Origin of the sequence: Thioclava sp. SK-1 (assembly GCF_001705665.1) — a bacterium.
GTDB lineage: Bacteria > Pseudomonadota > Alphaproteobacteria > Rhodobacterales > Rhodobacteraceae > Thioclava.
This window is the reverse complement of record NZ_MDHA01000025.1, coordinates 227,411-270,170: the sequence shown is the minus strand read 5'-3', so window position 1 is coordinate 270,170 and position 42,760 is coordinate 227,411. Positions and strand designations below refer to the sequence as shown.

The window sequence follows — 42,760 nt, the reverse complement described above, 5'->3', positions numbered from 1 at the left end:
CTCGGTCGTCACGCCATCCCGCATGCCGCTGTCCTTCTCGGCCTGCTTGACCCATCCGCTCAGTGTCTGGGGAATACAGCCGATCTTGGGTGCAATGGCCGCTATCGCGCCCGCTTGCGTTTCATATGAACCTTGATGTTCAAACACCATCCGGACCGCCCGCGCGCGAACTTCTGGCGAGTAGCGATTTGCCATTTTGCTTTTTGTCATAACCATCATCCTTACTTAAGTTGATGGTCTCCGACAAACTCGGGGCGATTCAGCCACTGATTGACCATGTTTGGGTGGACGTCAAACTCTGGCGTTCGCTCGACCGAACTGCGTTCACCCGTGATCTTGGCTACAGCTACTTTCGCCCTGAAACTTGGGCTGTGATTTTGGCGTGGTCGTTCTGTCGTGGCTATCTTCTCGCTTGCACCATCATTCGGCTGTTGTTTGCAAAATCCACTTATTTTCGGCTGTTCAGTGTTTCCGAGCGGTTCCTGACTGCCCCATAGGGGTGAGATATCCATTGCCTAAATGGGCAAAATAAAACGCGCTGAGTGATCAGCGCGTTTTGTCGTTTAAAAGCCACCAAGTTAGCTGGTTAGCAGGCCGCGACATATTGTGTGCCATCGGGACGCTGGTAGATGCACTCGCCGGGGGTCCGTGATTGGCTGATAACTTCGCCGGCTACCAAACCTGCGGCGGCACCCAGCGCGGCGCCGGAAATTGCATTGCTGTCCTTGTTGTCCGCGATATTTGCGCCCAAGGCGGCACCGGCTAAGGCACCGGCGGTGCGGGTCTGATTTGGTGTTTCGCATGCAGCCAAAGCGGCAAGGGCGGGGATCATAATAAGGAACTTTTTCATTCACGTCTCCTGTCAGAATTCAAAGGCAGTCACGCCCCGTTCTTGCGACATTAACACGGGTTCACGCAGTTGGTTCCCGTTTTTGTGAAACTCTTACCTCTGGACGGTCGTCACAAACGCTTCATCTGACAGTCACATGACAGTTGCTCAGCACTGGCATTGGGCGATTAAAGGGGCCGTGTTTTGGCCCACGCGACAGAGGATAGACATATGTCTGATTGCGTGACGCGGCAGCTTGGCCGCCGGCAGGTCAAAAGCCTGTTTGTATCGGATCTGCATCTTGGGGCACGCGGAAGTCGTGCCGGCAAATTTCTTGAATTTTTACGACAGGTTGATGCAGAAGAAATTTTTCTTGTGGGTGATATTTTGGATGTCTGGCATTGTGGCACGGTCCAATGGGGGGCCACCCATGATGCGATTATGGATGAGCTGAAGCGACGCGCGCGCAATGGCACGCGGGTGGTGTATTTGCCCGGCAACCATGACGCAGAGCTGCGCAAACGTTTGGGACATGATCACGAAGGGCTGCAGCTTGTCGATCAGTTGACGCATGTGGCAGCGGATGGCACGCGCTATTTGGTGCTGCACGGAGATCAATGCGATTCGCGGATATTGCGCTGGCATGTGATGACGCGGATCGGCACGCGGTTGGATGCCTGGTTGCGCGGCTGCGATGCCTGGGCGCGCGACGTCTTTCACTTCCGAACCCGTGGGGAGACTGAGCGTAACCTTGTGGAACTGGTGATCCACGGCGTATCCGCACTTTTGATGGTAGGGAATAAATCCGAAAAACGTCTGGCCGAATTGGCGATTGCCAGTGATCATGACGGCGTAATCTGCGGCCATTTTCATAAACCTGCCCTGCGCGACGCACACGGCATTCGCTATGCAAATTGTGGTGATTGGGTGGATAGCATGACGGCTTTGGTTGAATTGTTTGATGGGCGGCTCCAGCTTTTGGATATGGGGCAACAAACGCAGGTGGCGGGTGTGCCAGCAGCGTCGCAACATGGGCTGGAGGCCCAGATTTGATGATTGTCTTTGTGTGTGTTTTAGGTCTTCTGGTTGGGTTGCACCTTTCGACAGCGGCGTTGGCCGCGTGGCGTTATCTGCGTCAGGCGCCCTTACGTGCGACCGAACAACCCTTCATGACATTGTTGCGGCCCGTCTGCGGGCTGGACCGTTTTGATAGTGAGACATTGGAATCCAGCTTTCACCTGACATACCCGCATTATGAAATATTGTTCTGCGCGGCAGTGGCCGATGATCCGGCAGTGGCCGAGGTTAAACGGCTCATCGCGAAATATCCGGATGCGAATGCGCGGCTGTTGATTGGCGAGGACCGGATCACCGGCAATCCCAAACTGAACAACCTTGCCAAAGGTTGGGCACAATCGCGCGGTGAGTGGGTGGCGATGGCTGATGCCAATTTGCTTTTGATGCCCAATTATTTTGAACAAATTTTGCACGTGGTCCGGCCTTCAACCGGGCTTGTGACCAGCCCGCCGATCGGCATTCGCGCAGATGGGCTGTGGGGCAATGTTGAAGCGGCGTTTTTGAACTCATTCCAAGGGCGGTGGCAACTGGCGGCCGATCAATTGGGACGCGGCTTTGCACAGGGCAAAACGCTGTGCTGGCGGCGCGATGTGTTGGAAAATGCGGGGGGGCTGGTCGCACTTGGCCGTGACCTGGCAGAAGATGTGGCTTCAACGAAGGCCGTTCGGGCGCAGGGGCTGAATGTGCAGCTGACCCGGCGGGCCTTTTGCCAGCCCATCGGCCAGCGCGGGTTCCGTGCCGTTTGGGACCGTCAGCTGCGCTGGTCTAGGGTGCGCCGTGACGGGTTTCTAGGCCTGTTCATGCTGGAGATCATGTTGGGCCCTTGGGTGCCTGCGCTGTGTCTGATCGTGTCAGGGCTGGGTCTATGGCTGCCGCTGTTTTTTGCAATCTGGTATGGGATTGAAATCGCTTTATCGCGTGTGGCTGGTTGGCCCTACACCATCGCGGCGATGATCTTACGCGATATATTGATGCCTGCCCTGTGGGTGGTAACTTGGGCGCGGCGCGGATTTGAATGGCGTGGCTCTGCGATGGATGCAGGCGGTGTGCTGCAGACCCCGAAGACGGCGAAATAATGTTTGGATTAGAGACGATCATCGCGTTGCTATCGACGCATGGGTTGATGCTGGTCGGTGGGTTGGCGATTGTCGAAGGCCCAATTGTTACGGTTTTGGCCGCATGGCTCGCCAGCCAAGGAATTTTTGACATCTGGCGCTTATTGATTGTGGTGATCGTCGCTGATGTACTGGGTGATATCGTTTATTATCTGATCGGACGACGAGGTCTGGGCATTGTTCCCGCACGGTGGCGGTCGCGTCTTGGACTGGACCAAAAGCGTCTGAGGAAAATGCTGCGCCATTTTCGCGCCAAAGGGGGGCGTACGCTGGTTATGGGCAAGCTGACACATTCCGCCGGTGCGGCCATTTTGGTCGCAGCGGGGATTGCCAGAATGCCCTTCGTGCCGTTTTTAATGTATAATTTCATCGCCTCCATCCCCAAAAGCGCGGCGTTCGTAGCGCTGGGATATTTCGTCGGTTCTGCCTATGCGCGGATCGACGGGTGGATCGCGCGCGGCTCATTGATTTTATTGATTGCCCTGGTGGTCGCCGGGGCGGTCTGGTGGTTCCATCGGAGACAGTCATGCCCATCGAAATAAGCTGCATTATCCCAGCCTATAATGAGGCGCCACGCATCGCCCGCGTATTAGAGGCCGTGTTGTGCCACCCCGGCCTGTCACAGGTGATTGTTGTCGATGACGGATCCAGTGACGACACAGCCGAAGTCGTCGCACGCTATCCTTCGGTGCGGCTGATCCGGCAGGCGAATATGGGAAAGACGGCGGCGGTTGCGGCGGGGCTGCGCGCGGCCACATCCAGCCATGTGCTGCTGTTGGACAGTGATCTGGCAGGGCTGACAGGGGTGCATGTTTCGCAACTTTTGGCACCTGTGATGAAAGGCCGCGCGGATGTCGCAATCAGCCTGCGCCGCAACGCGCCACTTTTGTGGCGGCTGATCGGGCTGGATTATATCTCGGGTGAGCGGGTCTTGCCACGCGCGCTGTTGCAACAGGGGTTGAATGGCCTGCCCAGCTTTGGCCTTGAGGTGCATATGAACCGCGCGATGATCCATGCTGGCCTGCGCCTGGCCGTGGTAAGCTGGCCAGAGGTCGAAAGCCCGTTTAAACACGCCAAATTGGGCAGTTGGGCCAAGGGTCTGAAGGCGGATGCAAAAATGCTGCGCGATATGTTCCGCACTGTGTCTGTGTCAGAGGCGGGCGCGCAGATTTTCTCGATGCGCCGGATGCGGATCCCAACGCGGGCCTGACGCTTAGCCAAGCTCCATCGTGGCAATCGCATGCAGATGCGGGCCGGGCAGGGGCGCGGTGCCGCGATACATCCGTGCGGTTTCAAAGGTTACCTTGAACCCCAGAACGTGCAATCGCGCGGCCAGCCCATGCGCCACGTCGGGCAGATCAAGATACAACGTCTGTGCCGGGCATTCATGCAATGCGGCACGGATCAGTGTCATGGCGCTGTCTGTATCGGGGGCGATGACGGGACCGATCTTCACACCATCTTCGCAACGGCGGATGGTCGCCAGCCCGTCAGGCCCCTGACCGTGATCCAAAACCACAGTATATCGGCTGTCGGTCTCTGTCAGCCATGCAGTCATGAAGTCAGGGCGTGCGAACCCGTTTGACGCTGTGTCCAAGGTCAAGCAGGCGGGAATATCCCCGGGTGAAATTCGCCGGATGCCCAAGCCGGGTTCAGGCGCGATATGCCCGCAATAACGCCGGGTTGCCCCCTGCCGCACAAAGCCGGATTTGGCATAATTGGCCTGCTGCGCTGCAACCCCATCCAAGCCCACGATGCGGCTTTGGGCGTGGTCCAGCGCAAAGGACCACAGCGCAAAGCCGATCCCTTTGCCGCGCCAGTCCGGCTGGCACAGATACAGCCCCAAAAAAGCAAAATCATCATTGTGATTGACCACCGTGATAGCGGCGATGATGGTTTCATCGACCTCTGCCACAAACGTTCCGATCGGGTCGGCGGCGTAAAACGCGGTGGCATCGTCTAACCCAGGGTTCCAGCCCTCAGCCCGGGCCCATTGCAAAATCTGCGTCAGCTCTTGTGCGGTTGCGGTGCGATAATGTGTCATCTTGGCCCCAATGCGTCGCGCAGCGAGGTCGGCGCCTCTGCTGCGTCTCTTAGGTTCAGTGAGGAAAGGATATCCAATAGATGCATCTTCATCAATTCCTCTGCATCCGCGCCATTGCCCGTGCGCAGCGCTCGCAACAGCGCATCATGGGCGTGGCGTTCACACAGGGCAGCGGGCCTGCGCCAATATAGGGCAATGATCAGCGAGGACCGGGCCACCAGCTGTTCAATAAAGGCCAATATCGTCTCTTGCTGTGCGATTCGGGCAATTTCAATATGGAACAGCCCCGACAAATGCACCGCACGCCCGGATTTCCCCGCCGCCATCGCGGCATGTTCCTCGTCAATATGCGATTGCAACCGGATCAACCCCGCCTGGTCGATCCGTTCGGCCGCAGAGCGCACTGTGCGTGGTTCTAACAGGGCGCGTGCCTCAAACACTTCGCGTGCTTCTTGCGTGGAGGGCTTGGCGACAAAAGCCCCTTTGTTGCGCTCTACGGTGATCAGGCGCTGATGTGACAGCGATAACAGCGCCGTTCGGATCACCGTGCGCGAAACACCATATACGTCCGACAGCTCATCTTCGCCCAGCTTCGTACCGGGCGGCAGGCGGTGTTCATGGATGGCATCAGCCAAATCATCGGTGATTTGCGGCCCTGTCGGCTTGGTCTTAGGTGGGGCGATGTGCATGGGCGATCCTTTCCCTGTCAGCCATAGCAGTGGGACGGATCACAGCAAGCAAAACGGGGCAAAGGCAGATTGAATGCGACGCTGTATACAAAGTTGCGCTCAAAAATGTGCAAATGAAAAAGAACGGTGGTGAATTTTTGGGCTTTTAATGTTTTGCCCTGCTGTGCCACGGCATTTCTCTGCCCAGAAAGGAAAACCTTTGTCTTGATGGCGTCAAGCGAAAGGGAGCCTTGATGCGAACCGGACATGATCTTGAGCTGGTCCATGTGACCAAACGCTATCCCAATGGGGCGGTTGCGGTTGATAATGTCAGCCACCTGTTTCAGGCGGGCAGCTATGTGTGTTTGCTGGGGCCGTCAGGCTGCGGGAAATCCTCCACCCTGCGAATGATTGCCGGGCATGAAACTGTCAGTGACGGCGCGATCTTACTGTCAAACCGCGATGTGTCGGCCTTGCCGCCGGCCAAGCGTGGCACAGCAATGATGTTTCAAAGCTATGCTTTGTTTCCGCATCTGACCGTGCGTGACAATGTGGCCTTTAGCCTGAAAATGAAGGGTGTGGACCGCAGCACGCGTGACAAACGCGCGATGGAGCTGTTGGAGCTGGTCGACATGCAGCGCCATCAGGACCGGCTGCCAGATCAACTGTCGGGCGGGCAACAACAGCGTGTTGCTCTTGCGCGGGCGCTGATCACCGATCCGCAAGTCTTGTTGTTGGATGAGCCGCTGTCGGCGCTGGATCCGTTCTTGCGCATTCGGATGCGGACCGAACTGAAAAAGCTACAGCGTGAACTGGGCATCACCTTTATTCACGTGACCCATGGCCAAGATGAGGCCTTGGCGTTGGCCGATGAAATCGTGGTGATGAACAATGCGGTGATCGAGCAGGCAGGGCCTGCGCGCGATGTTTGGATGCGCCCGCGCAGCGAGTTCGTCGCGCGATTCATGGGCGGGCATAATGTGATTGATCTGGCCGGGGGCAAGGCTGCCATCCGCGCTGATGCGGTGCGTATCGGCACCCAAGGGCAATCGGCAACCGTGATCAATGTGGAATACCAAGGTGCGCATGTCGCCTTGGCAACCAAAATGGGGGAAAGCGACATCTTGGCACTGATCCCTGAAGCAGAGTTTTTTGAAAATCCGAAAAATCCAGGTGAGAGCGTGTTTCTGACCTGGGATGAGGGACGGCTACACCGTCTCCAGGCCTGAAAAGGCTACGTTCAACAGTCTGACAAGAGGGACAAAATCTATGTCTAAGATGCGTTATTCCCGCCGTTCATTGCTGAAAACAGGTGGCGCGGCCCTTGCGGCAACCGCCTTGCCTGCCCCGATGATCTGGGCGCAGGAGATTAAGGATATTACGCTGCGCCAATTCGGCACGGGCGTGTCGAACCTGAATGAAGTTGGCCAGAAGGTGAAAGAGGATCTGGGCTTTACACTGGAAATGACGGCGCTGGATTCCGACGCGGTGACCCAGCGCGCCGCCACCCAGCCGGACAGTTTCGATATTGCCGATATCGAATATTGGATCTGTAAAAAAGTCTGGCCGACGGGCAATCTGCAAGCGATGGATGTGTCCAAGATCAAGAATTACGATGAGATCGTCGGCATTTTCAAATCAGGCAAGCTGACGCCAGACTCTACCATCGCGCAGGGCACGGCGCCCCATACTGTAGGCTTTGTCGAAGGTCCGGGCTCGACAAGTTTCGCCAGCGAAGAAACCGGGTTCATGACTTTGATCCCAACGATTTATAATGCCGATACATTGGGCATTCGCCCGGATCTGATCGGTCGCCCCATCGACAGCTGGGCCGAGCTTTTGAACCCTGAGTTCAAAGGCAAAGCGTCTTTGCTGGATATTTCTTCGATCGGTATCATGGATGCTGCGATGGTCTGTGAAGCAATGGGTGAAATCACCTATGGCGACAAAGGCAATATGACCCGCGAAGAGATCGACAAGACGATGGCGATCATGACGGATGCAAAGCGCGCCGGTCAGTTCCGCGCCTTCTGGAAGACGTTTGATGAAAGCGTGAACCTGATGGCGTCGGGTGAGGTGGTGATCCAATCAATGTGGTCGCCTGCGATTACGGCGGTGAAAACCCGTGGGATTGATTGCGTATATCAGCCTTTGAAAGAGGGATATCGCAGCTGGGGTGGTGGCCTGGGCCTGTCGAAATCCCTTAGCGGGATGGAGCTGGACGCGGCCTATGACTATATCAATTGGTATCTGTCTGGCTGGGTTGGTGGTTTCTTGATGCGCCAAGGCTATTACTCGGCTGTGCCATCGACATCGAAAGAGTTCATGTCGGCGGATGAGTGGGGGTATTGGTTTGAGGGCAAAGCCGCCGCAGGCGACATCACGAACCCTTATGGCGATGTCTTGGCCAAAGCGGGGGATGTGCGTGACGGTGGGTCCTTCACTGATCGTATGGGGGCTGTGGCCTGCTGGAATTCGGTCATGGATGAAAATCAATATATGGTCCGCAAATGGAATGAGTTCATTGCGGCGTGATGCGATGCCATTGGGTGCCGGGCCTGTGCGGGGTTGACCCCCTTGGCCCGGCCGGGGGGCGATCCCCCCGAAGCGGTGGCACGATGCGCCACCGCTTCCCCCCACCTTTTCTTCAAGACTGAGGTAGCTGTGTATGAAGGCGATGTCGGACACTACTAAGGGGTGGCTTTTGGCCTCTCCCTTGACGCTGATCTTGGTGGTTTTCCTGATTGCACCGATTGTCATGATCGCGGTGGTTAGTTTTTGGACCGCAACAGAATGGTCCATCGTGCCCGCCTTCAGCCTGGAGAATTATCAGTTTCTATTCGGTTCTGACGTTACCTATCGAGTGTTCTTCAACACGTTTAAATATGCGGCAATCACTTGGGCGATCACCTTGGTAATTGGCTTTACGGTTGCGTGGTATCTGGCATTCCATATCCGCTCTTTACCCGTTCAAATCGCACTTTTTCTACTGTGCACCATCCCGTTTTGGACATCCAATATCATCCGGATGATCAGTTGGATCCCGTTCTTGGGACGCAATGGATTGGCGAATAATATGCTGATCTCAATGGGGGTTGTGGACGAACCGGTGGAATGGCTGCTGTATTCCGACTTCTCGGTGATCCTGGCCTTTGTTCATCTGTATACATTGTTCATGGTGGTGCCGATTTTCAATACGATGATGCGGATTGACCGGTCGCTGCTTGAGGCCGCGCGTGATGCCGGGGCGAGTGGCTTTCAGATCCTGACCAATGTCGTGCTGCCTTTGACGAAACCGGGGATTATGATCGGATCAATCTTTGTCATCACGCTTGTGATGGGCGACTTCATTACGGTGCGCTTCATGTCGGGATCGCAATCGGCCAATGTTGGGCGGCTTATCTCCAATGATATTGCCCTGTTGCAATATCCGTCGGCGGCGGCCACTGCGGTGGTTTTGCTGGTTACGGTTTTGATCACGATCGGCATCTTGCTGCGCCTGGTCGATATTCGGAAGGAGCTGTAAGATGGAACCCCGGACCCGAAGCTTTTATGTCTTATCTGTCTTTTTCGCGCTGTTCTTGGTGTTTTTATATGGGCCAACGTTGACCATCGCGATCCTAAGCTTTCAAGGTCCTCAAGGGGGGCTGACCTTCCCGATGCGCGGAGTGTCCTTGCATTGGTTCGTGGACCTGTTTGAAGAACAGGCCGTGGGCGATATCTGGGGCGCGTTTCGGCGGTCCTTCATGCTGGGGCTGATGGTAATGGTTACGACGGTTGTCGTGTCGGTGATGGGCGGCTTGGCCTTTCGCAAGAAATTCGCGGGCAATCAGTTCCTGTTTCAATTGGTGATCGCGTCGCTGGTAATACCGTCGATCCTTGTATCGCTGGGCGTGGGGTTGATATTCTCGCAATCCGGGCTGGGGGTGCATTGGGCGACCTCGGGCTTTGGATCGCAGCTGACATGGACATTGCCGTTTGGTCTGCTGATCATGTTCGCGGTGTTCAACCGTTTTGATCCGGCATATGAGGAAGCTGCACGCGATCAAGGGGCCACCGCATGGCAGACGCTGTGGCATGTGGTGTTGCCGATGATTGCCCCGATGTTGATCGGCGTGGCGCTGTTTGGCTTTACCCTGTCTTATGATGAATTTGCCCGAACGCTGATGACGGCGGGCAGTTACAATACGCTGCCGCTTGAAATCTATGGCATGACAACCAACGTTACCACGCCGGTGATCTTTGCGCTTGGAACATTGACGACAGTGTTCTCTTTCGTGGTAATCGGATCGGCGTTGCTGGCCTTTTGGCTGATGGGGCGCAAGCGGGCGAAGCTGGGATCAGATGCGGGCCGGGGGGTGTGATCTGTGATGCGCATCACATTCGTGAACCCCAACGCGACCGAAGCCATGACAGAGCAGATGCTTGCTCAGGCCGCCCGAGTGCTTGCACCACTGGGCACGCATCAGCTGTCAGGCCTGACCAATCATACAGGCCCTGCCGCGATTGAAGGCGAAGCCGATGGCCAAGCCGCAGTGCGCGGTGTCTTGGCGATGGTGCCGCAGATCGACACCGATGTGCTTGTCTTGGGTTGTTTTGATGATCCGGGATTGGAACAAATCCGAGCTGCCGCTGCGATGCCGGTGATCGGTCTTGGACAGGCCTCTTTTGCCATGGCGGGCCTGCTTGGGCTTCCGTTTTCGGTGGTGACAACCGTGGCCGACGCAATCCCGGTGATCCAATCCAATCTGGCGCGATATGGTGTTCAGGCCAAGGTGCGTGCTGCAGGTATCGGCGTATTGGAGCTGGAAGACGGCCCCCCGGAGGTAATCACGCGATTGATCGCAGAGTTCAAAACGGCGCAGGCCGATCCGATCGGGGCGGTCGTTTTGGGCTGTGCCGGTATGGGGCCATTGATTGATCAGCTGCAACCGCACACGCCACTGCGGCTGATCGATCCGGTCGGCGCAGCCGTGCGCCTGGCGTTGGCATTGCAATAGGAAACCCCGCAACCGACAACAGCGGATGCGGGGTCATCGTTTGTGATCAGCCCTTTGGGCCTGCTTCCAAGGCATCTTCAAATGTGCGCAGGCCGGTTTTCGGGGCCTGAACCAACACGGCCATATTGCCGGGCTTATGGTGATTGCGCAGCATTTTTGTATGTGCCTGCGGAATTTCATTCCACGGGAATACCTCGGACATGCAGGGGTCAAGCCGGCGTTCGACCATCAGACGGTTCGCAGAAGCGGCCTGTTTCAGGTTGGCAAAATGCGATCCCTGAAGACGCTTCTGGTGCATCCACATGTAGCGCACGTCAAAGGTGCAGTTGAACCCAGAGGTCCCCGCGCAAATAACAACCATGCCGCCTTTCTTGACGATCAGGGTCGAGACAGGAAACGTGGCTTCGCCGGGGTGTTCAAACACCATATCGACATTGACGCCTTTGCCCGTGATATCCCAGATCGCCTTGCCAAATTTGCGGGCCTCTTTCAGCCAGTTATTATATTCGGGCGTGTTAACGGTGGGCAACTGTCCCCAGCAATCGAAATCTTTGCGGTTGATCACACCTTTGGCGCCCTGATCCATGACAAACTGGCGTTTGCTTTCATCAGAGATAACGCCGATCGCATTGGCACCCGCCGTATTGGCCAGCTGAATCGCATATGAGCCCAAACCGCCTGACGCGCCCCAGACCAACACGTTCTGGCCGGGTTTCAGCTCATGCGGGTGGTGGCCGAACAACATCCGATAGGCGGTCGCAAGGGTCAGCGTGTAGCAGGCGGCCTCCTCCCATGTCAGATGTTTCGGGCGCGGCATCAGCTGCTGTGCTTGAACGCGGGTGAATTGCGAGAATGACCCATCAGGGGTTTCATATCCCCAGATCCGCTGGCTGGCCGAAAACATCGGGTCGCCGCCATTGCATTCTTCGTCATTGCCGTCGTCTTGGTTGCAGTGGATAACCACCTCATCCCCGACTTTCCAGTTTTTCACCTTGTCGCCTACGGCCCAGATGATGCCGGAGGCATCGGAGCCCGCGATGTGATAGGGCTGCTTATGCACGTCAAACGGGCTGATCGGAACGCCAAGCCCGGCCCATACGCCGTTATAATTGACGCCTGCGGCCATCACCAGAACCAGAACCTCATTGCTGTCGATCTGCCAGGTGTCGACAACCTCTTGCTCGAAGGATTGCTCCGGCTCGCCATGGCGCTCGCGGCGGATCGACCATGCATACATTTTAGGCGGAACGTAGCCTAATGGCGGCATTTCGCCAATTTCATACAAATCTTTCTCAGGCGCGTCATATGGCGCAATGTCGGTATGGGTATCCAGAGCCATTCCCGTATCCTCCTCCTCGTGCCGCAATGCAGAATCGGTGCGGCGTTGAGGAGAGTCATACAAGGCCTTTGCGCAATAATGCAATGACTATTGATGTGTTTTTGTAATTTTATGTCTTATACGTTTGTGGGATGCTGTTAAAACATACAATTATCTATGGTTTTGCTGTGCAGCTAGCCGCTCCGACTTTCTGCCGCATTGCGGCGAATTGACATGGGTGTAATATTTCGCTTAATAGGCTCAACTCGTAATTTTGTTGCGCAAAGAATTCTCTGAGGGGGAAGATGCTATGACGCAGACCAAGACACAGACACGCGACCGCCCGTGGTTGTTCCGCACCTATGCTGGGCATTCAACCGCCAGCGCGTCAAATGCGCTGTATCGGTCTAATCTGTCCAAAGGGCAGACAGGTCTGTCGGTGGCCTTCGATCTGCCCACACAGACAGGATATGACAGCGATCATATTCTGTCGCGCGGCGAGGTGGGCAAAGTGGGCGTGCCCGTGTGCCATCTGGGCGATATGCGCGCGCTGTTTGATCAGATTCCGCTGGAGCAGATGAACACATCGATGACGATCAATGCGACGGCACCTTGGTTGCTGTCGCTATATATCGCCGTGGCACAAGAGCAGGGCGCCGATGTCGCAAAGTTGCAAGGCACCGTGCAAAATGATCTGGTGAAGGAATATCTGTCGCGCGGCACATATATCTGCCCGCCCAAACCTTCTTTGGCGATGATCACAGATGTGGCGGCCTATACGCGAGAGCATCTGCCGAAATGGAACCCGATGAATGTGTGTTCCTATCACCTGCAAGAGGCAGGGGCGACCCCGCAACAAGAGCTGGCCTTTGCATTGGCCACCGCGATCGCTGTTTTGGATGATTTGAAAAACAAAGTCCCAACCGAGGCCTTCCCGGCGATGGTTGGGCGGATTTCATTTTTTGTGAATGCAGGCATCCGCTTTGTGACAGAGATGTGCAAGATGCGTGCCTTTACCGAGCTGTGGGACGAGATATGCCGTGACCGCTATGGTATTGAGGACGCTAAATATCGTCGCTTCCGCTATGGGGTGCAGGTGAATTCGTTGGGCCTGACCGAACAGCAGCCAGAGAATAACGTCTATCGCATCTTGATCGAAATGCTGGCTGTGACATTGTCGAAAAACGCTCGGGCGCGGGCGGTGCAATTGCCCGCCTGGAATGAGGCATTGGGGCTGCCGCGCCCATGGGATCAGCAATGGTCGCTGCGGATGCAGCAGATTATGGCCTATGAAACTGATCTGTTGGAATATGATGATCTGTTTGTTGGCAACCCTGCGATTGAGCGTAAGGTGGACTTGCTGAAGGAAGAAGCGCGCTCTGAATTGGCGCAGATTGATGCGATGGGCGGCGCGATTGCGGCGATTGACTATATGAAAGCGCGTCTGGTCGATTCTAACGCTGCCCGAATTGGGCGTATTGAGGCAGAGGAAACCATCGTTGTCGGTGTGAACCGCTGGCAGCAGGGCGAGCCCTCGCCGCTGACCGCCGGGGACGGTGGCATCATGGTCGTGGATCCGGCGGTAGAGGCCGAACAGATCGGCCGGTTGAATGAGTGGCGGGTGCAACGCGACGCAGATCGGGTCGCGACGGCACTGAAGGCGCTGCAACTTGCGGCCTCAAAGGGTGAAAATGTGATGCCTGCGTCCATTGAGGCGGCCCGTGCAGGGGTGACAACTGGCGAATGGGCCGGGGTGATGCGCGCTGTCCATGGCGAGTATCGTGGACCAACAGGCGTGTCGGCCAATCCGTCGAACCGGACCGAAGGGCTGGATGATATTCGTGAGGCGGTGAATATGGTCAGTGCGACATTGGGGCGACGTTTGAAATTCCTGGTGGGTAAGCCGGGCCTGGATGGGCATTCCAACGGCGCCGAGCAAATTGCCTTTCGTGCGCGCGATTGCGGTATGGATATCACCTATGACGGCATTCGGCTGACACCGGAGCAGATCGTCGCGCAAGCGATCGCGGATGAGGCGCATGTGGTGGGTGTCTCTATTTTATCGGGAAGCCATGTGCCGCTGGTCCAGGATCTGATGGAACGGATGCGCGCAGCGGATCTGGGGCATGTACCGGTGATCGTCGGGGGGATTATTCCCGATGAAGATGCAGCGAAATTGACATCTTATGGTGTGGCACGGGTGTACACGCCAAAGGATTTTGAGCTGAACCGAATTATGAGCGACATCGTCACGCTGGTGGCTGACGGGCAGAAAGTGGCGTGAATATGAGACGCCCCGGCGTCGGGCTGCGTGCCCGGCGACGGAATTTGGATATTTATAGGCAAGATGAAGGAGGATCGGACAGTTCAGTTTCGACGAAACGTTCAAGTGCGTCGAGGTCGATACAGTCCAGCTGTCCGAAGCTTTGGATCCAGGTCATGGCGGCGCGCATACCATCGGGTTCAAGTTTGCACCATTTGACCCGACCGCGCTTTTCCTGTGCGATAAGCCCTGCGTTACTGAGAATGCCCAGATGTTTCGATACGGCAGCCAAAGACATTTGAAATGGCTCTGCCACGTCGGTGACGGCCATATCATCTTCAAGCAACATCGTCAGGATTGCGCGCCGGGTGGGGTCGGCGAGCGCAGCGAAGATCGCATCCAGTTTGGGGTTTGAAGCAGTGGTCATCATATGGTGTTTGGCCTGAGTATTGTGCTTCGTCAACCAATCGGTTGAATATCATATGGCGGGCTGGGGCAGGGCGGTTGCGGAGGAAGTCGACCGTTTCAGCAAGTTAGAAAAATGCGGTGTCGTTTTAAATCAATACTTTAGGCGAATACTTAACAAGTGCTAACGGCGTTGACTCACTAAGCCGTGACAGGTATCACCAACACAACGAGACCAAGGGCCAAACCATGTCCGACCACCCTGATCCAGACCGCCTCGAGGCACTCGAAAAGCGGATAAAGGCAGCGAAAGTCGGTAAAGCGGAGCCGTCAGGTCAGGGCGGCATCGCCCAGACCGAGATGGCATGGCGAATGGTCGTTGAGATGTGTTCAGGGCTGGGCATCGGGTTCGGCATTGGATATGGCCTTGATGCCTTGTTTGGGACGCTGCCAATTTTCATGGTGGTGTTTACCTTGCTGGGGCTTGTGGCTGGCGTTCGCGTGATGATGCGAAGCGCGGCTGAGATGAATGAGAAACGCGCGGCTGCCGAGGCGAGCCGCACAAAAGAGGGAAGATAGTCTTGGCGACTGGCGCAGAATCTGGCGGGCTTGAATTCCACCCTATGGACCAGTTCATGGTCACACCGCTTTTCGGAGATGGTGCGATTCATTGGTACACGCCCACAAATGCGACCTTGTGGTTTGCATTGACTGTGTTGGCGATCGCATTGGTTTTGGTGGTTGGCACCCGTGGTCGTGCGATTGTTCCATCGCGGTCGCAATCGCTGGCAGAGCTGACATTTGGTCTGGTACATAAGATGGTTGAGGATATTACAGGCAAAGAGGGCCTGAAATATTTCCCATATATTATGACGTTGTTCTGCTTTATCGTATTCGCCAATTTCCTTGGCCTGATTCCGATGAGCTTTTCAACCACATCGCATATCGCAGTGACTGCGGTTTTGGCTGTGTTTGTATTCCTTGGCGTGACGGTTATCGGTTTCGTCAAGCATGGCACGCATTTCTTTGGATTGTTCTGGGTGACGGCTGCGCCGCTGCCATTGCGTCCGGTCTTGGCGGTCATCGAGGTTATTTCCTATTTCGTGCGTCCGGTGTCGCACTCCATCCGACTTGCTGGCAACGTTATGGCTGGCCACGCGGTGATCAAAGTGTTCGCAGGCTTTGCAGCCATTGCGTTGATCAGCCCGGTGTCGGTGGTTGCAATCACCGCAATGTACGGTCTTGAGGTGCTCGTAGCGCTTATCCAAGCCTATGTGTTCACCATCCTTACATGCGTCTATCTGAAAGACGCATTGCACCCGGCGCACTAAGCACCGGACTGCGATCCCCTTATCAACCTTTCAAATCTTCAAGGAGCTATTCCCATGGAAGGCAGCATCTCTGAACTCGGTCAGTACCTCGGCGCAGGTCTCGCATGCATCGGCATGGCAGGCGCAGCAATGGGTGTTGGCAATGTCGCCGGCAACTTCCTGAACGGCGCGCTTCGCAACCCGTCGGCAGCCGCCGGTCAGACCGCCACGTTGTTCATCGGCATGGCATTCGCAGAAGCACTGGGCATCTTTGCATTCCTCGTCGCTCTGCTTTTGTTGTTCGCGGTCTAATCCCCTTTTCGCATTATTGCGGACGGAGGGGCCCGGATGGGCCCTTCCGAGTTTGAGACAGGACCGTCGATCTGGTCCAAAAGGGTAGACGAAATGGCAACAGAACACGAAGCTGCCGAAATGGCGCATGGCGCGGCGGATGCTGCACATGGTGCGGCTCTTGCACCGATGCCGCAGCTTGAGCCCTCGTATTTTGGGAACCTGATCTTCTGGCTTCTGGTGACGCTTGTCGCGATCTACTGGCTGCTTTCGAAGATTGCGCTGCCGCGGATTTCTTCCGTGTTGGCAGATCGTCAGGGCACGATCTCGGGTGACCTTGCGGCCGCCGAAGATTACAAGCTGAAGGCGAAAGACGCTGAAGCTGCCTATGAAAAGGCGCTTGCTGACGCCCGTGCGCAAGCGCAGGCAATTGTTGGCGAAGCGCGCGCCGCGATCCAAAAAGATGTCGATGCCGCTATCGTGCGGGCCGATGCCGAGATCGCAGCGAAAACCACTGAAAGCCAAGCAAAGATTGCCGAAATTCAAGCCGGTGCTGTTGAAGCGGTTGATACCGTTGCAAAGGACACGGCGCTTGCAATTGTGGCAGCTTTGGGCGGGAACGCGGACAAAGCCGTTGTCGACGCTGCTGTGTCCACCCGGTTGAAAGGATAAGATTTTGAAAAAGCTTGCTTTTCTTCTAATCCTTGCGGCGCAGCCTGCCTTGGCAGCTTCTGGTCCGTTCTTTAGCCTGGGCAACACGAACTTCATCGTTCTGCTAGGGTTCTTGCTGTTCATCGGCGTGTTGGTCTATTTCAAGGTTCCGACGATGCTGGGTGGTTTGCTGGATAAGCGCGCCGCTGGCATTAAATCGGATCTGGAAGAGGCTCGTAGCCTGCGCGAAGAGGCCCAGTCCATTCTGGCAACCTATGAGCGTAAATCGCGTGAGGTTCAGGCGCAGGCGGATGATATCGTCGCCAATGCCAAGCGTGACGCGGAACTGGCGGCGGAGCAGGCCAAAGCTGATCTTCAGGCTTCGATCGCGCGTCGCCTTCAAGCGGCACAAGATCAAATCGAATCGGCGGAAGCCGGTGCGGTTAAAGCTGTGCGCGACCGTGCTATCACTGTCGCTGTTTCGGCAGCTGCCGAAGTCCTGCGCAATCAGATGTCTGATGCGGATAAATCCAGCAGGATTGATGCATCGATTACTGAGGTTGAACAGCTCCTGCACTGATCTGCACGGAAAATCGAATTTGAAAACCCGGCCTTTATGGTCGGGTTTTTTAATGCCCGATCTGTTGTAGACGCATCTGCGCGGTAGCCTGATGGCGCATGGCTTTGCGATTATGCGTCATTTCCAGCTCCACGAAATTCATATGGGCTGCGACGGCAGCGCGGGCGGCAATGGGATCGCGGGCTTGGATCGCCTGATTGATCGCGCGATGTTGTTCTAACAGCTCGCCGCGAATGGCTGGGTTTTTGAACAGCACAGAGCGGTCGTAAAATACGCCATCGCTTAGCAGTTCAAACATCGCCCGCAGCATATGCAACATGATGACGTTATGACTTGCCTCAATAATTGCCAAATGGAAGCGGGCGTCCAGATCCGCCTCATCAGTGGGGTTGCGCTTGGAATGCGCGGCTTCCATCTTGCGAAACAGAGCGTCGATGACCTTCAGATCCACATCGGAGGCTAGGCGGGCGGCACGTTCTGCCGCCATCCCTTCCACATCACGGCGGAAGGAAAGATAGTCAAACACGGCCTGATCTGAGCGTGCGAACAATCGGATCAGCGCGGGCGAGAAGGCAGAGCCAAGGACCTCGGCGACATATATGCCAGAGCCCGCCTTCGTGGCCAAAAGTCCGCTGGTTTGCAGCTCTGCGACGGCTTCGCGAAGGGACGGGCGGGATACGCCAAGGCGTTCAGACAATTCGCGCTCAGAGGGAAGCCGATCACCGGGGCGTAAAATGCCTTGCAGGATCAAATCCTCAATCTGGCGTATGATTGCGGTCGCCAGCTTTTCCGCATCGATCTTCTGAAATGGCATTGTGGCTCTCCTGTGTGGTTAAAAATTATGACCAAACAAGGGGCTATGCGCAAGAGATCATAAAAAAGCCGGGCGCCTAGATGCACCCGGCCTGTCGTTCACATTGCGCGTTTGTATCAGTTTGTCGGGGTGATAATCAGCTCAACCCGGCGATTTTGAGCGCGACCTTCTGCGGACAAGTTCGATGCCACCGGCTGATCTTCGCCGCGACCGATGGTTTGGATCCGGCCTGATGACACGCCTGCGCCAATCAAAACCGAGGCGACAGAACGCGCGCGGTCCACAGACAGACGTTGGTTATAGGCTGCTTCGCCCGTATTATCGGTATGGCCAATAACCTGCAGCGTGGAATTTGGATAGCGGTTCAAGTTGCCTGCCAAAGTATACAGATCCGATTGCAGGTCGGGACGCAACGTGGAGCTGTCCGTCGCGAAGAGAACATCTTGTGGCATTGTCACGACAAGGCTTTCACCCGTGTTCACGACAGTTGTTCCCTGCATGTCCAGATCGCGGCGCAGCTCTTGCGCCTGTTTGTCCAGTTGCGAGCCGATGGCTGCGCCGGCCAAACCGCCCACTGCGGCGCCTGCCAGACCTTTGGTCAGACGTTCGTCACCGCCAGAGGTCGCACCCAGAACGCCACCTACAACCGCGCCGGCAATCGCCGCCGAACGTGTATGATAGTTCGGGTCATTGGTGACAGTGGGTTCACAGGCTGCAAGCGCCATAGCTGCAACGCCCGACATCAGGAAAGGGATCTTGGTGTTCATCATTTTCGCCTTGGATTAGTGCCCGGTCCACCCGGGGAGTCTGCGCGACTTTACAGTGGAAATAAGCGAATGTGTTATGACAACTGTATCAGGTGGCGAAATTTTGCGTATATTGACGGCGAATTGTCGCTGAAATGAGAGTTATTCATGCCGTAATTCGGGCAGAGCTGGCACGACGCTCCTTGGTGAACATTTGTGTTTCCCATTGTGCAAGCCACGCGCGCGCCGCCGTTTTATGCTGTGTCACCAGTCGCTTGGCTAAAGATGCGCGCAGGCGATCAGGCAGCATAGTCAGGTAACTGCTGTCGACATGGACTGATCCCACCCACAGCCCTTCTGCCAAGATCACTTCGGGCTGTTCAAATAGGAGTGAATAGACCACGCGGCGCCCGTCTTGTGGATCGGCATGCGGCGCGACATGGCTGGCCTGTGCCAACATTTCATTTTCCGCGAACCACATTTCCAATTCTGGCCCGGACAATAAAATACCCGTTTGCGGTGTCACGGTCAGGTCGCGCTCTGGCAAGTCAGGGCCAAGCTGCCCGGCATGGATCAGTAGCGGGCGCGTGTTGCTGGGCGATCTGCGCGGCACGGTTTGCTGCCCCAACCATAGCAGAGGTTGATATCCGTTGTCGCGGGTCAAAACCCTGTCACCGGGGCGCAGCCAGTCGATTGGCTGCGGCCCATCGTCCGTCGCGATCAATGTGCCGGTTGCCATGGCTGGCATCAGGGCGATTTCTTCGGGACCGGCGGCGCGGCCCCCTGCCTCAAACGGCTGGGCCTCGACATAGGTCTGTCCAGGGATCAGCGGCTCTGACGGAAGATACATGGCAAGGCTGCCATCAATTTCGATGCGGTCAAGGCGGATTGTTCCGCGGTCGGGATGCTGCAAAAGGATAGGGATATCGGCCGTCAACACCCCCCGCATAACCAGCGCGCCCGTCACACGGCGCAATTCCGTGATCCCATTGCTGTGCGATAGTTCAAGGCCCATCGTATCGGTGCAAAAATCGGATGCGAGCATCCAAAGGTCATTGCTGCGATCAAATGCCATGCTGGCGACGGGGTAGCCCAGCTCCATGATCTGTGATCCTTGTAGGAAAAATGTCGTTTTCATTGTGGGGTTGCAACGGTCAATGAGACGTTAATGAATTGAGGCGATACCATGGAATTTTAGCGCCCATCTCCCGCATCAAAGGCTTGCAGCACTGCGGGGGAGCGGGCAGAAGAGCACGCATGGTTAAGCAGCTTGATTATAACATGATGAAAGAGGTTTTCGCCCGTTTCGCGGCGGCGGAGCCTGAACCCAAAGGCGAGTTGGAGCACGTCAACGCCTACACGCTGGTCGTGGCTGTGGCGCTTTCGGCACAGGCGACGGATGCGGGGGTCAATAAGGCCACGCGGGCGCTGTTTCAGATCGCCGATACGCCACAAAAAATGCTGGATTTGGGTGAAGAGGCGCTGATCGAGCATATTAAGACCATTGGCCTGTTCCGGCAAAAAGCCAAAAACGTGATGAAGACCGCCAAGATCCTGGTCGAGGTCTATGGTGGTGAGGTTCCGTCCAGCCGGGCCGCGCTGCAATCCTTACCCGGTGTGGGCCGCAAAACAGCAAATGTCGTGTTGAATATGTGGTTTCACCAACCCACGCAGGCCGTGGACACCCATATTTTTCGGATCGGAAATCGCACCGGGATTTGCCCCGGTAAAGACGTGGATGTCGTGGAGCGCGCGATCGAAGACAACGTGCCTGCGCAATATCAACATCACGCACATCACTGGCTGATTTTGCATGGGCGCTATATTTGCGTGGCCCGGAAACCTAAATGCGGTGCTTGCCACATCCGCGATATTTGCCAATTCGAGGAGAAGACGGCGTGACACAATATGAAGTGGTTGGCATCGGAAATGCCATCGTTGACGTGATTGCACAATGTGATGACAGTTTTCTGGATCACATGGGGATCGATAAAGGAATTATGCAGCTGATTGAGCGTGAGCGCGCCGAAACCCTTTATGCGGCTATGGATGTGCGCACGCAGGCGGCGGGCGGATCGGTTGGGAACACCATTGCGGGGCTGGGCAATATGGGGCTGAAGACCGCATTTGTCGGGCGGGTGCGCGATGATGCGTTAGGCCGGTTTTACGAGGCCGCGCTGAAGGGCGAGGGCACCGATTTCCCGAACCCGCCAATTCAAGACGGCGAATTGCCAACATCGCGTTCGATGATTTTCGTTACGCCCGATGGCGAGCGGTCGATGAACACCTATCTTGGGATCGGTGCCGAGCTGTCGACAGAGGATGTGCCGCTGGATGTGGTCGAACAGGCCAAGGTCTTGTTCCTAGAAGGCTATCTCTTCGACAAAGACAAAGGGAAAGCTGCGTTTTTAAAGGCGGCTCAGGCGACACGGCGCGGCGGTGGTCAGGCCGGAATTGCCTTGTCTGACCCGTTCTGTGTCGAGCGTCACCGCGACAGCTTCCGCCGGCTGGTTCGTGAGGAAATGAATTATGTGATCGGCAACGAACATGAATGGGCGTCGCTGTATCAGACAGATCTGGATCAGGCGCTGGCGCAAGCGGCCAAGGAATGTGAATTGGTGGTTTGCACGCGGTCTGGCGCGGATGTGATTGTCATCCGCGGAAACGAGCGTGTGTCGGTGCCCGTGCAATCGGTCACTCCGGTGGATGCGACTGGAGCAGGCGATCAATTCGCGGCCGGGTTCTTGTTCGGGTTGGCGCGAGGCGCGTCGCTAGAGGTGGCCGGAAAAATGGGCTGCGTGGCAGCTCGTGAAGTTATTGGCCATTATGGCGCGCGGCCCGAATGCGACATGGCGGTGTTATTTGCACAAGAAGGTCTGGTGTAATCGGGTTACGGCGACGGGGGTGCCGGGCTCGGGCCTGATAGGCCGTCGCCCGGCCCCGCTGCCGCGGTCGGCTGATCCCGTTGCTGTTGTTGTATTCATGTGTTGGGTTTGACCCGATGAATATGGTCGGACCGGGCTGCGAGAGGGTTTGCGGCCCGGTCTTTTGATCAAACATAAGCTGGCTTAGTTGCCCAGCTTTGCGTGGACCTCGCCCAGGTCGACCTCACCCGTAGGCATTTTATTGTCCGGGTTGTCGAAATCATATTTGAACAGCTGGAAATCCTTTTTGTAGATTTCCCACACAAGGTGGCGTGACAGATCGTCAAAATAATCGCTGATTGGATGCGCGCGCTTTGGGCCATGACCTTCTGATTCATTAAAGCGCGGCACTTCATCAAGGCTGATCCTCACCGGCGTCTCAACGGCATTCAGCACAGATTGCATGCCTTCGTTGAATTTCTCGGTGAAGAAAATATTGTTATAGCGCCCGCCGTTCACGATGAAGGTTGAGATGTGGCCCGACATGGCCGACCAGTGAATATCGGGATCCATCGGGCGACGCCAACGGATCGTATCGCGTGCAAACAGCAAGAACCGACGGAAGGACTTCACCTGATCGAAGGCGAAATCATCCTCGGGCGAGCCGACTTCGATACCGTATTTCTGGATCAGCTGTGGCACAAGGTTGCCGCGGTAGCGTTTTCCATTGCGTTGAATTCCTGCGATTTTATCGAAGAACGACGACAAGATCCGGCCGTAGGGATTGCGCACGCAGGTGAAGGCATAGGATTTGTTGCCCTTCACATTGCGTTCAATCGGACCTTGACTGTGCGGCAAGGACCATTTGTGCAAGCCGGAGGTCGCATCGTGAATATCACCGTCAAAGAAAACGCCGTGATCGGAATAATACATGATCTGCCCGATCGACGAGCAGGCACATTTCGGAACGACGCGATACACGACGCTTTCGCTCTCCGTCATCCAAGTGCCGGGAAAACCCATATGAACCGCCTCCAATAATCCGGGTGTCGCTTATGCCACCCTGGCATGTTAATTAGCCCTAAAGAGCAAAGAAACTCTGTTTTTTCAACGTATCTTGGCGTTATCACGGAAAGATAGTGGCAGGTTGGACATAAAGTTTCGGGATAATGGCCAGAATTGCATTCATTTTGTTAACCCACAAGGACCCAGAGGCGATCATTCGTCAGGCACAGCGCCTGACCGCTGCCGGGGATTATGTGGCAATCCATTTCGACGCCAACGCCAAACCCGCAGATTATCAGCTGTTGCGCGATGGGCTGGCAGATAATCCCGGTGTGGCATTCGCCAAAAAGCGGTTGAAGTGCGGCTGGGGCGAATGGTCATTGGTGGCCGCGACATTGGAAGCGCTTCGTGCTGCGGTGGCGACATTCCAAGACGCGTCGCATTTCTACATGTTGTCGGGCGACTGCATGCAGATCAAAACGGCAGAATACGCACATGCTGTCTTGGACGGCGACAGCGTGGATTACATTGAAAGCTTTGATTTCTTCAACTCGGATTGGATTCAGACCGGGTTCAAGGAAGAGCGGCTGATTTATCGCCACTGGTTCAATGAGCGCAAGCATAAGTGGCTGTTTTATCAAAGCTACGAATGGCAAAAACGGTTGGGTATCACCCGCCGCGTGCCAGATGATATTGAGATGATGATCGGGTCGCAATGGTGGTGCCTGCGCCGCGATACGGTGGAAAAAGTGCTGGAATTTTGCCGCACGCGTCCCGATGTGATGCGGTTCTTTTCCACCACATGGATCCCGGATGAGACGTTCTTCCAAACCATCGTGCGCCATGTCACGCCTGAACGTGAGATCCGGACACGCACCCAGACCTTTTTGATGTTCACCGATTACGGTATGCCGGTGACGTTCTATAATGATCACCATGATATGCTGCTGGCGCAAGATTACCTGTTTGCCCGAAAAATCAGCCCGGATGCTAAGGCGTTGAAAACACGGCTTGGCTTTTTATGGGGGGAAGTTGGCGTAACCTTTCCGATTTCTGACGAAGGGCGCGCGCTGTTTAAATTTTTGACCGGCAAAGGGCGTGAGGGGCATCGATTCGCTCCGCGGTTTTGGGAAACCGAATCAAGCCTTGGCCGGGGCCGGCGCTTGATGGTTATGGTTTGCAAAAAGTGGCATGTTGCCAAACGATTGGCCGATCAATTGCGAGAGCATACAGATTTGCCCGTCGTCGATTACCTGTTTAATGAAGAGGGCGGCTTGCCCGATCTGGGCGGGATTGAGCGCACGGTTGAAAAGCGAAATCGGCATCGGCGGGCGTTGGTGCGCATGTTGTTTGATTATCATCAACGCGATGATCTGGTGATCTGCATTGATCCGGCAGGATATGATCTGCTGTGTGATTTCGCCTCTGATAAGGCAGAGGTGAGGATCCTGGATATTGATTGTGAATTTAGCGACGATTACCTGATCGGACATGCAAAACGGGTCGGGCTTGCGGGGGAACAAACGCCGATCGAAGTGGTCAATCAGGTTCTGCCTACGATCCGCTTTGATCTGCAGTTTGAAAATGAACGCATCATGGATGCGCAGTTTGACCATTTCTGGCGGATGCGCGAAAGCGTTTCGGCAGAAGAAAATGCTGTGGCGTTGGCGGGGTTCTTGAATGTAGAGCCAGAGCTGGCGCAGCGCCTTGCCGCGCTGGATTACCTGTTTACCGATTAAGGAGATGTCCTGTGGCCTATGTCTATGATGACCAAAATATCTTTGCAAAAATCCTACGCGCCGAGATCCCGAACACCACAGTGTATGAAACCGAACATACGCTGGCCTTTCGCGATATCGCGCCTAAGGCGCCTGACCATGTGCTGGTGATTCCCAAAGGGCCATATGTGACCTTTGATCACTTTTGTCAGGCTGCAAGTGACGAAGAATTAACTGATTTTTTCCGCGCTTCAGGCGAGGTCTGTAAGATGATCGGCGCGGCTGCGGATGACACGGCACTGGGCTTCCGTGCGATCACAAATGCGGGCCAACATGGCGTGCAAGAGGTGCCGCATTTTCACCTGCATATTTTGTCTGGCCGGCCACTAGGCCGAATGGTTGAGGCCACCGACTAATATTCGCGGCATGTGATGGGGCAGGGTCTGCCCCATCGGCACAGATTATTCCTCGGTCAAGGACATGAAGACATCTTCAAGGTCTGGCTCGGTGGTGCCCACGTCTTCGACCTCGATGCCAGCGTTATGCACCGCTGTCAGGATCGCATTTGCCGAGACCTGTTTGGGGCGATAGTCAAAGGCCAGCTGCCCATTGGGGCGGCGCGTCAGATTGACCCCGTCGGGCAATGTGACATCGGGTGCATTGCCCGCCGGCGTGATCACCAGCGTTTTCGCATCCATCCGCGCCAGAAGGTTTTCGGTGCGGTCGCGGATGATCATCTCACCATGGTTGATGATGGCAATTTCGTCGCACATTTCTTGGGCTTCTTCCAGGTAATGCGTTGTAAGGATAATCGTCATGCCTTCATCATTCAGGCGTCGGACGTTTTTCCACAACATATTGCGTAACCCGATGTCGACCCCTGCTGTCGGTTCATCCAACACCAGAATTTTTGGCCGATGGACCAGGGCTTTGGCCAGCAACAGCCGCCGCTTCATGCCGCCCGATAATTGCCGGGCATAGGATTCTGCCTTGTCGGATAAGCCGACCAGCTCCAGAATCTCATCGGTCCAGCGTTCGGCTTTGGGCACCCCATACAGCCCGGCCTGCAAATCCAGCAGTGCACGGGGCGTGAAAAACGGATCCATATTAATTTCCTGCGGCATGACCCCGATGGCCGCGCGCGATTGGCGCGGATTGATATCCTGATCAAAGCCCCAGATTGTCACCTGTCCGCTGCTTTTGTTGACCAAACCCGCCAAGATGTTGATCATAGTGGATTTTCCTGCGCCGTTTGGACCCAGAAGCCCAAAGATTGATCCCTCCGGTATGGACAGATCAATTCCCTTCAGCGCCTGCTTGTCTGGCTCACCCTTCGCGCCCGCATAGAGTTTTTGTAAACCCTTGATCTCGATGGCTTGTCGTTGCACTTGCTCGTTTCCTTCCGTTCGCTAGAATGTGCCCCAGACACCGGGCGCATCTATTGCGTCCCTTTATATAGTGGAGCCGCCAATGTCTGCCACCGCGTCAAAGCCTGATGCCCCCGAAGCGCCTGAAACCGAAACCGTGACCCGCTGGAAAGTTGCCTGTGATGGCGGCGAAGGGGCGTTGGGCCACCCACGGGTTTGGTTGAATATTCCCCGTGACACGGGCTATGTCGAATGTGGGTATTGCGACAAGAAATACATCATCGACCGCGCCCATGCGCACGATGATCACTGATCCTATCATAGGGTAGAAAATCTGCGGATGATGATCTGCAAGGCGGTCCTATAGGGGGCCGCCTTTTGCTTTGCGCGCAGGGCGGATTTTTAACATACCGGTTTTACAATGAAACATGGACCCTACAGCAGGAGGTGACATGGATCACAAACAGATAATGCTGGTGCGCACCAGCTTCGATCAGGTAATTAAATCTCGGCCCGAATTGGTCGAAGATTTCTACACCCGCCTTTTCGTGCTCCACCCAGAGCTGCGGCCGCTGTTCCCTGCATCCATATCGGCACAGGCCGATAAGCTGACCGCAACGTTGCAGATCGCACTGTCGTCTCTGGATCAGCTGGAAGGTTTGACCCAGATCTTGCAAGATATGGGCAGGATGCATCGCGGCTATGGTGTGCAAGATCATCAATATCAAATGGTGTCAGAGGTGCTGATCGATACATTGGCAGCACAGCTTGGGTCGGCCTGGACGGTTGAAGTCTCGGCGGCTTGGGGAACATTGCTGGCGTTTGTAACGTACGAAATGATCGTCGGCGCGGCCTGTTCTGCCTGATGGCGCTGCGAATGTGTCCCATGACATAATGCGGTGCCACCCTTTGGCGGTATGTCGCGTCAAACTGCATATCCAGCCGTCGTCAAAGGCCGCAACATCTGGCAGAAGCTGCGTCTTTCTGGCATGAGCATTTCACATGGTTCATTTCACGGAGGGGCAGGCATGGATGATACGTTTGGCAAAGGATGTCATCTGCATCTGATTGACGGGTCCGCCTATATTTTTCGGGCGTATCATGCGTTGCCGCCTTTGACGCGCAAGACAGACGGCCTGCCGATTGGCGCGGTTTCGGGGTTTTGCAACATGCTTTTCAAATATATCGAGAATGCCAAGGGCGCAGATGCACCAACCCATGCGGCCGTGATTTTTGACAAAGGCAGCCACACATTCCGCAATGATTTGTATGATTTATACAAAGCCAACCGCGATGCAATGCCCGAAGATTTGCGCCCGCAAATGCCGCTCACGCGGGAGGCGACAAGCGCTTTTAACATCGCTTGCAAAGAGCTTGAAGGCTTTGAGGCTGACGATATCATCGCGACCCTCGCCTGCCAGGCGCGTGCGGCGGGCGGGCGTGTCACGATCTTGTCGTCCGATAAGGATCTGATGCAGCTGGTCGGTGGCGGTGTAGAAATGCTCGATCCGATGAAAAATGCGCAGATCGGCCCGGAGGAGGTCGAAAAGAAATTTGGCGTGGGCCCGGATCGGGTAATCGATGTGCAGGCCCTTGCAGGCGATTCGGTGGATAATATTCCGGGCGCACCGGGGATTGGCGTGAAAACGGCGGCGCTGTTGATCAATGAATATGGTGATTTGGAGACGCTGCTTGCCCGTGCATCCGAAATCAAACAGCCGAAACGGCGTCAAACTCTTATTGATAAGGCCGATCAAATCCGCTTGTCGAAACAGCTTGTGACGCTGGATACTCAGACACCGCTGACATTCACATTAGAAGATCTGGCCGTGCGCGATCCCGATGTGGACGCGCTGATGGCCTTCTTGAACCAGATGGAGTTCAGGTCTTTGACGCGGCGCGTGGCGGAGCGCTTTGGGGCCACGCCCCCTCCCGCGCCAGACCCTAAGATCGTTGCGGGCGGCAGCGGAACCGACGAAGCGGGGGGAAGCCCCGTTGAGGAGGTTCCATTTTCTCCCGACAGCTATGTCTGTATCCGGGATGCGCAGACCCTGTCTGATTGGCTTGACCGGGCGCGTGCTGCAGGCCATGTCGCGGTGGATACAGAGACAACCTCCCTTGATGAGATGCGTGCCGATCTTGTCGGTGTCTCGCTCTGTGTCACCCCGGGCGAGGCGGCCTATTTGCCGCTGGGCCATACTGAAGGCGGAGATGATCTGTTCGGCGGTTCACGTCTGGCCGACGGTCAGATGAGCCGGGACGAAGCCTTGGCGATGTTGAAACCTGTTCTAGAAGATCCTGCGATCGTGAAGATCGGCCAGAACATGAAATATGATTTCAAAATATTCGCTCTGCATGGCATCCGCACAGCGCCGATTGATGACACGATGTTGCTGTCTTATGCGCTGCATGCCGGTCTGCACGGTCATGGGATGGATCTGCTGTCAGACCGCTATCTGAACCATCAGCCGATCCCGATCAAAGAGCTGATCGGCGCTGGAAAAAGCCAGATTACCTTTGACAAAGTGCCTGTCGATAAGGCCACGCGCTACGCGGCAGAAGATGCCGATATCACATTGCGCCTTTGGCAGCTGTTCAAGCCACAGCTTCACCAAAACCATGTTACCACGGTATATGAAACCGAAGAGCGTCCGCTTGTGCCGGTTTTGGCCGATATGGAAATGGCTGGGGTGCGCGTCGATGCGCAGGTGCTGTCGCGCATGTCCAACGCGTTTGCGCAAAAAATGGCACAGTTAGAGGATGAGATTGCGGAAATCGCCGGACGCAAATTCAATGTTGGATCGCCCAAGCAATTGGGAGAGATCCTATTTGACGTGATGGGTGTGGAAGGCGGCAAGAAAGGCAAGACGGGTGCCTATTCCACCGGTGCCGATGTGCTCGAAGATGTGACCACAATCGAAGATCGTAATCCGGCGGCCGCAAAACTGGCCGCACGTGTGTTGGATTGGCGCGGGATTTCCAAGCTGAAATCGACTTATACCGATGCCCTGCAAACGCATGTGAACCCCGATACGGGGCGCGTGCACACTTCCTATTCCATCGCAGGGGCGAACACCGGGCGTTTGGCGTCCACCGATCCGAATTTGCAAAATATTCCGGTACGGTCTGAGGAAGGTCGCCGCATCCGCGAGGCTTTCGTTGCCGCCCCTGGGCGCAAGATCGTCAGCCTTGATTATAGCCAGATTGAATTGCGCATTCTGGCACATGTGGCGGATATTCCCAGTCTTAAACAGGCGTTTAAAGATGGGATCGACATTCACGCGCTGACCGCATCGGAAATGTTCAACGTCCCGGTCGAGGGAATGGATCCGATGATTCGCCGTCAGGCAAAGGCGATCAATTTCGGCGTGATCTATGGCATCTCTGGCTTTGGTCTGGCCCGGAACCTGCGCATCCCACGTAGTGAGGCACAGGGATTTATCGATCGATATTTCGAACGTTTCCCCGGCATCAAGCAATATATGGATGATACGGTGGCCTTCGCCAAGGCACATAACTGCGTCAAAACTCTGTTTGGGCGGAGGATCAACACGCCAGAGATCAACGCCAAAGGGCCTGGTGCGGGTTTTGCCAAACGTGCGGCAATCAATGCGCCTATTCAGGGGGCGGCCGCCGATATTATCCGCCGGGCGATGGTGCGCATGCCGCAGGCCATCGCGCATCTACCCGCGACAATGCTGTTGCAGGTGCATGATGAACTGATCTTTGAGGTGAATGAAAACGCGGTTGAGGATCTGATCACAGTGGCGCGCGACATCATGGAAAATGCGGCCCATCCTGCGATGCAGCTCTCTGTGCCGCTGACCGTGGATGCGGGGCAGGGGGATAGCTGGGCGCAGGCGCATTAAATGTGCCCGACCGTCGCGTGATCTTGGGCGGTGCGCCAAGCCTGAACCAAGGTTGCGCGGATGTGATTTGACCTGTGGTCAAAACCCGCCACTTTGGGTGAATAGTTTATATTGGATGACCATGCCCCACGATCACGCGCATCACCACCATCATCACCACCATATTGATCCGGATGCCGGTGATAAGCAGGTCGCATTCGCGGTGGTGATAAATCTGGTATTGACGCTGGCGCAGGTGATCGGTGGGGTGATTGCCGGGTCGATGGCGCTGGTGGCCGATGGGGTGCATAATTTTTCGGATGCGGCGGCCTTGATCCTTGCCTTTGGGGCGCGGCGTCTGGCCCGCAAAGGGCGTGATACCACAATGACGTTTGGCTGGTCGCGCGCCGAGGTTGTGGCGGCTTTCGCCAATTACGTCACCTTGATCGTGATTTCGATATGGCTGATGGCCGAAGGTGTGGGCCGGTTGATGGACCCGCCTTCTGTGACCGGTGGATTGGTGATCTGGCTGGCGGGTCTGGCACTGATTGTTGATCTGGGCACTGCCGCGTTGACCTTTAAGCTGTCGAAAGACAGCGTGAACATCCGCGCGGCTTTCTTGCACAATCTCGCGGATGCAGGCGCATCCGTTGCCGTGATTGTCGGCGGCATTGTGATTGTCTTGTTCGATTGGCGGCTGATTGATCCACTGCTGACCATCGCGATTTCCGTTTTTATCCTGTGGCATATCTTCGGGGATCTGAAACCCGTCTTACGGATTTTGATGCTGGGCGCCCCGGCAGAGCGCGACACGGATATGCTGAAAACCGCGCTGACCGGGGTTGATGGCGTTTTGGATGTGCATCATGTCCATCTGTGGCAGATCGACGAAAAGCGCAGCTCGGTTGAGGCGCATCTGGTGTTGGCAGACGGACAGGACTTTCAACCCGTCATCGCGCGGGCCAAAGCAATGTTGTCAGAGCGTTTTGGCCTGACACACGCGACGCTGGAGCCCGAGACGGTCGCGCGGGGCTGCGCGGATGTGACGCCGACCTAATAAGGCACTATGGGCCTGAAAGGGTCGGTTATTCGCGCCACACCTGATCGACCCATGGGGTCGGTTTCATCCAATGGCGCAGGTAGCGAAACAGCGACCCCTCCAGCGGGCTACGTTCTTCGCGACGCGCGACATGTTCGGACAAGGTCCATCCTTCACGCCCGGCCCAGCCGCCTTTAATGGCGACCTGGGGATGCAAACCGCCGGGGAAAATTACAATCCGCGCATCCCGGGGCAGATGCGGCTCCTTAACCCAGTTCAACGGCCATAATGGCACGCATTGGTTGCGGAAATGGCGGACCCATGCGCGCGGGAAAAGATCTACGCCGCCGGGCGCATTGCGGGTGACAAAACGCTGTTCCCAAACATATTCTTCTGCAATCCCTTTTGGGTCTGCGCAGAATTTCTCTTGGATCGGTAACAGTTTTCCGACCGGAAAGCGAAAACAAGAGGTCTGGCCAAGCCGCTCAAACGGGCGTGCCGGATTGCGCGACAAGATCACCTGATCGGGGTCGCCATAGGTGAAGAAATCATCCAGCGACCCGGTGATGACCAGATCCAGATCCAGAAACAGCACATTGCCCGTCAGATTGCCCAGCTTTGGCCCCCATAACCGGGCCTTGGGCCAGATACCTTTTTTGGTTTGCGGGATTTCCACGGGAATTTCGGGCAGGGGCTGGCAATCCACTTCCGGGCGCACACCTTCAGCCGAGTCACAAAAACAGGTGAAGCTGAACGGGGGGGTGATATTGCGTGCCACCATCGCATATAGTCGGTTGATGAATTTCGGACCGTATTTCGTGCCCCAATTGATGCAGATTACCTGTTTTATCATATGTCTTGCTTCTTTTTGGCACGCGGTTTGCGGGGTGACGCTTTGGAGGCTTTTTTCGCGGCTTTTGGGGCCGATGGCGGTGGTGGAGTGAACCACTCCAGACTGTCCTCGGTCGGCCCTTGCGGGCGGTACGCTGCGCTGACATAGCCGCTAAACCCGTCCTTGTCGAGCCGATCCAAAAGCGCATCATGCGCCTGTTTGTCAGGGCGCGTGCTTAGGCGCAGACAGCCCATATGCGCGCCAAACCGTTCTAAAACCGCATCTTGCCCGCCGCATTCCTGTGTCGCCTGCGCCAGATCGGCGCAAAGGAACAGGTTGTCGGCACCGACCTGGGTCAAGATCTCTGCCGCCTGGGCATGGCTTGTCAAAAATGCCCCTTCCAGATCAGGGTCATCGGGCGCGATCAGAAAACGCCGTTTTGGGGCACTTGTGGTGGCCAAAATCAGGTTTTCCACGAAGCAGTCATGGCTTTGCGCCCCGGCATCTGGCCCTGCGGCAATTGTCACAAAACGCGATTTCAACACATCTGCAAACCGTAACGCGCGACGTAAATCACGGGTGAAACGCTCTTTTTGTGCGGGGCTGGCAGCCCAGCCGGGTTCCCCACCGGTGTAATTGGGAGGCGGAGCCTCCAGTGCAGCCCATGCCAGATCGCGCATCACCAGCTGATAGGCCATATCCTGGGCCGCTGCGTCATAGGGGCTGCGCATTTCTACCATTTCAAATCCGGCCACATTCGCCGCCACGAACCGTTCCAACAGGGGCCGTTCTGTGAACAGGTGATCCAAGCTTGCAGAAATCTTGACCATATTACAGATCCGCCATTGCAATGATCGGGAAAAACACCCCGGCAGAGCGTAGGCCCAGCCATTGTTCCCCGTCATGTGTGCCGGGCCGGGCGATGTCTACAAGGCGATAGAAGCTTTTGCGATCAATCAACGCCTCCAGCCCGCGCCGCACATGTATATAGGGGGCGGGTTCGCCATCGGATGCATATGCCACGCGTATGGGATTGGCCGCATTGGCGCTGACGCGGTCCCCGACATTGGTCGTGAAGGTCACTGTTTGGTTCTCGCCTTCGTCAGTCAGGTCAAAATCCACGGCTACAAACGGGGCATCCACAACGCGAATCCCAACCTTTTCTACAGGGGTAACAAGAAAATACGCATCCCCTTCGCGTTTAAGCACCGAGGCGAACAGCCGCACAAGCGCTGGACGCCCGATGGGTGTGCCCAGATAAAACCATGTGCCGTCGCGACGGATTTCCATATCTAGATCACCACAAAACGGCGGATTCCATAGGTGAACAGGGGCTAGACCTTTCTGTGTGGCGCGTGTTGCCGCCTGCGCAATCCCCTCTGCCGAAGGTGTTGTCACGGGCTTTTGTGTCTGTGTCATGGTGCACCTACGTTTTCAGGTTTGGTTTCGGTCCGGAATCTGCTTTGCTGTACATCATACGTTGGATGGAGCATTTGTCATGACCGAGCCTACTGATCTTCTGGCCGATATTGATCGCCTTGGGGCAAAACTGATCGAGGCGCGCGCGTCAATCAACACCCGTTTCATCGGACAGGAGCGGATCGTAGAGCTTGTCTTGGCGTCGATGCTGTCGGGGGGGCACGCGCTTTTGGTTGGTTTACCCGGCCTTGGCAAAACGATGTTGGTCGATACGCTGTCGACGGTGATGGGGTTAGACGGGTCGCGCATTCAGTTCACGCCAGATCTGATGCCTGCCGATATAATCGGCTCAGAGGTGTTGGAAACCGCGCCTGATGGCAGCCGTGCGTTCCGCTTTATCGAAGGTCCGGTGTTCTGTCAGCTGTTGCTGGCTGATGAGATCAACCGCGCGTCGCCGCGCACGCAATCAGCGCTTTTACAAGCCATGCAGGAATGCGAGGTCACGGTGGCCGGCGAACATCGTGCGCTGGGCCGCCCATTCCATGTGCTGGCCACGCAAAACCCGATCGAACAAGAGGGCACCTATCCCCTGCCAGAGGCGCAGCTGGACCGGTTTCTTGTGCAAATTGATGTTGAATATCCTGATCGCGATACGGAACGCGATATCTTGTTGGCGACCACGGGTGCCACACAAGCGCAGGCCCATGCCGTATTCTCTGCCGCCGAATTGATCGAGGCCCAGCAGGTCGTGCGGCAAATGCCTGTAGGCGAAAGCATCGTAGAGGCGATCTTGGATTTGGTGCGCGCGTGCCGTCCGGGCGAACCCGAGGCGGCGGCCGCGGTGAAGGACACTCTGTCATGGGGGCCAGGTCCGCGTGCGGCACAGGCATTGATGTTGACTGTGCGGGCGCGGGCGCTGATGCATGGCCGTCTTGCGCCCTCGCTTGACGATGTGGAGGCGATGGCACAGCCGGTGTTGATCCATCGGATGGCGCTTGGCTTTGCGGCACGCGCGCGTGGCGAAACGCTGACACATGTGATTGCGCAGGTCTTGGCCGAATTGGCTGCAAAAACCACGAAGGAAGCTGCCGCGTGACCGTAATCGCCAAAGCCTCCCCCCAAATCCGGGCCCTGCGCCGTGCTGCGGACACCGAAGCGGCTGCGCTGCCGCCGCTGTTATTGGCGGCAGAGAAGCTGGCGCGGACGGTGCAAATGGGCGTGCATGGCAAGCGCAGCTCTGGCGTAGGGGAGGAATTTTGGCAGTATCGTCCGGTTCATGCCGGGGATGAAGCGCGGTTTATTGATTGGCGCCGCTCTGGCCGGTCTGATCAGCAGTTCGTGCGTGAACGCGAATGGCAATTGGCGCAGACCGTGCATCTGTGGGTCGATGATGCGGCCTCAATGACCTATACGGGGGAACAGGGCGGAAAACGCGCCCGTCCGACCAAATCCGAACGCGCACGCCTACTGGCGCTGGCGCTGGCCGTGTTGTCGGTGCGCGGCGGCGAGCGCGTGGGCCTGACCGGGCAATTGGCCGCGCCGCGCCCGGGCAAAGGCCAGATTTTGATGTTGGCGCAATTGCTTAGCGCGGCAGGCAGTGTGGATGAATATGGTGTGCCTGAAACCTCGGCGGTGCGGGCGCAATCCAAGGTCGTCATGATCTCTGATTTTTTTGGTGATCTGGACCGGTTGCAAGAAAGCCTGCGCCGGCTGGCGCAGCGCGGTGTGACGGGGGTGATGTTGCAGGTTCTGGACCCGCTGGAAGAAGATTTCCCCTTTGATGGACGCACCGTGTTTGAATCGATGGCAGGTAGCTTGCAATTTGAAACCCGTTCAGCGGGGGATCTGCGGGACCAATATCGCGCCCGCCTGGCCGAGCGCCGCGAGCGTTTGCTGCGCATGGCGCAGGCCGCGCATTGGCAATTTTCCACCCATCACACCGGAAGTTCCGCACAAGCTGCCTTGCTGTGGCTGCATCAGGCGCTGCGCTCGCAGGTTGCGGGACGGGGGCGATAAGAATGTGGATGCTTGGACCCATTGGTTTTACCACGCCATGGCTTTTATTGGGCCTGCTGGCGCTGCCGCTTTTATATGTGATCTTGCGCGCGGTTCCACCCGCGCCAGTGCGGCGCAGGTTCCCCGGTGTCGCGCTATTGCTTGGGTTGCACGACCGCGATGCAGAAGCAGCACGCACGCCGTGGTGGCTGTTGGCGCTGCGCATGCTGGCGCTGGCGGCGGCAATCATCGGCTTTTCCGGCCCGGTGTTGAACCCTGTCACCGTTGGTGCGACGGGGTCTGGGCCGCTGTTGATTGTCACCGATGGTAGCTGGGCGTCGGCGCGCGATTGGAGCAGACGTATCGATCGGATCGGTCGTGCTTTGGACGAGGCCGCGGCGGCAGGGCGCCCCGTGGCAATGATTTCACTGGCTGATCCACCACCAGAGGCCCCACCCTTTGGGGCTGCTACCGCCCTGCGAGAAACATTGCCGGGCCTGAAGCCGGCGCCATGGGAGCCGGGTGCAGATATCGATCCGGCATTGATATTGCCCGAAGGAAGTTATGAAACGCTCTGGCTGTCAGACGGGTTAGAACGCGATGCACGGCCTGATTTCTTGTCCGCATTAGAGGAACATGGCACGGTAAATGTATGGCAATCGGCCGCGCCTATATGGGCATTGGGTGCGGCGCGGATCGAAGATGGGGTGGTGAATGTGCCGGTTTTCTCTGCCGTTGCCTTGGCCAGCACAGTGGAGGTCATCGCGATGGGACTGGACCCGGCAGGGATCGAACGCGAACTGGCCCGTACAGAGGTGGCCATGGACGCGCGCACACAAGCGATTGCCAGCTTTGATCTGCCGCCCGAATTGCGCAATCGTGTCACCCGGTTTGAGGTCGCCGGCCTGCGTTCTGCCGGGGCTGTCAGCCTGACCGATGACGCGGTCAAGCGACGTAAAGTGGCGCTGATATCGGCGGGTGTCTCACGTGAGGGGCTGGAGCTACTGGACCCGTCGCATTTCCTGCGAGAGGCATTGGATCCCACTGCTGACTTGATCGAAGGGACGTTAGAAGATGTCTTATTGGCCAATCCTGATGTGGTGATCTTGGCCGATGTGGCTGAAGTTCCTCCCGCTGGCGCATTGCAAGATTGGGTCGAAGACGGTGGGCTTTTGCTGCGCTTTGCCGGACCGCGCCTGGCGATGACGGATACTGACCTTGATCCGCTTTTGCCGGTTAAACTACGCGCCGGTGGGCGCTCTATCGGGGGCACTATGAGCTGGGGAGAGCCGCGCCAACTGGCCGCCTTTCCAGCGGGTTCCCCGTTTGAGGGCCTGGAGGTGTCGCCCGATGTAACGGTCAGCGCACAGGTGATGGCAGAGCCTTCGCCAGAGCTGGCCGAGCGCACGATTGCCCAGCTTGCTGATGGCACGCCCTTGGTGACGCGCGCACGGTTTGGCGATGGAACGGTGGTTTTGGTGCATGTGACAGCCAATGCCGAATGGTCCACATTGCCCTTGTCGATCCTATTTCCAAAGATGCTGGAACGTTTGGCTGTGTCCACCCGGCCCACCCGGCCCGATGTGGCCGAATTGGAAGGTACGACATGGGTGCCACAGCGCGTGATCGACGGGTTTGGACGGCTGACGACGGCGGAAGCGGCCGCCGGCGTCGCAGGTGAGGATCTGGCGATGGGCCATCCCAGCGCGGATCTGCCCCCTGGTGTCTATGCGGATGATGACCGCTCGGTCGCGCTTAACGCTCTGGCTGCGGATCGGGTGTTGGCGCCGGCACAATGGCCCAACTGGATTTCGGTTGAGGGGGTCGAACAACCGCAACAAACGCCGCTGAAAGGTGCACTTCTGGCGCTGTCGCTTTTGGCGCTGATGGTGGATATCGTGGCGTCGCTGGCCCTGTCGGGACGGCTGCGTGGTCCGCGTGCCGCCTCTGCAATGATGGTGGCGTTGGCGATGATTGCCATGCCGCAACTGTCCAAGGCGCAAGAGGCAATGGCGCAGGACCGTGCGATTGCTGCAGCTGGAAATGTCGTGTTGGCGCATATCCTGACCGGCGATCCGCAAGTGGATCAGATTGCGCAGGCGGGGTTGACCGGCTTGACCAATACATTGACCCGACGCACAACGGTAGAGCCTTCGCCGCCGCTGGCGATTGATCTGGAACGGGATGATCTGGCATTATTCACACTGATTTACTGGCCCGTGACGGCCAATCAATCCGCACCATCACCCGCCGCCTATGCCAAGTTGAACCGCTATTTGCGCGGAGGCGGGATGATATTATTTGATACGCGCGACGCAGATGTGGCGAATTTCGGCGGCGCTACACCGGCGGGGCAGCGGCTGCAAGCATTGGCAGCACCACTGGATATTCCGCCGCTGGCACCGATTTCCAATGACCATGTGCTGACCAGGACCTTTTATTTGCTGCAAAGCTTTCCGGGCCGCTACGATCAACCGATTTGGGTTGAGGCCCCGCTGCCCGATGCCGAACAGGCCGAAGGCATGCCGTTTCGTAACCTTAATGACGGGGTGACGCCGGTGGTGATCGGCGGCAATGACTGGGCGGGCGCATGGGCGGTGGATAACAACGGCATTGCAATGTTTCCTGTCGGGCGCGGCCTGTCAGGAGAGCGGCAACGTGAAATGGCGCTGCGATTTGGGGTGAATCTGGTGATGCATGTGCTGACTGGAAATTATAAATCCGATCAGGTTCATGTGCCTGCATTGCTGGAAAGGCTTGGCCAATAATGAATGGAGTGTCGATCCTTTGGGCGCCGCTGGTCCCGTGGCCCTTGATCTGGCTGGCAGTCGCGCTGGTTGCGGCGCTTATGGTGCTGGCAATTTGGCGCCGCTTGCGTGGTTGGGCGCTGCGCGTTCTGGCGCTTTTTGCGCTTGTGGCCGCCTTGGCGCAGCCATCCTTGCAGACCGAAGATACAACGTCGTTGGCAGATATTGTTTTGCTGCTTGATGACCGCACCGCCAGCGCGGAGCTGTCGGACCGTACACAACAAACTGACCTTGCGCTGTCATCGATGTCAGCACAGATCGCGCGCCTGCCTAATACTGAACTGCGTCGGGTGACCGTGCCAGATGGCGCCGATAATGACGGATCCTTACTGGGCGCGGCATTGGCAGAAGCCTTGGCGGCCGAACCGCGCGCGCGTGTGGCAGGTGCCGTGATGATCACCGATGGGCAGGCCCATGATGCTGCCTTGGCCCCGCAATTGCCCGCACCGCTGCATCTTTTGCTGACCGGGCATCCAGATGACTGGGACCGCAGACTAGTCATCGAAACCGCCCCGACATTCGGGATCATCGGAGAGCCGGTCACGATTCAGCTTCGGGTCGAAGATCAAGGCGTTGTCCCCGATGCTGTAAGTGAGAATGCGCAACTGACGCTGGCTATCGATGGCGGTCCGCCGGAGCGGTATAACGTGCGCGTGGGCGAGGAACTTGAGCTGCCACTGACCTTGGAACATGGCGGTCAGAATGTTGTGCAATTTTCGGTCACGCCGGATGACGCAGAGCTGACAGATCGCAACAATGACGCTGTGGTGCAAATCAATGGCGTACGCGACCGGCTGCGGGTGTTGTTGGTGTCGGGTGAGCCCCATGCGGGGGAACGCACATGGCGCAACCTGTTGAAATCTGACGCAGCGGTGGATCTGGTGCATTTCACCATTTTGCGCCCACCGGAAAAACAAGACGGTGTTCCGGTGTCGGAACTGTCCTTAATTGCCTTTCCTACGCGTGAATTGTTCATTGATAAGATTGACGAATTCGATCTTATTATTTTTGACAGATACGGTGCGCGGGGGATTTTGCCGGCCTCGTATTTTGCAAATATCGGGCAATATGTGCGTGATGGCGGGGCGGTTTTGGTGTCTGCCGGTCCGGAATTCGCCACGGTCGAAAGCCTGTGGCAAACTGCCTTGGGCGATATTCTGCCCGCCCGCCCGACCGGACGCGTGATCTCCGACAGTTTTTTGCCCCGCCCAACCGAAGTGGGGCTGCGCCATCCGGTTACGGCCGGGTTGACGGGCGCACCCCCTGTGTCTGAGGATCTTGAAGACGGGCAAAGCGTCTATTGGGGCAAGTGGTTGCGCCAAATTGAGCTGACAAACCCTACCGGAGAGGTCGTCTTGCAAGGGGCGCAGGGCGCGCCGCTGCTTGTGTTGGATCGTGTGGGCACGGGGCGTGTGGCGCTTCTGGCCTCGGATCAGGCGTGGCTTTGGGATCGCGGCTATGATGGGGGCGGTCCGCAGCTGGAGCTGCTGCGCCGCATCGCCCATTGGGAGATGAAGGAGCCGGAGCTGGAAGAAGAGGCGCTGTTTTCAGAGGTCGAACCTGGCTCGATGACTATCACCATTGTGCGCCGCACGATGGAGGATACGGCAGAGCCTGTGACCATCATCGCCCCTGATGGCAGCGAGGAAATCGTAACACTGGAGGAAACCGCGCCGGGGCGGTTTACCACACGCTGGACAGCGCCAGAGGCCGGACTGTATCGGCTGCGTCAGGCGGATCAGGAACGCGTTGTGGCGCTTGGCCCAGCAAGCCCTCGTGAATATGAGGAAACAATTGCCTCTGGCACGGTGTTGGCCGCGGCGGTTCAGGGCTCTAACGGGGCCGTCACCGCGTTGGACGGCGGTATTCCGCAAATTCGGCAGGTCCGCGAGGGGCGCCCGACCACCGGGCGTGGTTGGATCGGGGTGACACCGCGCGGGGCCACGGCCACCACAGATATCCGCGTCAGTGCGATCTTGCCGCCGTGGGCATGGTTGGTTCTGGCCGCTGGGCTGACGATTGGCGCATGGATCATTGAGGGGCGGGGCCGGCGGCGTAAAACTGCTTAAACCGGTGTTATTTTGGCGGGTTCACCAGCAAAGACGCACGGGAATCAGAGGCAAATTCACGCCGCCACAGCATCGCGGTGGTGAATAGTGTCGATATGATCAACGCCTCTGGCCCTAGCAGCCAGGCCATCGACGCAAGGGCGAAATACACATTGCGCAAGCCGCGGTTAAAGCTTTTGGCAGCATTGATATTCACATCTGCGGCCTGTTCGGCGCGGGCATAGGCGATGGGATCATCGCAATCATTCGGCACGGCGGCCATCGCGATAGCGGCATAGGAAAACAGCCGGTGCGACCAGACGAATTTCTGAAACGCCAAGGCGCCGAATAACACCGCTGTCAGGATGCGCATTTCCCACAGCAGTTCGGTTCCCGCCGCCAGATCAAAGTCTGATGCCAGATCGGTCAGGGGTTTGGGGTCCGCGATCAAGGCCAGCCCACCCCCAATCGCGATCAGTGCGGTAGACGCAAAAAACGTGGTCGATTGGCGCAAACCATCCACCATTTGGCTGTCAAAGATCCGGTTCTGTCGTCCTACCAGCTGGCGCATCCATTCCCGCCGGTAATTTTCCATAAGCTTCCCGACCGAGATCCGCCCCTTGGGTGGGTTCTCGGTGGTCCATCCTATGCCCGCCCAACAGGCAAGCAGCAGTAGGACGGCAATCATATCCAGCACGGTCAGGGGGCCAAAGGCATATGCATATATCATCATCTTAGTGTTACTTTGGCTTTGCGCGCCATGCCAGATCGGTTTGTGCCGATGCAGATGTTTTGCACCGCCAATATGCAGAACTGCCACGCTGGCCATAGTTGCGCCATTATTAACGACTTTAACTTATGCTCAGTCTGGACCTATCTAGCCCCCTGTCGGAGGTGCCTGAATGCATGTAATTTTTACGGTTTTGCTGTCTATCATGGTGATATGCGTGCCTGCATGGGCCGAGGAGGGCTCTGCCGATCTGGGATTCGGGGCGATTCAACTGCAACCCAAGGCCGGGCCTTTGCGACTGTTGAAGACGGGTGATGACAGTCGCGGATGGGAGGCCGTGGGGCGCTTGGAACTGGGCAAAACCGGGTTTTGCACCGGAACGTTGATCGCGCCCGATCTGGTGCTGACGGCCGCACATTGTCTGTATTCCAACACGACGGGGCAGATGATTCCGGCTGAAAACATTGAATTCAGGGCTGGGTGGCGCAATGGTCGTGCTGTCGCCTACCGTCAGGCACGTCGCACGATCGCGCATCCACAATACCAGTATCAGGGCCCCGACCGGGTGGACCGGGTCGCATGGGATCTGGCGTTGATCGAATTGGCCCAGCCGATCCGATTGCCACAGGTCATGCCCTTTGCCACGGACACCCATATTGAAGCCGGGGATGAGGTCGAGGTCGTCTCATATGCGCATGACCGCGCCGAGGCCCCGTCGATGCAAGATGTCTGCGAGGTGATGCAGCGGCGAAACGGATTTCTTCTGATGACCTGTGATGTGGATTTCGGGGCCTCTGGCGCGCCGGTTTTTGCCAAGCGCAATGGTCGTTTTGAAATAGTGTCTGTGGTGTCGGCCAAAGCTGAACTGGACGCACGCAAGGTCTCGCTTGGGACGCTTGTGGATAATCTGGCTGATTTGAAAGGTGCGCTTGCCGCGCGCGGCATGGACAGCGGGGCGCCGACGCGACGGATGCCGGGGGCGAAATTCGTGCGCCCCTAGGCGGCGCGGGGTCGCCCGTAACTTGGGCCGCAAAAAACGCAGGCTTATGGTTTTCCGACCTCTTGAAAACAGTTTGCAGCTTTCCCAAATCAATTGGACCGGGTCGCCTGAATAGGGGTCTGGGACGTGGATTGCCGTGCCCATATGGGGCGGTCTGCTGCGTCAAACTGTCAACACATCGCTCAAGAGAGGATGATCCATGCGTAGTTTTGATCTTTCGCCACTATATCGTGCAACTGTAGGGTTTGACCGGGTTGCCGACCTGATGGACCGGGTTATGACCAATGATGTCGCTCAGCCCAGCTATCCCCCGTATAATATTGAAAAAACAGATGAAAATGCCTATCGCATTTCGATTGCTGTTGCAGGTTTTGCCGCAGACCAACTGTCGGTTGAAATGCGCGATGGCGCGTTGATCGTGGTCGGGCGCAAGTCCGATGCCGATGCTGAAAAGGCCTATCTGCATCGCGGTATCGCCACCCGCGCCTTTGAACGCCGCTTCGCGCTGGCTGATCATGTAAAGGTGCTTGGGGCCAGCCATGAAGATGGCATGTTGCATATCAATCTGGTTCATGAGGTGCCCGAGGCATTGAAGCCGCGCCGGATTGAGATTTCCGGCACCGCCTCTGGCCGTCCGGTTGCGACCCATACATCACAAACCATTGACGCGTAATCTGCACCTGTCATCGTGAAGTTTGGCGGCGCGGGGGACCCTCGCGCCGTTCAGCTGCGTGACAGATCAGCGCGGTCCATCGCCACCGCTTTGACGATTGCATGGCACGGCGTGCCCGAGCGCAATTGCAAGATGGCAGCAGAACGCGCGGTGATCCGCGCCAGCAATATCTGCCCCTGCGGTAAGGTCAGCTGCACGAAAACGCGCCCTGCATCGCCTGGCTGCACCTGCGTCACAGTCGCGGTTAGAATGTTAAGCGCGGAAAGCCCCTCCGGCCGGTTGCGCGAAAGAATGACATCACTGG

47 protein-coding genes (1 of these 47 only partly in view) are annotated in these 42,760 nt (G+C 56.8%); 30 read left to right on the top strand and 17 right to left on the bottom strand.

Annotated elements, in window-relative coordinates; all coding sequences use genetic code 11:
* Window positions 1-210, bottom strand: a 210-nt coding sequence (locus BFP70_RS04175) for a transposase (protein ID WP_141693088.1), incomplete at its 3' end; no start/stop codon positions are given.
* 74 nt (window positions 211-284) lie between these two features.
* Between BFP70_RS04175 and BFP70_RS20605 the strand changes: the two genes are divergently transcribed.
* Window positions 285-497: a hypothetical protein gene (locus BFP70_RS20605; protein ID WP_176715489.1), complete on the top strand. Its 213-nt coding sequence runs from the start codon at window positions 285-287 to the stop codon at window positions 495-497.
* A gap of 89 nt (window positions 498-586) precedes the next feature.
* On the opposite strand, the gene BFP70_RS04170 is transcribed toward BFP70_RS20605, so the two are convergent.
* A complete protein-coding gene (locus tag BFP70_RS04170) occupies window positions 587-850 on the bottom strand; it encodes a glycine zipper domain-containing protein (protein WP_066010094.1) in 264 nt (87 codons plus the stop codon).
* A 210-nt stretch (window positions 851-1,060) separates the two neighbouring features.
* On the opposite strand from BFP70_RS04170, the gene BFP70_RS04165 reads away from it, so the two are divergent.
* Genes BFP70_RS04165 through BFP70_RS04150 form a run of 4 tightly spaced genes read left to right on the top strand, consistent with a single transcriptional unit; the run spans window position 1,061 to window position 4,231 of the window.
* Entirely contained in the window at window positions 1,061-1,882 is an 822-nt protein-coding gene (locus tag BFP70_RS04165) for a UDP-2,3-diacylglucosamine diphosphatase (protein ID WP_066010093.1), read from the top strand.
* Window positions 1,882-2,982 carry a glycosyltransferase gene (locus tag BFP70_RS04160; protein WP_066010092.1) on the top strand — a complete coding sequence of 367 codons (1,101 nt, stop codon included), beginning with the start codon at window positions 1,882-1,884 and terminating at the stop codon, window positions 2,980-2,982. Before BFP70_RS04165 ends, BFP70_RS04160 begins: the two co-directional genes overlap by 1 nt.
* Window positions 2,982-3,563, top strand: a complete 582-nt coding sequence (locus BFP70_RS04155) for a DedA family protein (protein WP_066010091.1) — start codon at window positions 2,982-2,984, stop codon at window positions 3,561-3,563. Before BFP70_RS04160 ends, BFP70_RS04155 begins: the two co-directional genes overlap by 1 nt.
* Window positions 3,548-4,231: a glycosyltransferase gene (locus BFP70_RS04150; RefSeq protein WP_066010090.1), complete on the top strand. Its 684-nt coding sequence runs from the start codon at window positions 3,548-3,550 to the stop codon at window positions 4,229-4,231. Before BFP70_RS04155 ends, BFP70_RS04150 begins: the two co-directional genes overlap by 16 nt.
* A 3-nt stretch (window positions 4,232-4,234) precedes the next feature.
* Here the strand turns inward: BFP70_RS04150 and BFP70_RS04145 are convergent, their stop codons facing one another.
* From BFP70_RS04145 to BFP70_RS20600, 3 genes are read right to left on the bottom strand one after another with little or no spacing between them, the layout of a single operon-like run.
* Window positions 4,235-5,065: a GNAT family N-acetyltransferase gene (locus BFP70_RS04145; protein WP_066010089.1), complete on the bottom strand. Its 831-nt coding sequence runs from the start codon at window positions 5,063-5,065 to the stop codon at window positions 4,235-4,237.
* Window positions 5,062-5,754: a GntR family transcriptional regulator gene (locus BFP70_RS04140; protein WP_066010088.1), complete on the bottom strand. Its 693-nt coding sequence runs from the start codon at window positions 5,752-5,754 to the stop codon at window positions 5,062-5,064. The genes BFP70_RS04145 and BFP70_RS04140 overlap by 4 nt, the downstream gene beginning before the upstream one ends.
* 17 nt (window positions 5,755-5,771) lie before the next feature.
* Window positions 5,772-6,002 (bottom strand): hypothetical protein, encoded by a 231-nt coding sequence (locus BFP70_RS20600; RefSeq protein WP_176715488.1) that lies wholly within the window; start codon window positions 6,000-6,002, stop codon window positions 5,772-5,774.
* On the opposite strand from BFP70_RS20600, the gene BFP70_RS04135 reads away from it, so the two are divergent.
* From BFP70_RS04135 to BFP70_RS04115, 5 genes are all read left to right on the top strand, one after another.
* Window positions 5,988-6,962, top strand: a complete 975-nt coding sequence (locus tag BFP70_RS04135) for an ABC transporter ATP-binding protein (RefSeq protein ID WP_066010087.1) — start codon at window positions 5,988-5,990, stop codon at window positions 6,960-6,962. The genes BFP70_RS20600 and BFP70_RS04135 overlap by 15 nt on opposite strands.
* A 40-nt stretch (window positions 6,963-7,002) precedes the next feature.
* Window positions 7,003-8,268, top strand: coding sequence for a PotD/PotF family extracellular solute-binding protein (locus BFP70_RS04130; protein WP_066010086.1), 1,266 nt, complete (start codon window positions 7,003-7,005; stop codon window positions 8,266-8,268).
* 142 nt (window positions 8,269-8,410) lie between these two features.
* Window positions 8,411-9,259 carry an ABC transporter permease gene (locus BFP70_RS04125; RefSeq protein WP_369820180.1) on the top strand — a complete coding sequence of 283 codons (849 nt, stop codon included), beginning with the start codon at window positions 8,411-8,413 and terminating at the stop codon, window positions 9,257-9,259.
* A gap of 1 nt (window position 9,260) precedes the next feature.
* Window positions 9,261-10,097, top strand: a complete 837-nt coding sequence (locus BFP70_RS04120; protein WP_066010084.1) for an ABC transporter permease — start codon at window positions 9,261-9,263, stop codon at window positions 10,095-10,097.
* A 6-nt stretch (window positions 10,098-10,103) separates the two neighbouring features.
* Complete coding sequence (locus BFP70_RS04115) at window positions 10,104-10,733, top strand: aspartate/glutamate racemase family protein (RefSeq protein ID WP_066010083.1); 630 nt, start codon at window positions 10,104-10,106, stop codon at window positions 10,731-10,733.
* Window positions 10,734-10,779: 46 nt separating this feature from the next.
* On the opposite strand, the gene ccrA is transcribed toward BFP70_RS04115, so the two are convergent.
* The gene (gene ccrA / locus BFP70_RS04110; protein WP_066010082.1) at window positions 10,780-12,072 is read right to left on the bottom strand and encodes a crotonyl-CoA carboxylase/reductase; all 1,293 of its coding nucleotides are present in this window, start codon (window positions 12,070-12,072) and stop codon (window positions 10,780-10,782) included.
* A gap of 289 nt (window positions 12,073-12,361) precedes the next feature.
* On the opposite strand from ccrA, the gene BFP70_RS04105 reads away from it, so the two are divergent.
* Entirely contained in the window at window positions 12,362-14,335 is a 1,974-nt protein-coding gene (locus tag BFP70_RS04105; protein WP_066010081.1) for a protein meaA, read from the top strand.
* Window positions 14,336-14,387: 52 nt separating this feature from the next.
* On the opposite strand, the gene BFP70_RS04100 is transcribed toward BFP70_RS04105, so the two are convergent.
* On the bottom strand, window positions 14,388-14,741 hold the full coding sequence (locus BFP70_RS04100; protein ID WP_066010122.1) for a helix-turn-helix transcriptional regulator: 354 nt from the start codon (window positions 14,739-14,741) through the stop codon (window positions 14,388-14,390).
* A gap of 227 nt (window positions 14,742-14,968) precedes the next feature.
* Between BFP70_RS04100 and BFP70_RS04095 the strand changes: the two genes are divergently transcribed.
* The 5 genes from BFP70_RS04095 (at window position 14,969) to BFP70_RS04075 (ending at window position 17,551) form a co-directional block, all read left to right on the top strand.
* Window positions 14,969-15,298, top strand: a complete 330-nt coding sequence (locus BFP70_RS04095; RefSeq protein WP_066010080.1) for an AtpZ/AtpI family protein — start codon at window positions 14,969-14,971, stop codon at window positions 15,296-15,298.
* Between the two features lie 44 nt (window positions 15,299-15,342).
* Complete coding sequence (locus BFP70_RS04090) at window positions 15,343-16,050, top strand: F0F1 ATP synthase subunit A (RefSeq protein ID WP_066010121.1); 708 nt, start codon at window positions 15,343-15,345, stop codon at window positions 16,048-16,050.
* A 54-nt stretch (window positions 16,051-16,104) separates the two neighbouring features.
* Entirely contained in the window at window positions 16,105-16,341 is a 237-nt protein-coding gene (locus tag BFP70_RS04085) for a F0F1 ATP synthase subunit C (protein WP_066010079.1), read from the top strand.
* A gap of 93 nt (window positions 16,342-16,434) precedes the next feature.
* Window positions 16,435-16,992 carry a F0F1 ATP synthase subunit B' gene (locus BFP70_RS04080; protein WP_066010120.1) on the top strand — a complete coding sequence of 186 codons (558 nt, stop codon included), beginning with the start codon at window positions 16,435-16,437 and terminating at the stop codon, window positions 16,990-16,992.
* 4 nt (window positions 16,993-16,996) lie between these two features.
* A complete protein-coding gene (locus BFP70_RS04075) occupies window positions 16,997-17,551 on the top strand; it encodes a F0F1 ATP synthase subunit B (protein WP_066010078.1) in 555 nt (184 codons plus the stop codon).
* 49 nt (window positions 17,552-17,600) lie between these two features.
* Here BFP70_RS04075 and BFP70_RS04070 read toward each other — a convergent pair whose 3' ends face one another.
* From BFP70_RS04070 to BFP70_RS04060, 3 genes are all read right to left on the bottom strand, one after another.
* Window positions 17,601-18,365, bottom strand: coding sequence for a FadR/GntR family transcriptional regulator (locus BFP70_RS04070; RefSeq protein WP_066010077.1), 765 nt, complete (start codon window positions 18,363-18,365; stop codon window positions 17,601-17,603).
* Window positions 18,366-18,481: 116 nt separating this feature from the next.
* Complete coding sequence (locus BFP70_RS04065) at window positions 18,482-19,135, bottom strand: OmpA family protein (RefSeq protein WP_066010076.1); 654 nt, start codon at window positions 19,133-19,135, stop codon at window positions 18,482-18,484.
* Between the two features lie 142 nt (window positions 19,136-19,277).
* Entirely contained in the window at window positions 19,278-20,249 is a 972-nt protein-coding gene (locus BFP70_RS04060) for a Hint domain-containing protein (protein WP_083217343.1), read from the bottom strand.
* A gap of 119 nt (window positions 20,250-20,368) precedes the next feature.
* On the opposite strand from BFP70_RS04060, the gene nth reads away from it, so the two are divergent.
* Together nth and BFP70_RS04050 are read left to right on the top strand one after the other, a co-directional pair.
* Window positions 20,369-21,013, top strand: a complete 645-nt coding sequence (gene nth, locus BFP70_RS04055; RefSeq protein ID WP_066010074.1) for an endonuclease III — start codon at window positions 20,369-20,371, stop codon at window positions 21,011-21,013.
* Window positions 21,010-21,996, top strand: coding sequence for an adenosine kinase (locus tag BFP70_RS04050; protein WP_066010073.1), 987 nt, complete (start codon window positions 21,010-21,012; stop codon window positions 21,994-21,996). The genes nth and BFP70_RS04050 overlap by 4 nt, the downstream gene beginning before the upstream one ends.
* Window positions 21,997-22,179: 183 nt before the next feature.
* Here the strand turns inward: BFP70_RS04050 and BFP70_RS04045 are convergent, their stop codons facing one another.
* Window positions 22,180-22,998 carry a sulfotransferase family protein gene (locus BFP70_RS04045; RefSeq protein ID WP_066010072.1) on the bottom strand — a complete coding sequence of 273 codons (819 nt, stop codon included), beginning with the start codon at window positions 22,996-22,998 and terminating at the stop codon, window positions 22,180-22,182.
* 146 nt (window positions 22,999-23,144) lie between these two features.
* On the opposite strand from BFP70_RS04045, the gene BFP70_RS04040 reads away from it, so the two are divergent.
* On the top strand, window positions 23,145-24,719 hold the full coding sequence (locus tag BFP70_RS04040) for a DUF5928 domain-containing protein (protein WP_066010071.1): 1,575 nt from the start codon (window positions 23,145-23,147) through the stop codon (window positions 24,717-24,719).
* Window positions 24,720-24,730: 11 nt separating this feature from the next.
* Window positions 24,731-25,114 carry an HIT domain-containing protein gene (locus BFP70_RS04035; protein ID WP_066010070.1) on the top strand — a complete coding sequence of 128 codons (384 nt, stop codon included), beginning with the start codon at window positions 24,731-24,733 and terminating at the stop codon, window positions 25,112-25,114.
* A 45-nt stretch (window positions 25,115-25,159) separates the two neighbouring features.
* On the opposite strand, the gene BFP70_RS04030 is transcribed toward BFP70_RS04035, so the two are convergent.
* Entirely contained in the window at window positions 25,160-26,086 is a 927-nt protein-coding gene (locus BFP70_RS04030; protein ID WP_066010069.1) for an ABC transporter ATP-binding protein, read from the bottom strand.
* 82 nt (window positions 26,087-26,168) lie between these two features.
* Between BFP70_RS04030 and BFP70_RS04025 the strand changes: the two genes are divergently transcribed.
* The 4 genes from BFP70_RS04025 (at window position 26,169) to BFP70_RS04010 (ending at window position 30,970) form a co-directional block, all read left to right on the top strand.
* On the top strand, window positions 26,169-26,378 hold the full coding sequence (locus BFP70_RS04025; protein ID WP_066010068.1) for a zinc-finger domain-containing protein: 210 nt from the start codon (window positions 26,169-26,171) through the stop codon (window positions 26,376-26,378).
* Between the two features lie 139 nt (window positions 26,379-26,517).
* A complete protein-coding gene (locus tag BFP70_RS04020) occupies window positions 26,518-26,931 on the top strand; it encodes a globin domain-containing protein (RefSeq protein WP_066010067.1) in 414 nt (137 codons plus the stop codon).
* Between the two features lie 162 nt (window positions 26,932-27,093).
* Window positions 27,094-29,934, top strand: coding sequence for a DNA polymerase I (polA, locus tag BFP70_RS04015; RefSeq protein WP_066010066.1), 2,841 nt, complete (start codon window positions 27,094-27,096; stop codon window positions 29,932-29,934).
* 121 nt (window positions 29,935-30,055) lie between these two features.
* On the top strand, window positions 30,056-30,970 hold the full coding sequence (locus tag BFP70_RS04010; RefSeq protein ID WP_066010065.1) for a cation diffusion facilitator family transporter: 915 nt from the start codon (window positions 30,056-30,058) through the stop codon (window positions 30,968-30,970).
* Window positions 30,971-30,998: 28 nt separating this feature from the next.
* Here the strand turns inward: BFP70_RS04010 and BFP70_RS04005 are convergent, their stop codons facing one another.
* From BFP70_RS04005 to BFP70_RS03995, 3 genes are read right to left on the bottom strand one after another with little or no spacing between them, the layout of a single operon-like run.
* Window positions 30,999-31,805, bottom strand: a complete 807-nt coding sequence (locus BFP70_RS04005; RefSeq protein WP_066010064.1) for a glycosyl transferase — start codon at window positions 31,803-31,805, stop codon at window positions 30,999-31,001.
* Window positions 31,802-32,614: a TIM barrel protein gene (locus BFP70_RS04000; RefSeq protein WP_066010063.1), complete on the bottom strand. Its 813-nt coding sequence runs from the start codon at window positions 32,612-32,614 to the stop codon at window positions 31,802-31,804. The genes BFP70_RS04005 and BFP70_RS04000 overlap by 4 nt, the downstream gene beginning before the upstream one ends.
* Window position 32,615: 1 nt before the next feature.
* Window positions 32,616-33,203 carry a DUF1285 domain-containing protein gene (locus BFP70_RS03995; protein ID WP_066010062.1) on the bottom strand — a complete coding sequence of 196 codons (588 nt, stop codon included), beginning with the start codon at window positions 33,201-33,203 and terminating at the stop codon, window positions 32,616-32,618.
* A 79-nt stretch (window positions 33,204-33,282) separates the two neighbouring features.
* Between BFP70_RS03995 and BFP70_RS03990 the strand changes: the two genes are divergently transcribed.
* Genes BFP70_RS03990 through BFP70_RS03975 form a run of 4 tightly spaced genes read left to right on the top strand, consistent with a single transcriptional unit; the run spans window position 33,283 to window position 40,074 of the window.
* Window positions 33,283-34,299, top strand: coding sequence for a MoxR family ATPase (locus BFP70_RS03990; protein ID WP_066010061.1), 1,017 nt, complete (start codon window positions 33,283-33,285; stop codon window positions 34,297-34,299).
* Complete coding sequence (locus tag BFP70_RS03985) at window positions 34,296-35,219, top strand: DUF58 domain-containing protein (RefSeq protein ID WP_369820179.1); 924 nt, start codon at window positions 34,296-34,298, stop codon at window positions 35,217-35,219. Before BFP70_RS03990 ends, BFP70_RS03985 begins: the two co-directional genes overlap by 4 nt.
* A gap of 2 nt (window positions 35,220-35,221) precedes the next feature.
* The gene (locus BFP70_RS03980; protein WP_066010060.1) at window positions 35,222-37,966 is read left to right on the top strand and encodes a DUF4159 domain-containing protein; all 2,745 of its coding nucleotides are present in this window, start codon (window positions 35,222-35,224) and stop codon (window positions 37,964-37,966) included.
* Entirely contained in the window at window positions 37,966-40,074 is a 2,109-nt protein-coding gene (locus BFP70_RS03975) for a hypothetical protein (RefSeq protein ID WP_066010059.1), read from the top strand. Before BFP70_RS03980 ends, BFP70_RS03975 begins: the two co-directional genes overlap by 1 nt.
* Before the next feature lie 7 nt (window positions 40,075-40,081).
* Here the strand turns inward: BFP70_RS03975 and BFP70_RS03970 are convergent, their stop codons facing one another.
* Window positions 40,082-40,873: a DUF599 domain-containing protein gene (locus tag BFP70_RS03970; protein WP_255356584.1), complete on the bottom strand. Its 792-nt coding sequence runs from the start codon at window positions 40,871-40,873 to the stop codon at window positions 40,082-40,084.
* A gap of 82 nt (window positions 40,874-40,955) precedes the next feature.
* On the opposite strand from BFP70_RS03970, the gene BFP70_RS03965 reads away from it, so the two are divergent.
* A complete protein-coding gene (locus tag BFP70_RS03965) occupies window positions 40,956-41,783 on the top strand; it encodes a serine protease (RefSeq protein ID WP_066010058.1) in 828 nt (275 codons plus the stop codon).
* A 199-nt stretch (window positions 41,784-41,982) separates the two neighbouring features.
* Window positions 41,983-42,456: an Hsp20 family protein gene (locus BFP70_RS03960; protein WP_066010057.1), complete on the top strand. Its 474-nt coding sequence runs from the start codon at window positions 41,983-41,985 to the stop codon at window positions 42,454-42,456.
* A gap of 50 nt (window positions 42,457-42,506) precedes the next feature.
* Here BFP70_RS03960 and modC read toward each other — a convergent pair whose 3' ends face one another.
* Window positions 42,507-42,760, bottom strand: the 3' end of a protein-coding gene (gene modC / locus BFP70_RS03955) for a molybdenum ABC transporter ATP-binding protein (RefSeq protein ID WP_066010056.1). Its footprint extends 832 nt past the window's final position; the window shows 254 of its 1,086 coding nt (coding positions 833-1,086); the start codon falls outside the window, past its right edge; the stop codon is at window positions 42,507-42,509.

What these genes read in the sequence shown, in the direction of transcription:
- BFP70_RS04125 (WP_369820180.1), top strand. Translation starts at nt 8,411, where the DNA reads ATGTCGGACACTACTAAGGGGTGGCTTTTGGCCTCTCCCTTGACGCTG.
- BFP70_RS04040 (WP_066010071.1), top strand. Translation starts at nt 23,145, where the DNA reads ATGGCCAGAATTGCATTCATTTTGTTAACCCACAAGGACCCAGAGGCG.
- BFP70_RS04065 (WP_066010076.1), bottom strand. Translation starts at nt 19,135, where the DNA reads ATGATGAACACCAAGATCCCTTTCCTGATGTCGGGCGTTGCAGCTATG.
- BFP70_RS03990 (WP_066010061.1), top strand. Translation starts at nt 33,283, where the DNA reads ATGACCGAGCCTACTGATCTTCTGGCCGATATTGATCGCCTTGGGGCA.
- ccrA (WP_066010082.1), bottom strand. Translation starts at nt 12,072, where the DNA reads ATGGCTCTGGATACCCATACCGACATTGCGCCATATGACGCGCCTGAG.
- BFP70_RS03980 (WP_066010060.1), top strand. Translation starts at nt 35,222, where the DNA reads ATGTGGATGCTTGGACCCATTGGTTTTACCACGCCATGGCTTTTATTG.
- BFP70_RS04105 (WP_066010081.1), top strand. Translation starts at nt 12,362, where the DNA reads ATGACGCAGACCAAGACACAGACACGCGACCGCCCGTGGTTGTTCCGC.
- BFP70_RS04060 (WP_083217343.1), bottom strand. Translation starts at nt 20,249, where the DNA reads ATGAAAACGACATTTTTCCTACAAGGATCACAGATCATGGAGCTGGGC.
- BFP70_RS03960 (WP_066010057.1), top strand. Translation starts at nt 41,983, where the DNA reads ATGCGTAGTTTTGATCTTTCGCCACTATATCGTGCAACTGTAGGGTTT.
- BFP70_RS04010 (WP_066010065.1), top strand. Translation starts at nt 30,056, where the DNA reads ATGCCCCACGATCACGCGCATCACCACCATCATCACCACCATATTGAT.
- BFP70_RS03965 (WP_066010058.1), top strand. Translation starts at nt 40,956, where the DNA reads ATGCATGTAATTTTTACGGTTTTGCTGTCTATCATGGTGATATGCGTG.
- BFP70_RS04160 (WP_066010092.1), top strand. Translation starts at nt 1,882, where the DNA reads ATGATTGTCTTTGTGTGTGTTTTAGGTCTTCTGGTTGGGTTGCACCTT.
- BFP70_RS04150 (WP_066010090.1), top strand. Translation starts at nt 3,548, where the DNA reads ATGCCCATCGAAATAAGCTGCATTATCCCAGCCTATAATGAGGCGCCA.
- BFP70_RS04070 (WP_066010077.1), bottom strand. Translation starts at nt 18,365, where the DNA reads ATGCCATTTCAGAAGATCGATGCGGAAAAGCTGGCGACCGCAATCATA.
- BFP70_RS04080 (WP_066010120.1), top strand. Translation starts at nt 16,435, where the DNA reads ATGGCAACAGAACACGAAGCTGCCGAAATGGCGCATGGCGCGGCGGAT.
- BFP70_RS04025 (WP_066010068.1), top strand. Translation starts at nt 26,169, where the DNA reads ATGTCTGCCACCGCGTCAAAGCCTGATGCCCCCGAAGCGCCTGAAACC.
- polA (WP_066010066.1), top strand. Translation starts at nt 27,094, where the DNA reads ATGGATGATACGTTTGGCAAAGGATGTCATCTGCATCTGATTGACGGG.
- BFP70_RS04090 (WP_066010121.1), top strand. Translation starts at nt 15,343, where the DNA reads ATGGACCAGTTCATGGTCACACCGCTTTTCGGAGATGGTGCGATTCAT.
- BFP70_RS04045 (WP_066010072.1), bottom strand. Translation starts at nt 22,998, where the DNA reads ATGGGTTTTCCCGGCACTTGGATGACGGAGAGCGAAAGCGTCGTGTAT.
- nth (WP_066010074.1), top strand. Translation starts at nt 20,369, where the DNA reads ATGGTTAAGCAGCTTGATTATAACATGATGAAAGAGGTTTTCGCCCGT.
- BFP70_RS03975 (WP_066010059.1), top strand. Translation starts at nt 37,966, where the DNA reads ATGAATGGAGTGTCGATCCTTTGGGCGCCGCTGGTCCCGTGGCCCTTG.
- BFP70_RS04115 (WP_066010083.1), top strand. Translation starts at nt 10,104, where the DNA reads ATGCGCATCACATTCGTGAACCCCAACGCGACCGAAGCCATGACAGAG.
- BFP70_RS04085 (WP_066010079.1), top strand. Translation starts at nt 16,105, where the DNA reads ATGGAAGGCAGCATCTCTGAACTCGGTCAGTACCTCGGCGCAGGTCTC.
- BFP70_RS04100 (WP_066010122.1), bottom strand. Translation starts at nt 14,741, where the DNA reads ATGACCACTGCTTCAAACCCCAAACTGGATGCGATCTTCGCTGCGCTC.
- BFP70_RS04005 (WP_066010064.1), bottom strand. Translation starts at nt 31,805, where the DNA reads ATGATAAAACAGGTAATCTGCATCAATTGGGGCACGAAATACGGTCCG.
- BFP70_RS04140 (WP_066010088.1), bottom strand. Translation starts at nt 5,754, where the DNA reads ATGCACATCGCCCCACCTAAGACCAAGCCGACAGGGCCGCAAATCACC.
- BFP70_RS20600 (WP_176715488.1), bottom strand. Translation starts at nt 6,002, where the DNA reads ATGTCCGGTTCGCATCAAGGCTCCCTTTCGCTTGACGCCATCAAGACA.
- BFP70_RS04130 (WP_066010086.1), top strand. Translation starts at nt 7,003, where the DNA reads ATGTCTAAGATGCGTTATTCCCGCCGTTCATTGCTGAAAACAGGTGGC.
- BFP70_RS04145 (WP_066010089.1), bottom strand. Translation starts at nt 5,065, where the DNA reads ATGACACATTATCGCACCGCAACCGCACAAGAGCTGACGCAGATTTTG.
- BFP70_RS04095 (WP_066010080.1), top strand. Translation starts at nt 14,969, where the DNA reads ATGTCCGACCACCCTGATCCAGACCGCCTCGAGGCACTCGAAAAGCGG.
- BFP70_RS04120 (WP_066010084.1), top strand. Translation starts at nt 9,261, where the DNA reads ATGGAACCCCGGACCCGAAGCTTTTATGTCTTATCTGTCTTTTTCGCG.
- BFP70_RS04165 (WP_066010093.1), top strand. Translation starts at nt 1,061, where the DNA reads ATGTCTGATTGCGTGACGCGGCAGCTTGGCCGCCGGCAGGTCAAAAGC.
- BFP70_RS04020 (WP_066010067.1), top strand. Translation starts at nt 26,518, where the DNA reads ATGGATCACAAACAGATAATGCTGGTGCGCACCAGCTTCGATCAGGTA.
- BFP70_RS04155 (WP_066010091.1), top strand. Translation starts at nt 2,982, where the DNA reads ATGTTTGGATTAGAGACGATCATCGCGTTGCTATCGACGCATGGGTTG.
- BFP70_RS04135 (WP_066010087.1), top strand. Translation starts at nt 5,988, where the DNA reads ATGCGAACCGGACATGATCTTGAGCTGGTCCATGTGACCAAACGCTAT.
- BFP70_RS03995 (WP_066010062.1), bottom strand. Translation starts at nt 33,203, where the DNA reads ATGACACAGACACAAAAGCCCGTGACAACACCTTCGGCAGAGGGGATT.
- BFP70_RS04000 (WP_066010063.1), bottom strand. Translation starts at nt 32,614, where the DNA reads ATGGTCAAGATTTCTGCAAGCTTGGATCACCTGTTCACAGAACGGCCC.
- BFP70_RS04170 (WP_066010094.1), bottom strand. Translation starts at nt 850, where the DNA reads ATGAAAAAGTTCCTTATTATGATCCCCGCCCTTGCCGCTTTGGCTGCA.